Genomic DNA, 57671 nt, shown 5'->3' with positions numbered 1-57671 from the left:
CGCACGCACCCGCTCGAGCTCCGCGGCGAACGCCTCGTCCCGCCGCGCGGCGTCGGCCAGCCTGCGCGCCAGGCGGCCCCGCCAGCAGCGCATCGCCTCCGCCAGCCGCACCCTGGCCCGGTCGCGCCGGTCGAAGGTCTCCAGCAGCGTCCGCGACTCGCCCTCGAACTCCTTGAGCAGCTCGACGGCCCGCGCCGCCCGCACCCGCTTGGCGTGCTCGTCGCGTCTGGCCTCCCGCTCCTGGTCGAGCTCGGTGTCCAGACCGGTCAACGCCGCGATCGCCTCGAAGACCCGCTCAGGGGAGATCTCGTTGAGCGGCTGGGAGAGGAGGTTCGTGGCGACCTTGCTCCGCACCGAGGTCGAAAGGAACGAAACGCACCTGACCCGGTCGCCGTACAGGAACCTGGTCAGGTCACGCGCCACCACGTCCCTGCGTCCCGCGGAGCGGGGCAGCGTCGCCCACAGCTCGTCCGCCCGCGTCACCCGCTCGGCCTCGGAGGCCGCCGAGGCCACGCACACCCCCTGGGTCCAGCGGATCTCCAGGTGCGGCGCCTCCTGGTTGACCCGCAGCCACACGGTCACCGCGTCGCTCATCACCCCGCCTCGAACGCCGCCGACGCCCTCCTCCGCGACGTCGCCCGCCGTGCCGCCCCCGCTCGCGGACGCCGCGCCGCTCACGCCGTCCTTCTGGTTCGCGGACGTCGCGCCGCCCCCGGTGCTCTTCGCGCCGTCCAGCGGGTCGTCCGCCGCCGCGAAGACGCCGACGATGTAGCCGTGGTCGGCGCTGGCCCACGTCCTGCCGCCGCCGCCCGCGGCCAGCTCGGCGTTGAACAGCAGCTCCGAGACAGCCTTGGCGCCCGAGGCGAAGCGCCACTGCTCGTCGCCGAGCAACGCGGTGATCATCGCGATGAACGAGGACTTGCCCGCGCCGTTCGAGTCCTTGGGGCCCGCGCCCGCGACCACGATCAGCGTCCCGGGAACGGTGGGCACCGGATGGGTCGACAGACGGGAGATGTTGACCGCCTGCACGGCGATCAGCACGCGGTCACCGACCACGTTCTCGCTCGGCGCGGTGGCCCTGACCTCGACCGGCACCAGGCTCGCCTGGCTCCCGTACGCCTGTTTCCGCGTGTCGGCGCCTTCGGCCGGGCCTGTCCCGCTCGTGGTGTTCCCGCGGGCGCGTTTCCGCGTGTCGCTGTCTTCGGCCGGGCCCGTCCCGCTCGTGGTGTTCCCGCGGGCGCGTTTCCGCGTGTCGGCGTCTTCGGCCGGGCCTGTTCCGCCCGTGCCGCTCGCCAGGCTCGCCACGCTCTCCCGCGAGCTCCCGGCGGACCTGTCCGGCTGCTCTGCCACCCCTGTCGTTCCCTTCATCGGCGATTGGCTCTCACGGCGGCCGCCAGCGGGGTGTGCGGCCCCGCGGCGAGAATCAGCTCTTCCTGCAGGCGCCTTCTGGCCTGCGGGGTCAGGCGGTTGAACTGCGGCCCCGGGATGTAACCCCCGGCCTCCTCGCCCGCCTTGACCTGGCTGAGCAGGCCCGCGTGACGCAGTGTCCGCAGTGCCGCGTCCAGCTCGCCGACCGGCAGCCTGGTGTGCCTGCGCAGCTCGTCCACCTGGGCGGGAAAGGGCGACAGCCAGCTGTCGGCGGGCAGCAGGCCCTCGGCGCGGGGAATGGCCACCGAGTGGATGAGGACGAGGACCAGCACCGCCCGCTCGGCCTCCCCCAGGCTCGTGCCCGTCAGCGCGGCCGTCTCGTCGGCGTAACCCGAGGTCCACGCCTCGCGATCCTGGACCAGCGTCCGGCCGCGTCGGCGCAGCATCTCCGCGAGCGTGCGGCGCGGCGCGGGGTCGCGCAGCGCGGGGAAGCGCGCCTCGTGGACCGGCTCCGCCGCGTGCTCGACCGCCATGAAGGCCGCCACGATCTCGGCCCTGCGGCGCTCGTCGAACGGCCCCAGCAGATCCTCGTCCACAGCGTCGGGAACCGTGACGCTCGCGGCCCCCTCCACGAAGGCGTCCCCTCCCGTGCCGTCCCCGCGCCCGTCGCCGCCGGCCACAGAACGCCCGTCGGCTCCGGGACGCCCGTGGGCCTCTCCGCCGTCGGCTCCGGAAGGCCCGTGGGTCTCGTCGCCGTCCGCTTCGAGCCGCTCGCCGTCCCCCTCGGCCGCGGAACACCCGCCGCCCGAGTCGTGCCCGCCGTCCTGGCCGTCCGCGTCGTCTCCGGTCGGGCTGTCGTCCCAGGCCTCCCCGGCGACGGGCAGGACGTCCAGGCCGGGGGAGCGCTCCTCTCCCGAGGGCAGGCGCCGTACCAGCTCCCTGAGCTGGGCGTGGGAGTCGGAGGGCCAGCAGGCGCAGCGGGGGCCGAGCCGTACGGTCCCGGCGTCCATCTCGAGCCAGGCCGAGTCGTGCAGGCGGCGCAGCGCGCCGACGGCCCAGTTGCGCATGAGGTCGTCGCCGCGTCCGATCAGCGCCCGGTAGGCCGACAGCACGTCTTCGACCGGCGCGGGGCTCCCCGGCCACGGGTCGGCCGTCAGGTCCGTCCAGCAGCACTTCAGCGCCGCGGCCAGCACCCGCCGCGTCTCTCCGGAGCGCTCCACGTTCACCGGCGCGACCTGGTACTCCTCCAGGAGGGACGGGGTCGCCCCGTCGGGCCACGCGGGCAGCGCGACGCCGGTTCCGTCGCCGTGGCCGAGCCGTGTCATCCCCATGGGCGAGGGCTCGCCCACTCCGAGCGAGAGGGGGCCGGTCGCCCTGGCCCGCGCGTGCGCCAGCTCAGGCGTCATGGCCCGCCCTTTCCAGGTGGCCGTGCGACAGCCAGGTCGGCTCCCCGTCCGGGTCGGCGGTGAGGGCGTCCGACCAGCGCAGCCGGTAAGGGGACTCGGGGCGTAGGTCGGCGGAGACGAGGTCGGCCAGCAGACGGCGCGCGGAGACCCATTCGCCGTCCGCGGTGAGCAGCTCCTCGAGGCGGGCCGTGCCGCGCCCGGCGAGCGCGGCCTCGGCGACGGAGGCGAGATGGTCGAGACCGCCGCCGCCCGGCTCGTAGGAGTCGGCGGGGCCGGGGTCGGGCAGCGCCGAGCGCGGCGGCGTCGGCTGGGCGGGGGCTGGGCGGGGACTCTCGTCCACCGCCCTGACGATCGCCGCCGGGTCGTGCCACGGCGCGGGGGCGTCGAAGACGAACCCGTCGAGCACGGCGGCCAGCCGTTCCCTGGTCGCCGTCTGGGCGAAGGTCCGCCAGGTCTCCGCGGGGAGCAGGGTGAGGTTCCTGGTGGTGCCCGCAGAGTCGGCCAGCCGTCCCGCGGCCCGGCGGGAGGCGTCGCTGTAGGAGTAGATCGCCGCGCGCAGCTCGGTGCAGGTGCGGTCAAGGTCGGGCCAGCGGGTGAGGATCGTGGCGTGCAGGCTCTGCGCCCTGCGGGCGATCTCCTCGGTGCCCCAGAGCTTGGGGGCCTGCTCGCGCAGTTCCTCGATGGTGCCGCTGGTCAGCGTGATCAGCTCGAGCGCCCAGAGCCGGAAGGCCCGCGACAGGTTCTGCGCGCTGAGGCGCGCCTCCTCCATGGTCGTGCGGGGGTCGGCGACGTTGAGGTCCTCGAGCGCGAGAAGCCGGTGCATCTCCGACTGGCCGCCGTCGTCCATCATCCGCCTGACGAACATCAGCCCGACCACACTGGTGAAGGACGCCCGGTAACGGAGCTGGTTGGGCTTGGGGAACACCTCACGGATCGCGCCGAGTCCCTTGAGCACCCGCAGCCGGTTCTCGAACTGCTCCAGCGGGTAGGCCCGGCAGATGTGCCGCATCTGCTCGTGCGTCAGCCACTCCTCGCCCGCTTCGGCGAACGCCGCGAACAGCGTCTCGGCGATGTCGACCAACGCGGGCTCGTCGACCACGGCCCCGCTGTCGCGCGCGAGCGCGGCGAACATCCGCCGGTAGGTGGCGAGCACGGCCTCCTCGGAGAGGGCCGAGTCGAGCGTGATCTCGTGGTTCGTCTCTGGCACGCGCCCTACCGTAAGGCTTGCGCCCGACAATCACTGACCTGACGCCGCGTGCCGACGACGTCCCACGGCCGCCGTCGGCGTGTTCACGAGGCTTGTCCCATGGAGTTCTTCACGCACTCGGTGGTGCCGATGACGCTGATGCCGACAGGTGAGTCCGACACCCCCGCACTGATCCCTCCGACGCCGCCGCGCCCCACGCCGGCGACGTTGTCCATGGTGTGGTCGATCGTCCGGCCCCGCTTCCTGAGTACGGCGACGACCTGCTGAAACATCTCCCCGGAAGTCAGCGTCTTGTCTTTGGCACAGCCATGAACGGTGAGGTCGCTTTCGACACTGGAGCGGTCGGTTCCGGCAGGCCCGCCACAGGGGGTGTCCTTGCTCTGCACGACGACTTGGGGATTGGCGTCGGGCATGAGGGCCTGAATGATGGCTTTTGCCTCGTTGATGAGATTCTGGTGGGACTGTTCTGGGGTCATGGTGCCCGACTGCTCCGGGGTGGCCTGGTGGGTTTGCTCTGAAGACATGACATCCGATGTGCTCGCGCAGGCGGTGAGGAATGTGACCAGGAAGAATGCGATGAGAACGCGGTGGACCCGGGTTGCAGTGATCACTTCTGGTTGATTCCCCCTGTGGCTGCATATTTCCCGAGATCGGTTGCATTGAGAGCTTTTCCGATCATTTCTGTGACATCGCCGGGAGTGAAGACTCCCAGGGGGCAGGCCAAGTAAGCCGGAAAGGGCTGACAGGCCTGCTCACCCCCCGTCACCGGCCCGGAAGGACGTAAGCGATCGTCTGTGCCACCTGTCCGCCTCCATCACCGGTGGCGAGGCCTGGCCGGCCGGCCTGAACGTCACCGTCGCCGCGCTACTGGCCGCGCACAGCTGCAACGTCGGCTACGCCCCCGTCATCGGGGCTGCGGACGCCTTCGGCATCGCCGAGCGCGGTATGGCAACGCGAACCCGGCGAGCCAGAGCGGCGTCTATACCGTCGTGACGATCACCGCCGGTGATCGGTGAACTGAGGAGGCCGAGATGAACTATGCCGAGGACAGGGGAATGAACTATGTCGAGGAAAGGGGAGAGGACGGGCACCCGCTGTGCTCTCGGTGCGACGCGAGCAGGATGGTTCCGATCCTGTACGGGTACCCGACCTACAACGAAGAGCTGGAACAGGCTCTGCAGGCCGGGCTGTTCATTCTCGGCGGCTGCACGCCTTGCCCGGAAAGGTGGGTGTGCCTGGCGTGCCACACCAGATACCGCGAGCTGCCGGAGCCGTGCTGGCGGTGGGGGAAAATCATCCAGGGGGTTCCCATGGAGATCGGCATCCTGCGCGACGGCGAGCCCGCACGCGCGGTGGTGACCGTCCGCAGGCATGAGCCGTGGACGCTGGCCTTCCAGATTGACGAGATCGGTGTCATCGACTATTTCGACCAGCCACAGATCATCGCTCAGGGCGACGACTTGTTCGGGGCCCTTCAACAGCTGTGCCGGGCGGCGGCCCGGCTGAAGGTCCTCCTGCTGGTGAACGGGGCCCGCCGGGACGCCTATCGCTGCCAGGTCGACGGCCCGGACACCGAGCACCTCGTGTCCTTCCGCCAACCGGGCAGACCCGCCTCGCTCGCCGACACCGGCGCGATCTTCGATCCGGCCGACGCCTCGCTCATCGGCACCCCGGACGAGCAGGACCGTATCCACGCCGGCCGGTGACGAGGCAGGGCGGAGCCTCTCCTCGGCTCCGGGAGCTGGCTCGCCGCCGCGCGAGCCGGTGATCCTCCCAGCTCAGCCCCCGCTCACGGGTCCTTGCCGTGGGCATGGGGACAGGACACCCAGTCGCCGGGGCGCGCATGGCGAACACCGGTGTGCCCGCGGGAGGTTTCAGGTCCGCCGCGCTCAGGGACACCTGTGGACTCTTGGGGGCGGCGGCCTTGAGCCGGGCGAGTTCCCGCTGCTCGTGGGTGAGGGCCCGTTCGATCAGCAGCCGGTTGGCGGCGAAACGAACGGGGGTGGGAGCGCCGTCGAGACCGCCGACCGTTCCGGCCTGGTGCGCCGCCGGCCATGACCGTTCGTCGGCTTTCAATTTCTTGAAGAAGGCCCGCACGGCGGCTGCCCGCTTTTCGGGGCTGACGCCTTTCCCGTTGCCGACGACCGCTTTCAGGCCGGCGGTCAGGCGTTTTCCCTCCACCGGGGAGACCGTTCCGACGGCGGCGGTGAGACCGAAGGTCCTCAGTGCGCCGAACGGGTCTCCCCCTGTTCGGCGGCACGCGCGACACCGGCGCGGTTGAGCGGCTCGGAGGGGGTTTCCGTGGCCCAGCGCAGCACGGTCACCAGAGGGCCCGCCTCGCTTTGTCCGATGATCTGACCGGCGCGGGCGTAATACCGCTCCGCGAGTTGCCGTCGGTCGGTGAGAAGCTTGGCCAATCGCTCGAGCTCTTCCGGGGCGATCAGGCGCTCCGGTTCCATGATCAGAGAATCTGTCCTTGATCGGTTCCCTGTGAAAAGATTCACGGAACGCGGAGAGGCGGGGCGGGCGCCGGATTACGATGAGCTGATGTCCCGGGCGCGTGAGGCCGATGATCTCGCGGAGGCCGTTCAGGACGTTCTGAAGCCGGTCCATTCCATGATGAGGCCCATGCGGTGGAACGGTCCTCACCGTGACAAGGTGCAGGCGGAACTGGTCGCCATGACCCAGGCCGCAGAAAGGATCGCCGCGCGGTTGCGGGAGGAGGCCGAGACTCTTCGCAGGATGGCGGACGAGAGACGAGGGCTGGGACATCTACCGGAGCAGTTGGTGGGAGGCCTGGAGAACGACTTGCTCGGGCCTGCCAAAAAATGGCTTCCCGAGCCGTTCGCCTATTGACGTCGGAGACGGGTCCCCCTTCTGGGGGATGGCGAGATGACGTCGCCTGACGCCGGAAGCTGCCATGCTTTCTTCTGACTCTTTACGCTCGATGCTTAAATCATGCATGCGGGGTACTCATTCGGGTTATACCGGATGGCAAGCGATTTCTGTGGGTAGCGCAATGATTCCTGCGGGTAGCAGCCGGAGCCGTGGAGACATGAGTACGCCGCCGAAAAGGGGACACGACCCGTGATAAGCGTCCTGATCGCCGAGGACATGCACCTCGTTCGTGGAGCGATGGTCGCCCTGCTCTCCGCCGAGCACGACATCAAGGTGATCGAGGAGGTCGGCCACGGTGACGACGTGGTGCCCTCCTGCCTGCGCGCCAGACCCGACGTCGCGCTCATCGACATCGGGTTGCCCGGAACGGACGGCCTGGCCGCGGCCTCGGAGCTGAACCGTAAACTGCCCGCCTGCAAGGCTGTGATGCTGACCGGTCTCGCGACGCCGACGGCGCTGCGGCGCGCGCTGGACGCCGGAGCCCGTGGGTTCGTCGTCAAGGACGCCCCCGCGGGAGAGCTCGCCGAGTGCGTGCGCAGGGTGGCCGGCGGCGAGCGGGTCATCGACGTCGAGCTCGCCGTCGCCGCGCTCCACGCGAAGGAGAACCCCCTCACCGCGCGTGAGCTCGAGGTGCTCAAGGTCGCGGCCGAGGGGGAGCCGGTCAACGAGATCGCCAAACGGCTCTTCCTGTCGGGCGGCACGGTTCGCAACTACCTGTCGCGGATCCTCGCCAAGGTGGGCGCCAGGACCAGGGTCGAGGCGGTCACGATCGCCCAGGAGGCGGGCTGGCTCTGGCCGGAGGACGTCAGGAAGATCGGCCTGATCCGTTACCGCACGCGGGCCTGACCCCGGCACCGCTCGCTTTCGGGAACCGCACGCGGGATCGGGTTCCGGCTCCGCCCGTGCTCGGTCACCGCGCATGACTCCGGTCGCCGAGCCCGCCCGGTTCGGGGAGCACACGCGGGATCGGGTTCCGGCTCCGTCTGTGCTCGGTCACCGCGCGCGGCTCGGGTCGCCGAGCCCGCCCGGTTCGGGGACCGCGCGCGGCTCCGGCTTCCGATCCTGTCCGGGGTCGGGCAGGTGGTCGGCGAGCCCGGTGTGCCGGGCGAGGAAGGCCAGCATGTCGGCCGCCAGCCCCACCGAGCGGCTGACCGCCCTGGATCCGTGCCCGACGTCGCCCTCGTGGCGCAGCACGACGGGCCGGGAGCCCGAGGTCGCCCACTGCAGCGCCGCGCACATCTTGCGGGCGTGCAGCGGGTCGACGCGGGAGTCGCCGCCGAACGTGGCCAGCAGCGTCGCAGGGTAGTCGGCCCCGTCGACGACCCGGTGGTAGGGGGAGTAGCCCAGCAGCCAGCCCAACTGCTCGGGGTCGTCGGCCGAGCCGTACTCCGAGCGCCACGAGGGGCCCATTCCGAAACGCTCGTAACGGACCATGTCGAGCAGCGGGGCCGAGCAGACCGCGGCGGCGAACAGCTCGGGACGCTGGGTCAGCGCCGCGCCGACCAGCAGGCCGCCGTTCGACTCGCCGCAGGCGGCCAGCTGGTCGGCGGTGGTCCAGCCGTCCGCGATGAGGTGTTCCGCCGCGGCGGCGAAGTCGTCGAAGGCGTTCTGCTTGCGGTCGAGCATGCCCGCCCTGTGCCACTCGGCGCCCTCCTCACCGCCGCCCCGCAACTGGGCCAGCGCGAAGACCCCGCCCGCCTCGACCCAGGGCAGCACGTAACTGGAGTAGGACGGGACCAGTGGCCGCCCGAACCCGCCGTAGCCGTACAGGATCGTGGGCCGGGGTCCCTCGCCGGGACGGGCGAGTACGACCATCCGCACCGGAGTGCCGTCCGCCGAGGCGTAGACGAGCCGGTGGGTCTCCAGTTCGGGCACCTCCACGGCGCCCGGCGCGGCGGCCCAGAGCGAGGTGCGTCCCGTGCGCGTGTCGTAGCGGTGCACGCTGCCGGGGGTGACGCTGTCGGTGTAGGTGAACCACACCTCGGGGCCTCCCTCGGGGCGGGTGGACATCCGCCCCGTCGAGCCGAGGCCGGGCAGCGGGACCTCGCCGAGCCGCTCGCCGGTGGCCAGGTCGTGGAGGCTGATCTCGCTGGTCGCGTGCCTGGTCCAGCCGACCAGCAGCACCGGCCCGTCGGCGATCGCGAAGTCGCCGATCACCGCCTCGGGGTCGGGGCCGACCAGCTCCGTCCAGCCGTCCGGTTCGGGACGCTCGGGATCGGCGACGCACAGCCTGCCCCTGGGGGCGTCCACGGTGGTCAGCAGGTACAGACGGCCGTCAGGGCCGACGGCGGGCACCGTCACCGCGCCTGTCCCCCGCTGGATCACCCGCAGTGCGGGACGCTCGGGAGGCGAGGCGGACAGGTCGGCCAGCCAGAGGTCGTTGCCGCCCCCGGCCGCCGCCGAGATCGTCAGCCAGCGGCCGTCGGGGCTGACTCCCAGGCCGTAGGACCGCTCGTCCGGGAGGATCACGGCGTCGTCCTCGGCGGCTGTGCCGAGCCGGTGCAGGCAGACCCTGCGGTCCCGGACGTAGAAGAACGCCTTGCCGTCGGGCAGCCACGCCACCGGCGAGTAGCGGCAGCGGTCGATCGGCCCTTCGACGACCTCCCCCGAGCCGACGTCCATGACGTAGAGATGCGAGCGTTCGTCGCCGCTCCTGGACAGCTGGTAGGCCAGCAGGCGGCCCTCCGCGTCCGGCTGCCAGTGGTCGAGCGTGGTCAGGCCGCCGGGGTCGAGCGTTCCCGGGTCGACCAGGGCCCTGTCGGTCTCCCCGGGGGCGGTGGTGTAGAGGACGGGGTGTTCCTGCTCGGCCGTACGGCGCGTGAAGAACCGGCGGTCCCCGCGCCACAGCGGCGGGCCGGCCATCCCCACGCCGGTGAGCTCCGCCACCCTGGCATGCCATCCGTCGCGCCCGGCCAGCGTGGCGGCGTGGCCGCGCCACAGCTCGTCCTGGGCGGCGAGCCAGCTTCGCGTCCGCGGGCTCGCCGCGTCCTCGAGCCACCGGTAGGGGTCGGGCACGGCGCGGCCGTGGAGGTGGTCGACGACCGGCTCCCGCTCAGCGGGCGGATAGATCACGGCACCAGCTCCTGTGAGTCCGAGGGGTTCCAGAGGCCCGCCAGATCCGCGTACGGCGGGCACGAGGCGAGCAGCTCCTCATGCCTTCCCAGCTGGACGCTGGCGCCGTCCATGACGAGGATCCGCCGCGCCCGCGTCGCCGAGGTCAGCCGGTGGGCGACGACCAGCAGCGTGCCGTCCCTGCGGGCGAAGGCCTCCTCCGCGAGGGCCTCGGCGGCAGGGTCCAGGTGGCACGTCGCCTCGTCGAGGATCACCAGCCGGGCGGGGGTCAGGTAGGCGCGGGCCAGGGCGACCAGCTGCCGCTCGCCGGGTGACAGCAGTCCCGCGTGGATCTCGGCGGAGTAGCCGCCGAGCCGCGCGACCAGGGAGGTCAGGCCGAGCGCCGTCACCGCGTCCTCCACGGCGGGTTTCGGAGCCGCGGCCAGGTATGTCAGGTTCTCCATGAGCGTGCCCCTGAAGACGTACGCCTCCTGGGGGATCAGCACCCGGCTCGCCTGGTCGACCCGCTCCGCGGGGACGCCGCCGACCGTGACCCGCCCGGAGTCCGGGCGCAGGAGACCGGTGACGAGTGCGGCCAGTGTGGACTTGCCGATGCCGCTGGGCCCGACCACCGCGACGTGGTCGCCGTCGGGCACCGACAGGTCGAGGTCTGAGATCACCGCTTCCGCGTGCGGCCCGTAGGCGAACGTCACGCCGCGCAGTTCGACCGCGGCGTCGCGGGGCACGCTCCGCGCGGTCACGGGACGGGGTGGCTCGCCGGACCGCAGGACGCGTTCGAGCGTCACCCGCAGCCGTACCCCGCTCATCCCCAGCCCCTGCACGAGGTTGCCCAGCGCGGGGGCCAGCGACTGCGTGACGTAGACCAGGGCGCCGAGGATGACCCCGGCCCCCGCCCCGTGCCGTACCAGCCAGGGGGCGCCCGCCAGGATCAGCAGCACGGGCAGCCAGCCGCCGACCGCGAGTGACGCCGTGCGCATCGCGGTCACCCGGGCGAGCGAACGGCCCGCCCGCGCCTGCCGCGCCACCTGGCGGCCGACGTCGGCGGCCACCCGGTCGCCCGCCCGGCACGCGGCGATGTCGCGCAGGCCGCCCGCCATGGCGGCCAGCGCCCCGGCGGTGCGTTCGTCGGCGACGATGAAGTCCCGCTGCCGCCTGGCCAGCGCGGGCAGTGACAGCAGGAACAGGCACAGGCCGACGACGAACGGCGGCAGGACGAGCACGAGCACCTGGGGCATGAGGGTGGTCAGGCCGAGCACGACGCTCACCACGGTGAAGGCGAAGGACCTCACCACCGTGATGACCGAGGCGAGGGCGTCGCGGGCGAGCTCGACCTGGAGGTTCGACCGCGCGACCGCCGCGGCGCCGGGTCCGTGCCCGGCGGCGGCCGAACGGCGCAGCGTGCCGTCGACGACGTGGTCGAGGAGCTCCTCGCGGAACGGCTCCACGATCGAGCCGACGGCGACCACCACCTGGCGCGCGCCGACCGCGGCCGTCAGCCAGGCGCCGCCGAGGAGGGCAAGCCAGGCGAAGCCGAGCCCGGGCCTGCCCGCTGCGAAGCCCTCGTCGATCGCCCGCGCGACGGCCAGGCCGACCACGAGCGCGGGCGCGGTCTCCGCGACGGACCAGGCGCCGAGCCTGAGCAGCAGGCGAGGATCCCGCAGGAGCGCGGCGCGGACGGCACGGTACGGCCCAGCCTGGCCCGGCGCGGCGGCGTGACGGCGATCCCTCATGAGGCGCCCGCTCCGAGCGGAGACGAGAGGCTCTCGTCCAGAGGCGGGAGACCCGCCCGGTCATGGCCGGAGACCTGGAAGACGGCACGGTAGCCGGGATCCCGCCACAGTGTCGTGTGCGTGTCGTAGGCGCGCACCCGCCCGCCGTCCAGCCAGATCACCCGGTCGGCCGCCGCCGCGGTCGCGACCCTGTGCGCCACGATCAGGCGGGTGCGGCCGCCGAGCTCACCCGCCAGCGCCCTGCTGACCCGGTGTTCGGTGACGGTGTCCAGGCTGGAGGTGGCGTCGTCGAGGACGAGCAGGCGCCGCCCGTGCGCGAAGGCCCTCGCCAGGCCGATCCGCTGCCTCTCCCCGCCGGACATGGGCGCCTCTTCGAGCGGCGTGCCGTACCCCAGGGGGAGCCTGCGGACGAAGTCGTCGGCGCAGGCGGCGCGGGCGGCCGCGCGCACCGTGATCTCCATGGCCTCCGTGGGATCGCCGAGTCCCAGGCCGACGGCGTCGGCGACCGTTTCGCCGATCAGGACGGGGCGTTCGAAGGCGTAGCCGACGGCTTCGCCCAGCGCCTCCGAGGACAGCTCAGGCAACGGAACGCCGTCGAGGGACACCTGCCCGGCGTCGGGGTCGACCAGGCGGCCCGCGAGGGCGGCGAGCAGGGACTTGCCCGCGCCGGAACGGCCGACGACCGCCACCGAGGACCCGCCGGGGACGACCAGGTCGATCCCGGTCAGGACGCCCGCGGTGACGCCGCGCAGCTCCAGGGCGCCGGGGCCGGCGGGCAGCGGCAGGGCGCCGTACGCCGTCTGCGGCTCCTCCGCCAGCTCGACGAGGCGGCCCGCGGCGGCCCGCGCCCTGCCCAGACGGCTGACGTGGCCGAGGGCGGCGCCCAGGCCCGCGCCGAGCACGACGTAGCGGGCGGCGGCGTACAGCTCTCCGGCGGACAGGTCGCCCGCGGCCAGCCGCAGGCCGCCCACCCCCAGCACGGCCACCTCGAGCAGCGGCACCACGGCGCCCGCCCGCACGCCCGCCCGCGCGTTGGCCCGCCACATCTCCATGGCGTGCAGGCGCAGCCGGGGGAGGGCGGTCAGCACCCGCGCCCGCTCCCGGTCCTCCGTGCCCGCCGCCGCGATCGTGCGGGCGCCCGCGAGCGCGTCGACCAGGCGGGTGGCGATGTCGCCCTGGGCGCTCTGGTAGTCACCGGCGATCGAGGTGGTCGTGCGAAGGAAGGCGCGCAGCACGAGCCCGATGAGCGTGAGACCCGCCAGCAGCGTCAACGCCAGCCAGGGGTCGATGAGGACGAGCGCCACGACGCCGCCCGCGGTGGGGATGACCAGCGTCGCCCCGGTGACGATCGACTCGGGGCCGCGCCCGACCTCCTCGGCGTTGACGCCCAGCCGGGTGACGAGCTCCCCTTCGGGGAAGCGGCGGGTCATCGCGGGGCCGACCCCGAGGACGTGCCGCAGGAGCCGCAGACGCAGCCACTGGGTGGCCCGCGCGCCGCCGCTTCCCGAGGCCCAGACGCCGAAGACCTCGCAGGCCGCGATGAGGAGCACGACGGCCGCGCAGGTTCCGAGCCAGACCGGGCTCGCCGAGTCGGCCGCGACGAGGCTGTCGACCGTCCTGCCCAGGACGAACGGGAGCGCCAGTTCCATCAGTGCGCCCGCGACGGAGGTGAACGCCAGCACGTACAGCCATGGACCGCTGTGTCGTATGGTCCGCTTCACCAGCCGATCCGCTGCCCGCACCGTTCCTCCTTCGCAGCCGGGTCCTCGTCGAGAGGTCTTTCGCAGAACGGGCGATGCCCGGGACGGCTGCCGTCGCCGGCCGTCCCGGGCATCCGCTTCACTAGTGGCAGAGCACCAGGCTGAGGTTGCTCGGCGTGTGGGACTCGCAGCCGAGGACGGTCAGGGTGCTGCCACCGCCGCCGCCGTGGCCGCCGCCGCCGGGGGTCTCCAGGGTCTGCAGGTCGAGAAGAACCATGGTGTTACTCCACTTCTAGGAAAAAGGGGCACTGCCGGTGACGTGCTTGGTGGAAACGCGAGCCGCTCAGTGGCAGAGCACCAGGCTGAGGTTGCTCGGGGTGTGGGACTCGCAGCCGAGGACGGTCAGGGTGCTGCCACCGCCGCCGCCGTGGCCGCCGCCGCCGGGGGTCTCCAGGGTCTGCAGGTCGAGAAGAACCATGGTGTTGCTCCACTTCTGGTGAGCTGGAAGGACTAGTGGCAAAGAACGAGGCTGAGCGCGCTCGGGGTGTGGGATTCGCAGCCGAGAACGGTGAGCGTGCTGCCACCGCCGCCGCCGTGGCCGCCGCCGGTCGGGGCTTCCAGGCTCTGCAGGTCGAGAAGTACCATGTGTCTACACCTCCTTCGATGGCTCGTGGGAGTGAAGCCGCTCGGCGGGTTCAAGCACAGGCGGTGCCTTGGTCAGGGAGCCTGTGCCGCCGGGCGGCCCGGTGAAGGGGAGGAACACCGGCTGGTCGTGCAGCACGGTGCTCATCGCGAACAGGACTCCGGCCGTGCCGGTCGCGAAGTCCATGGAGAGCCGCAGCAACTGGTCGCCGGGGAAGGCCAGGCCGCCGCCGTACGGCAGCGCGTGCCAGCCGAGCCCGTGCAGTTGCGCGGCCAGGTCGATGTCGACGCCGGGGGCGTCGTGTGCCGAGGCCCGTTCCGCGCCGAGGGCCAGGATCATGCCGCCCCGGCCGGTGAACAGGCCGGGCTGGACGTAGAACCCTCCCCGGGTGACGAGCCCGCAGCCCTTCAGCGCGTCGCGGAAGCCCTCGTCGTCGCGGTGGGCCAGGTAGCGGGAGAGCGCCAGGGCGATGCCGACGGAACCCTCGTCGAGGTAGGGCAGGATGCGCCAGCCCTGGGTGACCTGGAGCGAGCCGTCCTCGTTCCGGGTGCAGCGCCGCAGGTCCTGTCTGAGGGCGACGGCCGCGCTGTCGAGCAGTGAGGTGTCACCGGTCCGCTCGTAGGCGTGGGTGAACAGCAGGGCGGGTCCCGCCGAGCCGTACATCAGCCCCGCCCTGGGGTTGGTCCCGCCGCTGATCTCCGGCACGTCGTCCGGGCCGCCGAGCCTGTCGGCGCAGATGCCGACGACCCGGTGCGCCAGCTCGGTGAGGCCGGGCTCACCCGCCCTCTCGCCCAGGTGGAACAGGTTCAGCCCGACGCCGGCGAGGCCGCCGAACAGGCCCAGTTCCAGCGACTCCCACCGCTCCCGCAGGCACCGTGCCACGACGTCGAGCGCGTCTTGGCGGTGCCCGAGCTCCTCCAGCACGTGGGCCACGCCGTGCAGCCCGTCGTAGAAGCCGATGCCCGTCCCCGGCGCGGGGTCCAGCGCCCTGCGGCGCAGCCACTCCTCGTGCTCGGGGAAGCGGCCCGCCCCCGCGCGTTCGAGCGCGTAGAGCACGCCCGCCGCGCCGTGGGCGAAGTTGACGCCCCCGCCGGGGCGGAACTGGGCCACGTCGCCGGGGAAGAGGCGGTCCTCGCGTTCCGGGGTCGCGCTCGCCAGGATCGCCCTGGCCGTCGCCTCCCTGACCTCCGGCCAGCCGTCGCGTCCTGGCCGGGGAATCCGGGGGGCCGCCACCGGCTGCGTCCCCACGATGGTCCGGACCGCCTCCTCCACCACCTCGGGCGGCACGGGGAAGGTCTCGGTGACGAGCTCGGCCAGCTGGAGGATCTTGGCGCGGTCGAGCGGGAGCATGATGGTGAGCTGAGGGGCGAACAGCCCGAAGCACAGGCACGCCAGGGCGTAGACGTCGATGTCGACGCCGTGCCGGTCGCGTGGTGCTCCGAAGGCGGGGTGCCCCAGGGCGGCGCGGGCCCGGTCCTCCGCGAGGGTCGCGACCTCGTAGTCGATGAGGACGAGGCGTCCGTCGCCGGTGACGAGGATGTTGTTCGGGTGCAGGTCGCCGAAGACCACGCCGCGTTCGTGCAGGGACTCCACCGCCCGCCGGACCTTCGGGAGCGTGTCGAGCACCCACGAGGTGTACGCGGCGCGGGTCTCCTCGTCGTGGTCCGCCCTGGTCAGGGGGTACTTCTGGACGAGGAGCCGCTGCAGGGGGTTGCCGTCGACGAACTCCTGCACCAGGAAGTGGTGGTCGCCGAGTGTGAAGTAGTCGATCAGCGCGGGCACCGCGTCGAGCCCGGCCAGCCGCTCCAGCATGTCGCGCTCGTGCGCCAGCCGCGCCACGGCGTCGCGCCCCGCGGCGTCGAGTCCGGCGTGCGGGCGGGCCTCCTTCAGCACCACGCGGTCGCCGGTGCGCAGATCGCGCCCGAGATAGACGCCCCCGCCGTTGGAGAACTGCATCACGCTCTCGACCTGGTACGGCAGCCCGTTCGTCGTGACCGCGTTGCGGGCCGCGAGGTGAGGTTCGAGGAAGGCGGGCAGCGTCACCCACGAGGGCACGGTGAAGGCGGGCTCCCGCACGTCGGGGACGAGCCGCCCGTCGCCGTCCTCGACGGCCAGCACCAGCTCGCCGCTCGTGCTCAGGCAGTGCCGCGGCACGAAGCCGCCGTACCGCACGAACAGCGGGCCCTCGCCGTAGCGGAGGTCGCTGAGGACGTAGGGTCCCCTGACGCCTCGCAGCAGCCCGTCGAGCTCCTTGAGGGTGAGTTCGAGCTGACTGTCGTCCACAGGGTAGATCGTCACGAGCTTGCCGCTCGAGCCGCGGGGGGCGGCCTTGGAGTTCAGCATGGACATGACCGGCAGGCTGCGCAGGAACTTGAACGCGATGCCCCGCGGCACGCAGTAGTCCCACACGACGTCGAGGGCGCGCTCGGCGTCCTCGACGCACGCGGACACGTGGATCTTCCATCCCTGCGCGGGCGTCCTGCCGCCGGCCGGCGCGTAGTGCATCCAGGTGTCGCTCGCCTGGTGCCTCCAGCCCTCCGGGACCTCCCGGGTCGCCTGGGGGAAATCGGGGTGCTCGCCCCGGCGGCCGTCAAGGGTGTCGTAGAAGAGCCGATCCGCGAGGCAATAAAGCTCATACTGGTCATTCACGGCAATCTCCCTGCTGTCTTCCAGAAGAGAGAATTACGGATAACCCGAGAAATGACTAGTTACAAACTCCACTAGTCACGCATGCGAAACTCACAGGTTTAATCGTGAACTCGTGTGTCACCTGGGGATTCGCGGCGTAAGTGAAAGTTATTCAGAAAACTTTCGCGGCACCTCGGCGATCAGTCTGAACCAGCCGTCGTCGCCTGTCGAGGCCCGTACCGTGCCGCTGAGCCCGGCCACGCGGTGCCGCAGGTTGTCCAGGCCGTCGCCGGGGGAGTGGGGCGGTTCCCGGCGGGAGGCGCCGTCGTTGGCGACGGCCAGCCGCAGCAGACCCTCCTGCTCGGTCAGCTCGATCACGCACCTGCTGACGGCGCTGTGCCGCAGCATGTTCGTGACGCCCTCGCGGATCACGGTTCCCAGCGCCGCGCTGACGTTCCTGGGCAGCCTTGAACACTCGACCCGGACCGTGCAGTCGATCCCGAAGCTCGCCAGGAGGGCCTCGGCCCGCGTGCTCTCCCCCTGGAAGGACAGCTGCCTGTTGCCCTTCGAGACGTGGCGCACGGCGTGCGCGGCGTGCCGGACGGCCTGCAGGGCCTCGCCCAGCTCGCCGCGCAGCCTGGCGTCGCCGGCCGCGCGCCGGTAGGCCAGTTCACTCTTGATCGACGCCAGCCAGAGCCAGTGCCCCACGATGTCGTGGACGTCGCGCGCCAGCTCCTCCTGGGCCAGGGTGACGGCTCTGTCCCGTTCGGCGCGCAGCCGTCTGATCCGAAGCGCCAGGGCGGCGGTGACGCCCAGCGAGACCAGCAGGATCCCGGCCGCGATCGCCACGACGACGTACAGTTGGTGCGGCATCGGCCAGCTCTCAATGGATGAGCGCATACATGGCAATAAAGTCAAAAAAACGTTTAATTGTCAATGAATAAGAACAATGCTCGGCAGTAGTCGGCCGTCGAAGAATGACGCCGAGTCGTTATGTGTTATGGGGCCCATAACACGGGCCTGTGGGGCGTTTAATCAGTATGGAACAGTCAAGTTTTCCGCTGCCGATTCCCCGCGGCGTGAACGCGCCCGGCGCGCTCAGCGCAGGCGCAGCAGCGGCAGCGGGCTCAACAGGTAGGCGCCGCAGACCAGGGCGACGCCCGCGACCAGCAGGAAGAAGAAGATCCAGAACCCGGCGGGCAGGAAGGTCAGCCGGGCGAGCTGGTCGGCGTCCGAGTCGGGGGTGTGGCCGTGGCGGCGCTTGCGCCGCAGCTCCAGGATCGGCCTGACCCCGCCGAACAGCAGGAACCACACGGCGAGGTAGGCCAGGACCGCGTCCATGTCGGGTGCGGAGTACCAGGTGAAGGCGAAGATCGCCCCACCGGTCGCCAGCAGGCTCACCACGCCGAACAGGTTGCGGATCAGCAGCAGCATGCAGAGGAGCAGCCCGATCATGATCGTGATCAGCACGGTCACGTAACCGGCCGAGGTCAGCCACGCTCCGCCGAGCCCCAGCAGGGACGGGGCGACGTATCCGGCCGCGGCGGTCAGGATCATCCCCGGCCCCGTCGGCCTGCCCCTGGTCAGGGTGACGCCCGAGGTGTCCGAGTGCAGCCGGATGCCCTGCAGCTTGCGCCGGGTGAGCAACGCCATCAGGGCGTGCCCGCCCTCGTGCGCGATCGTGATCAGACCTCGTGACAACTGCCACGAGGTCGACCACACCACCACGGCCAGAGCGGCCAGCGCGGACAGCAGCACGACCCACATGGGCGGCCCCTCCTGGGCTCTGGTCAGAGCCACCCAGACCTCGGACAACAGTCATTTCTCCTTTACGACGTCGGAGCAAAGCGTCCCATGACATCCGGTGTGCTGGCGATAAAGTCGCGAAACGCGGAACATGGTTCCGGAAAAGACCGGTGAGCCCGCCCCCCGCCAGGGGGAGGCCCGGGCCGGGATCCGGGGGAGGTCGGGACGGGCGGGGAGTCGGCGGCGGCCCGCCTCGGCGAACGCGGGGCCGACTTCGCACGCCGTACCCCGGGATGTCTTCCGTCGGCCACCTTTTACCCCGACCCTGGAGTCATCGGCCATGTGCGGGGCGCGCTCGACAGGGGGCGCGCCCTCCAGGCCTGCCACGGTCGGGTGACTTCGACCCCGAGCTGAAGGAGATCGGCGACATGCGCGGACCGTCGGCGAACCCTGGCGTTCCCGTCGTGCTCCACGCCGATCCGACCCCCGCGCCGCGCCGGCGCGCCGAGCCCGCGCCGGACACCGGGCAGGGAGGGCGTCACCCCAGGTCAGCCCTGGCGCACCGGGACGGCGTCAGCCGCCTGCCCGATCTCGCCGCCGATTACACTCAGTCGTCGGAACATCCGTGATCGGGGGAAAGTGCGTGAACGACCGGAATGCCGGGCTCATCAGGGACTTCTACGACGCCTTCGCGCGCCGCGACACCGAGGCCATGCAGCGGTGTTACCACCCCGACGTCACGTTCGGAGATCCCGTCTTCCAGGAACTGGAGGGCCGGAGCAGGGTCATGGGCATGTGGCGGATGCTGCTGGGCCGAAACGGCGACGTCGGCGTGGCCGTCAAGGACGTCGCCGCGCGGGACCACGACGGAACGGCGCACTGGACCGCCCGCTACACCTTCGGCGGCACCGGCAGGCCGGTGGTCAACGAGATCGACGCCCTGTTCAGGTTCGAGGACGGCCTGATCGTCCGGCACCACGACGAGTTCGACTTCAGGCGCTGGTCCAAGATGGCCCTGGGCAGGCCGGTCGGCCTGCTGTTCGGCTGGACGCCCATGTTCCGGGCGACGATCCGGGGTAGGGCCATGCAGTCGCTGGAGGACTTCATGAAGGCCGGATGAGGAGACGGGTGTGGCTGATCGGCGAATGCGAAACGTGCTGAGCCTGGTGCGCGGGCGTCCCGGCGACGTCCCCGACTCCCCCGAGAGGTCGATGGACCCCCGCGCCGACGACCAGCCGCCACCGCCCCGCTCGCGCGTCATCGACAACGCGATCTACGTCAACGGGTGCAGGGACGCGACCCCGGCGTCGCTGCCCGAGGCCTTCGAGTTCCTGAAGAAGACGCCGGACAGCATGGCCTGGATCGGTTTCTACCGCCCGGAGGACTCGGTCATCTTCAACGTGGCCGAGGAGTTCGACCTTCACGAGCTCGCCGTCGAGGACGCGATCGTCGCCCACCAGCGGCCGAAGGCCGACCGCTACGGCGAGACGCTGTTCGTGGTGCTCCGTCCCGCCAGGTATCTCGACGAGACCGAGGAGGTCGACTTCGGCGAGCTGCACGTCTTCGTCGGCCAGAACTTCGTGATCACCGTACGGCACAGCGAGGCCCCCGACCTGTCGCAGGTCCGCAGGCGGATGGAGGGCGACCCCGAACTGCTCGCCCAGGGCCCGCAGGCGGTCTTCTACGCCATCCTGGACGCGGTCGTCGACGGCTACGCCCCCGTGGTCGCGGGACTGCAGAACGACATCGACGAGATCGAGGTCCAGGTCTTCGGCAACCAGCCCGGCGTCTCCCGCCGCATCTACGAGCTCTCACGCGAGGTGATCGAGTTCCAGCGGGCCACCCAGCCCCTGCTCACCATGATCGAGGGGCTCATCGCGGGGGCGGCCAAGTACGGCGTGGACCAGGAGGTGCAGCGACACCTGCGCGACGTCGCCGACCACGCGATCACCGTGGTCGAGCGGGTCGGCGGCTTCCGGCAGATGCTCCACGACATCCTCGTGGTCAACTCGACCATGGTCGCCCAGGCCCAGAACGAGCACATGACCAACCTCACCGAAGCCAGCAACGCCCAGAACGAGGAGGTCAAGAAGATCTCCGCCTGGGCCGCGATCCTCTTCGCCCCCACCCTCGTCGGCACCATCTACGGCATGAACTTCGACGTCATGCCGGAGATCCACTGGACGTTCGGCTATCCGTTCGCCGTGCTCCTGATGGCGGCCGTCTGCACGACCCTCTACGTGGTCTTCAAACGCCGCGACTGGCTGTAGCGGTCCCCCGGACGCGCCCCTCGCGTCCGGGGGACCGCCTCCTAGCGCGCCTGGAAGTAGAACCGGTAGGCGGCGCCGTCGTGCAGCGCCGCCACCCGTCCCGCGTCGCTGCCCGACGGGTAGCCCTCGAGCCTCAGCTGGGGGATCGAGTCGTAGGCGTACTGGTACTCGTGCGTCGCGGGGTTCCACGTTCCCTGGGAGAGCGCGTCGTTGCTCCCGTGGTGGAAGGCGTAGATGCGGTACGCGGAGCCGTCGTGCAGCATCGTCCAGCGTGACCAGTCGGTGTCCTCCGGGAAGCCGGTGACCCGCAGGACGGGGATGTGGTCGCCGTACGCCCACTGGTAGGTCGAGGTTCCCGGCACGTGGACGAACTGGTAGAGAACCGTGGGGTCGCCGATCCTGCGCAGGTAGAGGTGATAGGCGTCACCGCTGTGCAGCACCGAGAAGCTGCCGCTGTCCGCGTCGGCGGGCGCGTTCGTCAGGGTGAGCACCGGGATCGACTCGTGGTCGTAGGCGTATGACGTGCCGTCCCAGGCGAACTGGTAGAGGGTGTCGCGGGTGCTGCCCTTGAAGGCGTAGAGACGGTAGCCGGCGCCGTCGTGCAGCATCGACCAGCGACGGAAGTTGGTGTCCGAGGGCGCGCCGACGATCGGGATGTTGGGGATGCAGCCGTAGCCGTACCGGTAGACATCGCTGCCCGGAACCCAGACACCCTGGTTGACGGAGACCATCGGCCGACCCTCCACGCGTGGAACGAAACGCTTGACACAGCACATGCTTCGCCATGAGACGGTAAAGCAGTTCCCTGGTTTCTGTCGGCCGAATCCGCCGCTTTGTGGAACGTTTTTTGTCGCCTCCTCGCCATTGGCGGTTTCGCCGATGAAAGCGACCTGTTCGGGTGTCTCGTAAAGGCTTTGTCGTGTTTACGGGCAGAGTGTTATTTATTTGGTCGAATAATGGGATATATCGACTATGTGGTGAATTGTTGCTGCGATGGGTTCGGTGTCCGTCCGCGTGGGGCGGCGGGGTCCGCCGCGCCGGAACGCGGGAAGGCCCCGGCGTCGACGCCGAGGCCTCCGTGTCGGAGATCAGCCGAGCTTGGCCAGGATCAGGTCGATCTTGCCTTCCATGGAGCCCATCCGGTTCTCCATGGAGCCCATCCGCCCCTCCATGGAGGTCATCCGCGCCGCCAGGTCGTCCACCTTGGTCTCCAGGCGGTCGACCTTGACCTCGAGGCTCCCCACCCTGGTCTCCAGCCCGTCCACCCTGGCGGTGAGCGCGGAGAGGTCCTCCTTGGTGGCCATCCTGTTCATGATCTCTTCGAACATCGGAGAGGTGTACACCATGACCTCCTCCCGGACGGTCGCGGGGAGCTCGCCCAGAGTCTCCTTGATGTCGGCGAGATCCGAGCCCGTTCTGAAGGCCCAGGACTCCAGGTCCGTCACGCGCTGGCCGGTGCTCTTCGTCGCCACGTCGGGCATGGTATCTCCTGCAGGGGGTGATGGGAGCTCGTCCGCCGGTGAACCACGTAAGCGATTCGTAGCGGTGCGTCACCAATTGAACACGATCGGGAAGGGGTTCGGAGGGATTCCGCGGACTGGTCAGGCCAGCAGTTTGCGGGCGGCGTCCTCGATCTCGGTCTCGGACAGCAGCACGTGCCGGGACGCCTCACCCAGCGGGACGAAACTGTCGGCCGAGTTCACCCGCGCGATCCGGCCGGTGAAACCGGCGTCGAGCAACTCGGCGACGACGCTCTCCGAGACGCCGCCCGCCCTGCGCGTCTCGTCGGCTATCAGCACCCTGCCGGTCAGCTCCGCCGAGCGCACCAGGTCCTCCACCGGCAGGGGGGACAGCCAGCGCAGGTCCAGGACCCGGCAGCCGTAACCCTCCGCGGTGAGCCTGACCGCGGCCCGCAGACTCATCCGCACCCCGTTGCCGAAGGTCACGATGGTCAGGTCGCGGCCGTCGCCGTAGCCGCGGGCCCTGCCGACCGGCACGTGCGTCTCCGCCCAGCGGGTCGGCGGCACGTACGGCGAGAGCCAGCCGTTGTCGCCGTCCTCGAACAGGTCGCGGGTGTTGTACAGGGCGATCGGCTCGAGGAAGACGCACACGCTGCCGTCGACCCGGGCGGCCGCCAGGCAGGTGCGCAGCATCGAGGCCGCGTCGTCGGGACGCGCGGGCGAGGCCACGATCAGGCCGGGGATGTCGCGCAGCGCGGCGACGGAGTTGTCGTTGTGGAAGTGGCCGCCGAAGCCCTTCTGATAGGCGTACGACGCGACGCGGACGACCATCGGGTTGCGGAAGGCCCCTCTGGAGAAGAACGACAGCGTCGCGGCCTCGCCCCTGATCTGGTCGAGCGCGTTGTGCAGGTAGGCCAGGTACTGGATCTCGGGCACCGGCAGCAGGCCGGAGACGCCCGAGCCGAGCGCCAGGCCGAGCACGGCCTGCTCGTCGAGGAGCGTGTCGAACACCCGGCCGACGCCGAAGCGCTTCTGCAGCCCCCGGGTGACGCCGTATACGCCGCCCTTCCTGGCCACGTCCTCGCCGAAGACCAGCATGTCGGGATGGGCGGCCAGTTGGTCGGCCAGGGTCCGGTTGATCGCCTGGGAGAGGGTCAGCGGGCCCTCTCCCTCGGGAAGCCTTCCGGCGAACGCCTTCTCCCTGGAGCCCGAGGCGGCCGCGGAGGCCAGGGCGACCGTTCGCGGGGTGCGGGGGGCCAGCGGCTCCGTGATCTCGCCGGCCGAGCTGAGACGGGGACGCCGCGAGCTCTCCAGGGCCATCTTGAACAGGTGCTCGCGCGTCGTCTCGTAGTGCAGCAGCAGCTTGTCGGGCGTGGTCAGGCCGGCCTCGACGAGCAGCCTGGCGGTGACGACGAGGGGGTCGCGCTCCAGGTCGGCGTTGATCTCCCGCTTGGTCCGGTAGGACAGCTCGACGTCCGAGCCGGCGTGACCCATCAGCCGGACGGTGTCGAGGTGCAGCAGGGCGGGGGAGCGGCGTCCCCTGACGTGCTCGACGGCCGCCCGGGTCACGTCGTGGACGTCGGCGAGGTCGCAGCCGTCGGCCGAGAAGTAGGTCAGCAGCGGGTGGTGCGCGGCCTCGACCCAGCCCTTGGGCGTCCGCACGCTGACGCCCAGGCCGTTGTCCTCGCAGACGAACAGGATGGGCAGCGCCAGCCCCTGGTAGGAGCCGTAGCCCGCGGTGTTGAGCGCCGACAGCGCGCTGGCGTGGTTGAGCGAGGCGTCGCCGAAGCTGCACACCGCGATCGCGTCGCCGGGCCACGCGCCGCGCAGGCCGAGCTGGCGGGCCCGCTCGATGGCGAAGGCGACGCCGACCGCGCGCGGCAGGTGACTGGCGATCGTCGAGGTCTGCGGGATCACCGCCAGGCGGGGATGGCCGAAGACCTTGTGACGGCCGCCCGCGATCGGCTCCTCCGCCGAGGCGGTCAGACCCAGCAGCACGTCGCGCAGGCCCTCCTCGGGCAGCCGCCCCGCCATCGCCGACCTGGCGAGGTAGAAGGCCCCCGAGCGGTAGTGCAGGAGGGCGGGGTCGGTCGCGCGCAGCGCGGCGGCGACCGCCGCGTTGCCCTCGTGTCCCGCCGAGCCGATGGTGTAGAAGCCCTCGTCCTGCTCGCGGAGCCAGCGCGCGGCGACGTCGAGGAGCCTGCTGCCCAGCTGGAACTCGAACAGCTCGCGGCAGCGGTCCCCGGTCAGGCCGGTGCCCTCCCGCACGGGCGTCCGGGGATCGCGCGGGGGCCCGGGAGACAGGGCGGCCACCGCTTCGGCGAAGTGAGTCTCAACTGCGTCGCGCGCCACAGCCCGATTATGTCCCCATCGACAACTTCCGCACCGGACCTTGACGTCTTTGGGGCCTCGTGTACGGCGATCGCCTTCCGCGGGCGGCCGGTCAGGCCTTGTCTGACAGCTCCTCATAACAATTTGTCAGACTTATCAACCCATTGCCTGACTCATACGTCTACTTGAAGTAATGACGTGGCACCCTCAAGCCGCGTGCACCCAAACGGGAAGGACGGAAGACCCGAATGGTGAAACGCATTCGTGTCGCTGTCGTGGCAGCGCTGGGCGTCGCAACCCTGGTTGCTGGCCCGGTCACGACGGCATCCGCGGGAACGACCAAGGCCGATCCCGCGGTCACCGACGTATCAGTCACCCCCAACCCCGTCGAGGTCAAGGGCGCAGAGACGGTGAAGGTCACCTTCACCGCGGAGACCAGCGGGGACGCCTCCGCGGTCACCGGCTGGATCAAGCCCTCGCTCGGCGTCGAGACCGAGTTCAGGCTGGCCAGGTCCGACGACCTCGGCTCGGGCAAGGCTCGGTGGAAGTACACCAAGGACGTCAACCGCCAGTTCGCCGCGGGCAAGTGGACCTTCAGGGCCGTCACGGCGAACACCGCGCCCAAGTCCGCCGACTTCACCGTCAAGCAGGTCTTCGAGACCGACTTCGACGACATCGCGGCCACCCCCTCGACCGTGGACGAGGGCGGCCGGATCACTCTCAGCGGCGTGCTCAGGCAGAACGGCGCGAACGGCTGGGCCCCGCTGGCCAACGCCAGGGTCCACCTGGCCTTCAGGCCGCTCGGCGGTTCCTACGACCGGCTCCCCGGCAGCGTCGAGACCAACGGCCAGGGCAGGTTCTGGCTCAGGGCGAAGGCGTTCAGGACCGGTCACTGGCGGGCCGAGTACGACGGTTCCTCGACCACGCTCGGCGCCAGGAGCGAGACCGACCGCGTCGACGTCAGGGGAGCGGTCCGGCACAGCCGGATCGTCGACTTCGGCGCCGGGCCCGATCCGGTCGACCAGGGCGACCGGATCGGTGTCGGCGGCCGTCTGCAGGTGGACACCGGGCACGGCTGGCAGGGACACAGGGGCCGCAAGGTCTTCATCCTGTTCCGTGCCGACGGCGAGTCCAGGTGGAACGACGTGGCCACCGACCGGACCGACGCCCAGGGCCGCTTCGGCGTCGACGTGACCGCCACCCGTTCCGGTGACTGGCGCGCCGAGTTCGACGGGGCCGACGGCGTCGAGGGCGCCAGCAGTGTCGCCGACCACGTGACCGTCCGCAAGCCCGCTCCCGAGCCGGAGCGCGGCGACAGCCGGATCACCAGGTTCAACGCCTCGCCCGAGCCGGGCCGCTACGGCCGGTATCTGAGGTTCGGCGGCACCCTCCAGGTCCGTGACGACGACGGCTGGGAGGGATACGGAGCCAAGGTCGGGCTGTACTTCAAGCCCAAGGGGTCGCACAAGTGGCAGTACGTGAAGACCGTCAGGGCCGCGGAGAGCGGCCGCGTCCTCACCAGGGCCAGGACCTACGGCTCGGGGTACTGGAAGTTCGTCTTCAAGGGCGACGACGACTTCTACGGCGACTCCAGCGCCAGTGACTACGTCAGGGTCGTCAGGCGCTGACGCGTCGGAGGTGACGTCGGCCTGACGCGCCGGCGATGAGAGAAAGGGGTCCGTTCCCCGCGAACGGACCGGAAAGACGGCGGCCCGGACGCCTGGCGTCCGGGCCGCTCGCATGGCTCTCCCCCTGCTGGGATGAGCGATCGGTTCACCGGAATCAGTCGGGGGCGAAAAGCGAGAACAGGTTGATTGCGTTATGGGTGTGGCCGAACCTGTGAAGGTGGTGACATCCCCGGGTGACACGGATCCCCCGCAGGCCCCCTCCTCCGATGCCTCCCACCGGTCCGCGGACGTCGGCGCTCCCGCGGGGGAGACCGGAGACCCCGCCGACGCCGGGGATTCCGCGGAGGGCGCCGGGACTCCTGCCGGCGGTTCCGGGGATCCCGCCAAAGGGGAATGGTTCAGCCTCGGCAAGGTCCTGGGGGCGCTCTTCGGGTGGGCGTTCATCGCGGCGGGACTTCTCGGAATCGTCGCGGCGATCATGGGCAAGCCCACGCGGGGGCCGGAGTTCGACACGTTCATGGACCGGTACTTCTGGTGGCTCTACCTCGGTGCCCCGGCGCTGGCCGCGGTCGTCACCGCCCTCACGTGGGGGACGTCCGCGCTGCTCAGGCGCCGCAGAGAACGGGTGGAGCGGCGTGAGCTGGTGTTGACGCAGCGGGTCAGGGCGTTGCGGAGCATGGTCCGCGAGACGCAGGAGGTGTCACACGAGCTCGAGCGCTACCTCCAGGAACGGCTCGCCTTCCTCGAGGAGCTCAACAGGCGGGTGGAGGAGAAGCAGGGGCTGGCCGCCATGTCCCCCGAGACGTTCACGGCGTTCGAGAGGGTCCTGGACCGGCGCTTCAGGGGGCAGAGCCGTTCGGGGTTCGTCCAGCAGGTGGTGTTCCTGTTCCTGGCCTTCCTGCTCGGCTTCGTCGGCAACTGGCTGTCCGCCCCGGCGCTCGACGCGCTCCAGCACTGGTGGACTTCCATCTTCAACGTTAACAATCACTAACTTTTTGCCTGATTCTGGGCGGTGTCCTGGACGGCGGTGAGCGCCGTGCGGGCCATGTCGCGCAGCAGTTCCGCCATCGTCTCCCTCGGCAGTTCGCCCGCGCTGTGCGGCGTCGAGTTGAGCAGGCCGAAGACGGCGTGCGTCGCGGCGCGCAGGCGGGGCGGGGGGCACGAGGGGTACAGCTCGCTCAGCACCGTGACCCACTCCTCCACGTAGAGGCGCTGGAGTCTGCGGATCTGGCGGCGGGCGGGCTCAGGGACGTTTCCCAGCTCGCGGTCGTGCACCGTGATCAGCGACGGATGGCTGAGGGCGAACTCGATCTGGCCGGTCAGCAGCGCCTCCAGGGCTCCCTCCGCGTCCGGGGCCTCGGTCACCCGGCTCGCCCCCGCGGCGTGCAAGCGCTCGCTGACGTCGAGCAGCATCTCGGCCAGCAGGGCCTCCTTGCCGCTGAAGTGCCGGTAGAGGGCGGGGCCCGAGGTGCCGACCGCGCCGCCGATGTCCTCGATGGAGACGCCGTGGAAGCCGCGCGCCGCGAACAGCTCGGCCGCGGCCTCCAGGATCTCCATGCGCCGTGCCCGGCGATTGCGGGTAGGGGTCTGGGCAGTCGTCACACCTCGCATGGTAGACGCTGACGTTAATGATGACTAACATCGCTAGTGACGTTAGCGACCGTTAACCCACGACGACGGAGTCGTGGTAAGCCCGGACAAGGGGGCTCGCATGAGTGGCTGGCCGGTGCTGCGAAGCGCCTGCGATCCTGGCGGTGAGGGTTTCAAGGGCAATGCGGAGACCAACGAGCGGCTCGTCGCCGATCTCGCGGAACGGGTCGCCGCCGCCGGGCTCGGCGGACCCGAGAGGTCGCGCGCCAGGCATGTCGCCAGGGGCAAACTGCTGCCCCGCGACCGCGTCGACGCCCTGCTCGACCCCGGCTCGCGCTTCCTGGAGCTGTCCCAGCTGGCCGCGACCGGGATGTACGGCGACGAGGCCCCCGCGGCCGGGATCATCACCGGCGTCGGCCGGGTCTCGGGCCGCGAGTGCGTGGTCGTCGCCAACGACGCCACCGTCAAGGGCGGCACCTACTATCCGATGACCGTCAAGAAGCACCTGCGGGCCCAGGAGGTCGCCCTCCACAACAACCTGCCGTGCCTGTACCTCGTCGACTCGGGCGGCGCGTTCCTCCCCAAGCAGGACGAGGTCTTCCCCGACCGCGAGCACTTCGGCCGCATCTTCTACAACCAGGCGACCATGTCGGCGCGCGGCATCCCGCAGATCGCGGCGGTCCTCGGCTCCTGCACGGCGGGCGGAGCGTACGTCCCCGCGATGAGCGACGAGGCGGTGATCGTCCGCAACCAGGGCACGATCTTCCTGGGCGGCCCGCCGCTGGTGAAGGCGGCGACGGGGGAGGAGGTCACCGCGGAGGAACTGGGCGGCGGCGACCTGCACGCCCGGGTCAGCGGCGTCACCGACCACCTCGCCGAGGACGACTCCCACGCGCTGCGGATCGTCCGCGACATCGTGGCCACCCTCGGGCCGAGGACCCCGTCCCCCTGGGACCGCGTCCCGGCCGAGGAGCCCGTGCACGACCCCCGCGACCTGTACGGCGTCGTCCCCGCCGACACCCGCACGCCGTACGACGTGCGGGAGATCGTCGCCCGCGTCGTCGACGGCAGCCGCTTCCTGGAGTTCAAGGCCGAGTACGGCGCCACACTCGTCACCGGCTTCGCCCACATCCACGGCCACCCCGTCGGGATCGTCGCCAACAACGGCATCCTGTTCGCCGAGTCCGCGCTCAAGGGCGCGCACTTCATCGAGCTGTGCGACCGCAGGGGCATCCCCCTGGTCTTCCTGCAGAACATCAGCGGGTTCATGGTCGGAAAGGCCTACGAGGCGGGAGGCATCGCCAAGCACGGCGCGAAGATGGTCACCGCCGTGGCCTGCGCCAGAGTGCCCAAGTTCACCGTCGTCGTCGGCGGCTCGTTCGGCGCGGGCAACTACGCGATGGCGGGCCGGGCCTACTCGCCCAGGTTCCTGTGGATGTGGCCGAACGCCCGCATCTCGGTGATGGGCGGCGAGCAGGCCGCCAACGTGCTCTCCACCGTCGGCGACGCCGACCCCGACGCCATCCGCAGGCAGTACGAGGACCAGGGCAACCCCTACTACTCGACCGCCCGCCTCTGGGACGACGGCGTCATCGACCCCCTCGACACCCGCACCGTCCTGGGCCTGGCCCTGTCCGCCGCGGCCAACGCCCCCCTCGACCCCGTCGGCTACGGCGTCTTCCGGATGTGACCCCATGACCCCCATGACCTCCATGACACCGGCTCCCGGCCCCGCATCCGGCCCGTCCGGGATGTTCGGCACCGTCCTCATCGCCAACCGGGGCGAGATCGCCCTGCGGATCATCCGCACGCTCCGCAGGCTCGGCGTCCGCTCCGTCGCGGTGTACAGCGACGCGGACGCGGACGCGCGCCACGTCCGAGAGGCCGACGTCGCGGTGCGGCTCGGCGGCGGCTACCTCGACATCGACCGGATCCTGGCCGCCGCGGCGGCGACCGGGGCCCAGGCGGTGCACCCCGGCTACGGCTTCCTGGCCGAGAACCCCGTCTTCGCCCGGCGGTGCGCCGAGGCGGGACTGGTGTTCGTCGGCCCGCCGCCCGAGGCCATCGAGGCCATGGGCGACAAGATCCGCGCGAAGGCCACCGTCTCGGCGGCCGGGGTGCCCGTCGTCCCCGGCGGCGCCGAGCCCGGCGACGACCTCGCCGAGGCCGCCGAGCGCGTCGGCTTCCCCGCGCTGATCAAGCCTTCGGCGGGCGGCGGCGGCAAGGGCATGGTGCTGGTGCGCTCCGCGGAGGAGCTGCCCGAGGCGCTCGAGTCGGCCCGCCGTACGGCCGCCGCCGCTTTCGGCGACGCCACCCTGCTGATCGAGCGGTTCGTCGAGGGTCCCCGGCACATCGAGATCCAGGTGATGGCCGACGTCCACGGCAACGTCGTCCACCTGGGCGAGCGCGAGTGCAGCCTCCAGCGCCGCCACCAGAAGATCGTGGAGGAGGCCCCCTCCCCGCTGCTCGACGCCGAGGCCAGGGCGCGCATGGGCGCCGCCGCCGTCGAGGCGGCCAGGTCGGTCGGCTACACCGGCGCGGGAACGGTCGAGTTCATCGTGCAGGGCACGACCGGCGACTACTACTTCATGGAGATGAACACCAGGCTCCAGGTCGAGCACCCGGTCACCGAGCTGGTCACCGGCCTTGACCTGGTCGAGCTCCAGCTCAGGGTCGCCGCGGGCGAACCCCTGCCGCTCACGCAGGACGAGGTGCGGCTGCACGGCCACGCCGTCGAGGCCCGCGTCTACGCCGAGGACCCCTCCCGCGGCTTCCTGCCGACCGGGGGCAGGGTGCTCGCGCTGCGCGAGCCCGCCGACGTCCGCGTCGACTCCAGCCTGGCGGAGGGCGGGACGGTCGGCAGCGACTACGACCCGATGCTGTCGAAGGTCGTCGCCTGGGGCCCCGACAGGGCGAGCGCGCTGCGGAGGCTCGACGGGGCGCTCGCCGCCACGACGGTGCTGGGCGTGCCGACCAACATCGCCTTCCTGCGCGCGCTGGTCACCCACCCCGAGGTGGTGGCCGGAGACCTCGACACCGGACTGGTCGAACGCCACCTGAGCGCGCTGGTCCCCCACGGAGGCGTTCCCGACGACGTCCTGGCCGCGACGGCGCTGCTGCTGCACCACGACCGCGTGCCCGCCGAGCCCGCGGACCCGTGGGACGTGCCGGACGGCTGGCGCCTGGGCGAGGCGGCCTGGACCACCTGGCGTCTCGAGAGCCGTGACGGGGTCCGCGAGGTCGGGGTGCGCGGACTGCCCGCTGCCGGAGCGGAGGTCCGTCTGCCCGAAGGCCCCGAGGGGCGGACCACGCGGGCGAGGCTGGCCGTGGACGGCGACGACCTGCTGGTCACCCTGGACGGAGTCCGCAGACGCTACGCCTTCGCCAGGGACGGCCGCGGCGACACGGTCTGGCTCGGCCGCGACGGAGACGCCTGGGCGCTCACCCGGCACCACCTGGGCGACCCCGGCGACCGGGCGGGCGCGGGCGGCACGGGGGACGGCGTGGTCCGCAGCCCCATGCCCGGCACCGTCCTGGTGGTCAAGGTCACCCAGGGGGAGCAGGTCGTCGAGGGACAGCCGCTGCTCGTCGTCGAGGCCATGAAGATGGAGCACACCGTGACCGCCCCGCTCGCGGGGACGGTCGCCGAACTTCCGGTCAGAGCGGGCCAGGCGGTCGACATGGACGCCGTGCTGGCCGTCGTGCGGCGGGACGGAGAGTCATGACGCGGGAGCCGTACAGGGTCGCGGCGGCGGGGCTGCCGGAACGGGTCACGGTCTACGAGGTCGGCCCGCGTGACGGGCTGCAGAACGAGTCGGTCGTGGTTCCGGTCGAGGTCAAGGCGGAGTTCGTCGCCAGGCTCGCCGCCGCGGGACACCGCGTGATCGAGACGACCAGCTTCGTGCACCCCAAATGGGTGCCCCAGCTCGCCGACGCCTCGGAGCTGCTGGCCGCGGTCGAGCGGCTCCCCGGCGTGCGCTATCCGGTGCTCGTGCCGAACGAGCGAGGACTGGACCGGGCGCTCGAGCACGGAGTCCAGGAGATCGCGATCTTCGCGAGCGCCACGGAGACCTTCGCGAACAGGAACCTGAACCGGACGCTCGAGTCACAGTTCACGATGTTCGAACCGGTGGTCGCGCGGGCGCTCGAGCACGGCCTGCGCGTCAGGGCGTACGTGTCGATGTGCTTCGGCGACCCGTGGGAGGGGCCGACGCCCGTCGCGCAGGTGGTCTCCGTCGGCCGCAGGCTCCTGGACCTGGGCTGCTACGAGCTGTCGCTCGGCGACACCGTCGGCGTCGGGACCGCCGGACACGTGGCCGCCCTCATCGGGGCGTTCGGCGGCCCCGAGCGGCTCGCCGTGCACTTCCACGACACCTACGGCCAGGCCCTGGCCAACACCCTCGCCGCCCTCCGCGAGGGCGTGACCGTGGTCGACGCCTCGACCGGCGGCATCGGGGGCTGCCCCTACGCCGAGAGCGCCACCGGCAACCTCGCGACCGAGGACCTGGTGTGGATGCTGCACGGTCTCGGCGTCGAGACAGGCCTTGACCTGCGGTCGCTGGTGGAGACGAGCACCTGGCTGGCGACCGAGCTCGGCCGCCCCAGCCCATCCCGGGTCGTGCAGGCGCTGGCAGCGGGCCTGACGACCGAACGAGACGTCAAGGAGTGACGATGCCCAAACTCGAAGAGGAATACGAAGACCTCCGCAAGACCGTCGAGGCGTTCGCCCGTGACGTCGTGGCCCCGGTGATCGGGGACCTCTACGAGCGCGAGGAGTTCCCCTACGACATCGTGCGGCAGATGGGCGCGATGGGCCTGTTCGGGCTGCCTCTCCCCGAGGAGCACGGCGGCATGGGCGGAGACTACTTCGCGCTCTGCCTGGCGCTCGAGGAACTGGCCAGGGTCGACTCCAGCGTCTCCATCACCCTGGAGGCCGCCGTCTCGCTGGGCGCGATGCCGATCTACCGGTTCGGCACGGACGAGCAGCGCGCGCGGTGGCTTCCCCGCCTCGCCTCCGGTGAGATGCTCGGCGCGTTCGGCCTGACCGAGCCGGGAGGCGGCTCCGACGTGCCGGGCGGCATGCAGACCACGGCCGTGCTCGACGGGGACGAATGGGTGATCAACGGCTCCAAGGCGTTCATCACCAACTCGGGCACCGACATCACCGGGGTCGTCGGGGTCGCCGCGATCACCGGCAGGCGTGAGGGGGGCAAGCCGGAGATCTCGACGATCCTGGTGCCCGCGGGGACCCCCGGCTTCACCGTCTCGAAGAAGTACTCCAAGGTCGGCTGGAACTGCTCCGACACCCGTGAGCTCTCCTTCACCGACTGCCGGGTCCCGGCGGGCAACCTCCTCGGCGAGCGCGGCAGGGGCTACGCGCAGTTCCTGCAGACCCTCGACGAGGGCCGCATCGCGATCGCCGCGCTCTCCACGGGCCTGGCCCAGGGCTGCGTGGACGAGTCCCTGCGCTACGTCCGGGAGCGCAGGGCGTTCGGCCACCCGATCGGCCACTACCAGGCCATCCAGTTCAAGATCGCCGACATGGAGATCCGCACTCACACCGCCCGCCTGGCTTACCACCACGCCGCGGAGAAGATGCTGGCCGGCGAGCCGTTCAAGAAGGAGGCGGCCATCGCCAAACTCGTCGCCAGCGACGCCGCCATGGACAACGCCCGCGACGCCACCCAGATCTTCGGCGGATACGGCTTCATGAACGAGTACCCCGTCGGCCGCTTCTACCGCGACGCCAAGATCCTGGAGATCGGCGAGGGCACCAGCGAGGTCCAGCGCATGCTGATCGCCCGCGAGCTGGGCCTTTCCAGCCTCTGACCCGCGAGGCGCGCACGTTGGCGCTCCAGCGGTGGGTGGCGGCTTCCTGATAAAGCGATATGGAGAATGAGATATCGCTTTATCGGGATAATGGGGCAATGAAGAGTTACGGGTCGTTTATCCTCTCGATGGCGCTGGTTCTCCCCCTGGCCGTGGGATGCGGTCTCGCCGGGCGAATAGGCGATCGGGTCGCGGGGAAGGAGCGATATCGCATTCCCAGCGAGGCCATGGAGCCGACCATCAGGGCGGGGAGCAGTGTCACGGCCGTCGCACCCGAGGAGGGCTATGTCCCCAAGTCGGGTGATGTCATCGTTTTCCGGGTTCCCGCTTCATGGGGCGGGCCGGGTCTCCGTGTCTCGCGGATCATCGGTGTTCCCGGCGCCACCGTCGCGTGCTGCGACGACCAGGGGAGGACGCTCCTGAACGGGCGTTCCCTTCAGGAGCCCTACATCAAGGAGCCCCCCGCCTCGCGCCTGGACTTCGGGCCGGTGACCGTTCCCCCGGGACACGTCTGGGTGCAGGGCGACAACCGCCACGTCTCCCTTGATTCGCGCAGCCGCGCAGGAGCCGGCGATTCGACCGTCCCGGTCTCCGGCATCGTGGGGATCGTCGACTCCCGCTCCGCGGAGTGATGATTCACCCGGTTTCTTCGTTTGCCGCGGGCGGTGCTCTCATTGAGCCTTCCAGCCGTCCGATATGGCTTTTCGGTTAAAAGGGACATTCGTGCTGACTTGCCTTTAGGTCCATTACGGCGACGAAACCTGCGTCGCGGCGATCGCGGCCGGTGACCACGTCCTCCTGTCGCACCACGGGGAGGATTCGCCCGTCGGGACGTCGCCCGCCGGACCAGGGCGGCCTGCACCTCGACGCGGGAGACCTCGCACTCGGTGCGCGCGGACCTCGCCGGCCTCGTGCGGTTGCACCTCCGCCTCCGGGACGTCGCCGACCTCGGGGCCGCGAGGAAGGTGTTCGCCGAGTTCTTCGAGCCCGGAGGCTTTCCCGCGCGGATGACGCTCACCACGACCTCGTCGACCCTCGGCGCCTGGTCCGGCTCGACGGTGTCGCCTGTCCGGTGCGAGCACTGAGCTGGAGACGGCCGATCGAGGGTCCGCGATGGTCCCGTCTCAGGACGCACGAGAGTCTCAGGACGCACGAGACGGGTGAGGGGGTGCCGCCGGGCTGACCGGGGCTCAGGCGTCCGTCCTGATCGACGAGCCGCGGGAGCGGGGCGAGTGGCCGCGTCCGTCGGGGGAGGGGCCGAAGGGGGAACCCCCCGGGCGGGTGTCAGGCGGGGGGACGGTTCTCGGGAGCCGCCCGCCCCGACCTTTCTCCTCGGCCGCGTTCCCGGCGTCCTCGGCCATCGCCGCGGCGGCCTTCGACATGATGCGTGTCATCGTCTCCAGCTCATCCGGGGTCAGCTGGTCGATCAGGAAGGCGCGCACGACGGCCACGTGGCCGGGGGCGGTCTTCTCCAGGCAGCGCATGCCCTCGCCGGTGAGCACCGCGAGCACGCCCCGCTCGTCCGAGGGGCAGGCCGTCCGTTCGACCAGTCCTCGCTTCTCCAACTGGCCGATCTGGTAGGTGAGTCCGCTCTTCGAGACAACCAGTTTGCGCGCCAGGTCGGTCATGCGAAGCTGCCGGTCGGGGGAGGCCGAGAGCTTGGCGAGGATCTCGTAGTGGGCGTGGGTGAGTCCGGAATCCGCTTTCAGCTGCTCCTCGACGCGTCGTTCCAGCAGGTGCGTCGCCTTGAGATACGCCATCCAGGCGCCCAGTTCACTCTCAGTCAACCATCTCGTATCAGCCACTTTTCCAGTGTATGGGTTGTTTGAATTTGAACCACCAACTATGGTGTGGTTCAAATTCGAACAAAAATGAGGAGCACTCATGCTTGCCCTTGAGCGCATACGGCCTATCGCCCTGCTGCTGGCCCGGATCGGCATCGGCGCGATCTTCCTCGTCCACGGCCTGCAGAAGTTCACGACGATGGGGATCGGCGGGACGACCGCGTTCTTCCAGCAGATCGGTGTTCCGCTGTCGGGTGTGGCGGCGCCCGTGGTCGCCGTGATCGAGGTCCTGGGCGGCCTCGCGCTCATCCTGGGCGCCGCCCTGCCGATCGCCGGTGTCCTGCTCGTCCTGGACATGCTCGGCGCGATCGTCTTCTTCCACGCGGCCAACGGATTCGACGTGAGCAAGGGTGGCTACGAGTTCGTCCTCGCCCTCATCGCGGGCACCCTGGCCGTCGCGTTCAGCGGCGGCGGGCTGCTCGCCCTCGACGGCCTGTGGCAGCGGCGGAACGCCACGACCGCGGTGTAGGAGGCGGAGCGGGGGCCGCGGTCCCCGCCCTCCTGCCGGGTCGCCCCCGAGGAAGGGGGCGGGAGCGGCCCGGCCGCCGGTTTCGCCGGACAGCCCGTTCGCCGGCCCTGTCCGGCGTCCGCACCCCCCGCACTCCGGTGAACCCGGATGCCTCCCGCCGGACGCGTCCCGCCAGAAGGATCGCGAGGCCCGGCGGGATAGACGGCGTTCCCAGGCCGGCCGTCGACGACGAGCCGGGCGGCCTCGGAACAGACCCCTCGCCTGAGGAACAGGCCCCTTGCCGGAGCCGACCGGCGGATCGCGTGCTCGACAGGCCCGCGGAGCCGTCAGGACACGGCTTCCGGCGGCCGTCCCGGGATCCGCCGATGAGCCGACGCCGATCCGATGAGCGGCCGTGTCCTCAGCCTGTCGCCCTGTGCCGCCCTGTGTCGCCGCGTGACGCGGGCACGGCGAGCGAAGACGCCCGACCGCCGAATGTTCCCGATCACGGCGTCAGACGCGCGTCCGGCCGACGCCCTTCTCCCTGAGCCGTGTGTTCGCCCGGCCTCCTCCGCCGTCCCCTCCTCGGTCACCGGGCCGAGGAGGGAACGTCGAGGACCGGACAGGTCAGCTGGGCAGCTGGGCGTCCAGGCGATAGCCGTCGACCGTGACGTACACCTGGTCGCCGGGGCGGGCGTTCAGACGCATCAGCACCGGCTGCAGGGAGTCGAAGACCGGGTGGTCGCGCCAGACCAGCACCACCGCGTTGTCGCCGGGACCCGTCACCGAGAGCAGCGTTCCCGGGCGCATGCCGAGCTGGGTGGCGTATCCCTCCGGCACGGCCACGGGACCGCCCCGCAGGTGCTCGCTGGTCACCTCGATCCGCTGCCAGCGACTGGGGTCGGTGGCGGGGCTGGTCGGCGGGTGGAGCGGGGCGCGCTGGCTGGTGATCAGGTGGGGCCGGGTGTTGCCGCCCGACAGGGCGGACAGCGTGGCCAGGGCGGCGCGGGGGTCGATGGAGCTGGCGCTCACCTGCGGGATGGGGTGGCCGCTCCGGTGGTGGCCGTTCGCCCCCGGAGTACGGCGGGGCAGCTGCTTGGCGCCGGCGTCCGAGGCCGCGTCCTGGGCCGGGGCGCCCTGTGCGTCGGCGCTGGCGGCGAGGGCGTCCAGCCAGGCCTGCGCCGAGTGGGTGCGGATGCCGAGTCGCTGTTCCATCAGCGACACCGTGTCGGCGTCCGCCGGTTTGCCCGCCATGAGCTGCCTGGTGCGCTCCCGCAGGCCGCCCAGATCGCCGACGACGAGCCAGCCGTCCTGCAGCCGCCGGTCGGGCATGAGCGTGACCAGCACCCGCCAGAGCGGGGTGCGCAGCGTGGGGACCTCGATGGGGTGGGCGGGGTCGGCGCCGACGAGCTGGTCCTGGGTGGCGGCGGCGCCCAGCCACTCGGTGAGTCCGAACATGTGGCCGGTGAGCGGAGCCGACTCCGAGGAACGCAGCCAGAGCAGGATGCGCTCCTCGGCCGCCCGCTGGGCGACGGACAGGGCGCCGAGGTCGGCGTTGAGCTTGTGCGCGAGGGCGCGCAGGCTGATCGGGTCGACGGCGAACAGACGCTCGACGGCGACCGCGCGCTCGAGCGGGCCCCAATCGCGGAACATGTTGTCCACCAGGCCGACCAGCGGGTAGTCGCTGAGGCGGACCGGGGGCTCGGGAACCGGAGCCGCCTGCGGCGCGGGAGCCTGCTGCGGCACGGACGGCGACTGCTGTTCGGGCTGCGGCTGCTGCTCCGGCTGGGCGGGGGCCTCGGCGGCGGGGCGCGTGGCCTGGGCGGGCTGCTCGGCGACCCCGGGGATCTGGCTGAGCACCTCGCGGAACACGGCGGTCATCACGGCTTCCGGCGTGATGGGCAGTGACGGCCCGCTCAGGTCTCCCGCGGTCAGGCGGCGAAGCCTCGACCAGCCGCCGAGACCGGTGATGGCCGCGCGGGCGGGCTCGGGCCAGCCGGGCAGAGTGGGGTCGACCGTGTGCACGTGGAGCGCGGGCAGCACGTCGCTCAGCGGCAGGTGGTCCCAGCGGGACACCGAGAGCCGGGCCAGCCGGTCGCAGACCCAGTCGAGCCCGGCCGTGGTGAGAGCCTTCGGCAGGGTGACCGACGACCACCACCCGCCGGGCAGGCGGGGATCGGTCAGGGCTTCGGCGATCTGCTGCGGCCTGCTCCAGCGCAGGGCCGGGACCAGATCACTCAGGCAGATCGATGACTCGGCATCCATCGGCGGACCGCAACCTCCCCAAAGTGACGCATGTGGCTAATGGTGCAGCCTACGCCGCAAGCTATCAATTGGTGTTAAGAGGGTAAAGCTGGTTGGTACCCAAATCGGACGCGAGAATGCGAGGACGACCGCCGACCGCTGTCACGGCCTCGGCTCCGGCCCGGCGTCCCGTGTCCAGCGCGGCCTCGTCGTCAGCCCCCCTCAGCAGGGCGGTCAAGAGGCCGGCGGCGAACGCGTCACCCGCTCCCGTTGAGTCAACCACTTCGGTGGCGAGTCCGGGAACCCGTGCGGTCAACTTTCCTTTCCTGGCCATCAGAGCGCCCCGGGAACCGAGTTTCACGGCCGCGGCGCCGTAGCGGTGACTCAGCTCCTCGGCCGCGCCCTCGGCGGAGGGCTCGCCGGTCAGCAGCAGGGCCTCGTCCAGGTTCGGGATGATCAGCTGGGCGGCCGTGGTCTCCCTGACGAACCGCTCAGGGCCGAAGGAGCGCAGGAAACCGGTCGAGGCGGGATCGACGCTGATCGTGACGCCGCGCCTGGTGGCCTCGGCCAGGGCCAGCCGGGACAGCTGCAGCCCCGGCTCCGCGAACAGCGTGTAGCCCGACAGGTGCAGGTGGCCCACCCCGTCGAGCAGGCTCTCGTCCCAGTCGTCGGTGCCGATGTTGCCGCCCGCGCCCCGGTTGGTGAGCATGGAACGCTCTCCCGTCGGGTCGACCATGGCGATGACCACGGCGGTCGGCCGTTCGGGATCCACCCGCAGGTGCGCCCTGACGCCGCCGCGACGCAGCTCGGCGGCGTGCCACTCTCCCGTGTCGAAACCGACCTTGGTCAGGATCCGCGCGTCGGCGCCCAGGTGGGCCGCCCAGGAGGCGGTGTTGGCCCCCGAGCCGCCGGGACGCAGCACGATGTCGGCGGCGGTGTCCGTTCCGACGGCCAGACCCGAGAGGGCCGCGCCCTCGTGAAGCGCGACGACGTCGGTGACGACGTCACCGATGACCAGCAGGCCGGTTCCGCTCACGGCCGCCTCAGTTTCCCCGGCTCCACGACGCCGCGATCTGCCCGGCGACGCGGACGTTGCCGCGCACGGCGGCCAGGTTCGCCTCGAGCGAGGCGCCGTCGGTGCCCCTGACCAGGTAGTCCAGCAGGAACGGCGTGATGGCCTGGCCGCTGACCTTCTCGCGCTCCGCAGCCGCGAGGGCCTCGGCGAGGACCCGGTCGTGCAGGGCGGGGTCGAGCTGCTCGCCGACCGGCACCGGGTTGGCCACGATCAGTGCGGCCTCTGGGCCGCCGAGCGCGTCCTGGGCTCGCATGATCTCCGCGGCCTCCGCGGCGGTCTCGATCCGCCAGTCGATCGGCTCGCCGGAGGTGTGCAGGTAGAAGCCGGGGAACTCGTCGGTGCGGAAACCGGCGACGCTGACGCCGCGGGTCTCGAGGCGCTGCAGGGTCGCGGGGACGTCCAGGATCGACTTCACGCCCGCGCAGACGACGGTGATGCGGGTACGGCTCAGCATGTCGAGGTCGGCGGACTCGTCCTGGGTGGTGGTCCACTCGCGGTGCACGCCGCCCAGGCCGCCGGTCGCGAAGATCCGGATGCCAGCCCTGGCGGCCAGGAACGAGGTGGCCGAGACGGTGGTCGCCCCGCTGACCCCGAGCGCGGCGGCGGCGGGAAGGTCGCGGAAGCCGAGCTTGCGCAGGTCGGGCTCGGTGGCGATCCGCTTCAGGCCGTCCCTGTCCAGGCCGACGCGCGCCACGCCGTCCAGCACCGCGATCGTCGCGGGCACGGCCCCCGCCTCGCGGACGATCTCCTCCAGTTCTGCCGCGACCTCGAGGTTGCGGGGCTGGGGGAGGCCGTGCGAGATGATCGTGGACTCCAGCGCCACGACCGGGGCGCCCTGCGCCAGTGCGTCGGCCACCTCGTCGGACGGACGAAGCACGTTGTCGATGGGCTGGTGGGTGGTACGCATGAGCGGGTTCTGTCTCCTCGTCCGGGCTGGATGGATGCCCGGTCAACCATGCAAAGGAGCTGCTTGTTCCGGAAAAAGCACGTTACGTGGGTTGCCGGGTGACGTCTACTCGGAGATCAGCCGATGGTGACGACGCCGATCAGTGAGATCGCGCCGATGACAGCGGTGGACACCCCGCCGAGCACCAGCGAACGCCCGCCGCGGACCAGCTCCCTGAGATTGACGCCCGTCCCCAGCCCGAAGAGTGCGGCGGCCAGCGACAATCCCGTCACCTGAGGTAGCACGCCGGTAACCCCGGCGGGCACCATGCCCAGGCTCCTGACCGTGACCGTCGCGAGGAACCCCAGCACGAACAGCGGGACGAGCGGCGGCCGCCGTCCGGTCCCCGCGCCGCCGCGGGAGTCCGCGGTACGGCGCAGCGCGACGGAGGTGAGGGCGACGATCGGGGCGAGCAGCACGACCCTGGCCAGTTTGACCACCACCGCGCTCGCGAGCACCCCGGCCCCGGCCGCCGCGCCGACGGCCGCCACCTGGGCGACCTCGTGGACCGACGCGCCCGCCCACATGCCGAGCTGGTGCGGCGTCAGGCCGAGCAGCCGCGCGAGCGACGGCAGCAGCACGAGCGCGGCGCTGCCGTACAGGACCACCACGCCGACCGCGCTCGCCACGTCCTCGTCGTCGCTGTCGGCCACCTCGTGCATGGCGGCGACCGCGGCGGCCCCGCAGATCGAGACCCCGGTCGCGATGAGCAGCGACCTGCGGGGGCTCACCCCGATCCGGGGCCCGAGCCACCGCGTGGCGAGGAACGCGCAGGAGGTCGAGGCGGCGATCAGCGCCAGGGCCCGCCAGCCCAGCGCCAGCACCTCGGGCAGGGCGATCTGCAGTCCGAGCATCACGATCGCCAGGCGGAGCAGTCTGCGGCTCACGAAGCGCAGCCCGGCGCGGAACGCGGGGCGCAGGCCGCCGAGGTTGGTCAGCGCGATCCCGAGGACCACCGCGACCACGGCCGCGCTCACTCCGGGGAGCGCGCGGCTCGCCCACAGGGAGACGGCCACCGCGGCGGCGGTCAGGGCGAGCCCGGGGACGAGGGCGGCGGCGCTCGCGGTGTGCGCCCGTCCGGCCTTCCCGAGCGTCTCCCACCGTGCCTTCCGCTGTGCCTTCCGGTGTGCCCGCACTCCGGGAACGTTCCAGTCGCGGACGGCGTCGGCGGAGGCGGGATCCGAGGAGGCCGTCGACGAACCGGCGGCGTGAAGCCGCCGGTTCTCTGGGCGGTCCGCACCTGTGAGACGGCGGCCGGAAGGCGGGGAGATGGTCATGTTCCGAGTCTCGAAGGGGGCCGTAGCGGTCGGTAGGCGTCATCTCCCTGGAAGGTCATAGCCTAGGGCTATGAGTGATCTGCCCGATCTGGAGTCCCTGCGGTTGCTCGTCGACGTGGACCGTCTCGGCAGTCTCGGCCAGGCGGCGAAGGCGGCGGGCATCGCCCAGCCGTCGGCGAGCAAGCGGATAGCGCTGCTGGAGCGTCGTCTCGGGCTGCCCCTGCTCGAACGGACCCCGCGCGGCTCCACGCTCACCCCGCAGGGGGTGATGGTCTCGGCCTGGGCGTCGCAGGTGCTCGCGGCCGCAGAGGAGCTCATGCGGGGCGCGGAGGCGGTACGGCACGGCAGGGAGGCGCACCTGCACATCGCGGCCAGCATGACCGTGGCCGAGTACCTGCTGCCGCGCTGGCTGGGGGAGCTGCAGAGCCGTGAGCCGCAGGTGCAGGTCGGGCTGGACGTGCAGAACTCGGCCGAGGTGGCCAGGCTGGTCGGCGGGGGCATCGAGCTCGGTTTCGTCGAGGGCCCCTCGGTCCCCCAGGGGCTGGCCTCCCGGGTGGTCGCCACCGACCGCCTCGTCGTGGTGGTCGCGCCGAGGCATCCGTGGGCGCGCCGCCGTACGGCGTTGCTGGCCGCCGAGCTGGCCGCGACCCCGCTGGTCGTGCGCGAGCGGGGCTCGGGAACCCGCGAGACCCTGGACCGCGCGCTGGCGGGCCACGAGGTCGCCGCGCCCCGGCTCGAGCTCGGCTCGAACACCGCGGTCAAGGGGGCGGCCAGGGAGGGGGCGGCTCCGGCGGTGCTCAGCGGGTACGCCGTCGAGGGGGAGCTGGCCACGGGCCGCCTGATCGAGGTGGCGACCCGGGGCATCGACCTCGAGCGGCGTCTGCGCGCCGTCTGGCGGCGGGGCCGCACTCCCACGGGACCGGCCGCCACGCTGCTGAGGATCACCCTCGCCGCGACGCGGGAGTGACGGGGGAGACAGAAAGGGGCGGCTGAACGGAGAAGTGGGGAATTATAGACCGATTGTCTTATTAGCTATATGGTGCGGGATATGGTGGCGATTGAGAGGTTGAGCCTGCTCCGTCCTGAGCCGCACTGGCAGACCGGTCTCTGACCGGCGGGGAAGCCCCGCCCCGTCAGCCCTCACAGACCCCGGGATGTCCCGTGTTCCGTTCCCGCTATGACGCAGTGATCGCAGGAGGCGGCCACAACGGCCTGGTCGCCGCCGCCTACCTCGCCCGCGCGGGGCGTCGTGTCCTCGTGCTGGAACGCCTGGACCACGTGGGCGGCCTGGCGGTGTCGGCGCGGGCGTTCCCCGGCGTCGACGCCAGGCTCTCGCGCTACTCCTACCTGGTCAGCCTGCTGCCCGCCAGGATCGTCACGGATCTCGGGCTCGGAATCGAGCTGCGCCGCCGCCGCTACGCCTCCTACACCCCCGTCGGGGACACCGGCCTGCTGGTGGACAACGACGACGCGGGCCGTACGGAGGAGTCCTTCGCGAGGGTCACCGGAGGCTCGGCGGACCTGGAGGCCTGGCGGCGCTTCTACGCGATGACCGCGGAGGTCGCGCGGCGGGTCGCCCCGACCCTGCTCGAGCCTCTCGTGGACCGCGCCGCGATGCGCGCTCTCGTCGGCGCCGAAGCGTGGCGGGAGCTGTTCGAGCGGCCGATCGGCGAGGTCGTCGACGAGCGGTTCGCCGACGACACCGTCCGCGGGGTGGTGCTCACCGACGCCCTGATCGGCACCTTCGCCGACCCCTGCGACCGGGACCTGCTGGCCAACCGCTGTCTGCTCTACCACGTGATCGGCGACGGGACCGGCGACTGGAACGTCCCGGTCGGCGGCATGGGCGCGGTCTCCGGAGCCCTCGCGGACGCCGCGCGCGCCGCCGGGGCCGAGATCCTGACCGGGGCCGAGGTGGTCGCCGTCGACCCCTCGGGGGAGGTCGCCTTCCGCGACGCGGCGGGGGAGCACACGGTCAGGGGCGAGCGGATCCTGGCCAACGTGCCGCCCGCCGTGCTCGCCCGCCTGCTGGGAGCGGGCGGGCTCGAGCCGGAGGGGGCCCAGCTCAAGGTCAACATGGTGCTGTCGCGGCTGCCCCGGCTCAGGGACGCGAGGGTCGCTCCCGAGGCGGCCTTCAGCGGCACCTTCCACATCAACGAGGGCCGCGACCAGCTCGCCCGCGCCCACGCGGAGGCGTCGGCGGGACGCGTCCCCGAGCTGCCTCCCGCCGAGGTCTACTGCCACTCGCTGACCGACCCGTCCGTCCTCGGCCCCGAGCTGCGCGCCTCGGGCGCCCAGACGATGACCCTGTTCGGCCTGCACATGCCCGCCCGGCTATTCCGCGACGACCCGGAGGGGGCCCGTGAGGCGGCGCTGCGGGCCACGTTCGCCTCGATGAACCGGGTGCTGGCCGAGCCGATCGAGGACTGCCTGCTGCGCACCCCGGACGGCGCTCCGTGCCTGGAGGTCAAAACCCCGGTCGACCTGGAGGCGGAGGCGGGCCTGCCCGGCGGCCACATCTTCCACCGCGACCTGTCCTGGCCGTACGGCGAGCCGGGCCGCTGGGGCGTGGAGACCGCCTTCGAGCGCGTCCTGCTCTGCGGCGCGGGAGCCAGGCGCGGCGGCGGGGTCAGCGGAATCCCCGGGCACAACGCCGCGATGGCGCTGCTGACCTGAGCGCTACCGGCCTGACGCGAGCTTCACGGCGACGGCCAGCGCCGTCGCGGCCTGTTCCTCGTCGGACACGTCCGGGCCCAGCAGGAACGAGGCGCTGCCCATGATGAGCGCGATCACCGCGAGCTTGGCCTCGAACTGCCGGATGAGCTCGTCCTCCGGCCTGGCCAGCACTGAGACGATCTTCATCATCCGGTGCCGCATCTCCTCGCCGGCCGGAAGCTCGGACATGACGGCCTGGTTGACCTGGGCGAACCTGACGAGCGGTCGCCACTGGCCCTGCAGGAGCGCCGAGATCCTGTCCAGGATCGCCCTTCGGGCCGCGTCCGTGCGCGGCTGGGCGGCGGCCCACCCGGCGAGCTCGTCGATCGAGCGGTTCAGGTCCTCGATGACGCCGTTGAGGATGTCCTCCTTGGCCTTGAAGTGGTAGTAGAGCGCGGGCCTGGTGATCTGCAGCCGCTCCGCGACCTCCCGCAACGAGGTCTTCTCGTATCCCCGCTCGGCGAACAACTCCAGTGCCACCTGCTGGATCCGTTCCCTGGTATCGCTGCGCCGGGCATTCATCGCCGTTCCGCCGTTCCCTGATTTTCCTGCTTTGTGCCGTGCTTGAGGGGCCGACGTCTCCTAACTTACTTTCATGTAAGTAAGTGAAATGACTCGGCCTGTGAGGAGCAACCCTATGGCTCAGAGCTTTCCCGTCCCGCGTACCTGCCCCTTCGCTCCCCCCGACGACTACGGACGCCTGCGCGAGGAGGCGCCACTGGTCAGGACGCGGCTGCCCGGCGGCGACGTCTGGCTGGTGACCCGGCACGCCGAGGCGCAGCAGGTGCTCACCGACCCCCGCGTCAGCACCGACCCCATGACCCCGGGGCACCCGATGGCCGCCTTCTCCGAGCGGCCGCCCACGGAGGAGGAACTGCGGGTCAGGACGAGGTTCCAGGCCGGTCAGTTCATCGACATGGACCCGCCCGAGCACGGCGTCTACCGCCGGATGCTGATCCCCGAGTTCACCGTCAGGCGGATCAGGGAGATGCGCCCCGGCATCCAGGAGACCGTCGACCTGCTCATAGACGAAATGCTCAAGCAGGGCTCCTCGGCCGACCTCGTCGAGGCGTTCGGGCTGGCCGTGCCGTCGCTGGTCATCTGCAGGCTCCTCGGCGTCCCCTACGCCGACCACGACTTCTTCCAGAGCCGGACCAGGCAGCTCATCGGCGCGGGCCCCGGCGGGAGCGAGGACTCCTTCGGCGCGGTCACCGAGATCTGGGACTACCTCGACGGCCTGATCGCCGAGGCGGAGCGGAAGCCGGGGGACGACCTCGTGGGACGGCTCGTGACCGCGCGCAGGGAGACCGGCGAGCTCTCCCACGACGCGCTGGTCGGCATGACGTTCCTGCTGCTCGTCGCGGGCCACGAGACCACGGCCAACATGATCCCGCTGGGCGTACACACACTGCTGCGCGACCCCGCCCAGCTCGCCGCGCTCCGCGCCGACCCCGACGGCTGGCCCGCCGCGGTCGAGGAACTGCTGAGATACCACTCGATCGTGGACTGGGTCGCCTTCGACCGGGTGGCGACCGAGGACATGGAGATCGGCGGCCAGGCCGTCCGGGCGGGGGAGGGCATGTTCGTGCTCGGCGCCTCGGCCAACCGGGACCCCCGTGTCTTCGACCGTCCCGACGAGTTCGACATCCGGCGCGGGGCCCGCAACCACGTGGCGTTCGGGTACGGCGTGCACCAGTGCCTCGGGCAGAACCTCGCCCGAGCCGAACTGGAGATCGCCTACCGCACGCTCTTCGAGCGGATCCCGGGCCTGCGCGTCGTCGGGGAGGACGACGAGCTGCCCTTCAAGTACGACAGCGTGATCTTCGGCCTGCGCGCGCTTCCCGTGGCGTGGTGACGCGCGAGCGCGGCGGGGCGGGAGGCGGGCTCTGTCCCGTCAGGGCCCTCAGTCGGGACACGGGCCCGGACACGGACATGGACATGGACACGGACACGGGGAGAACGGGGAGAGGAGCGGACGGGGACGCGGGGCGGGGCAGGGGACGGGGCGGGCGCGCCTGAGGGCGTTCATGGGGTTCTCATGATGAGCCTCTACCGTGGGGGCATGGGCGACGGTGAGGCGGCGCGTGTGCTGGTCGTGGACGACGAGCCCGCGCTCAGGGAGGCGCTGCAGAGCAGCCTGGAGTACGAGGGATACCGGGTCGGCCTGGCCGAGGACGGCCAGGCCGCGCTGGAGCTCCTGCGGCGGGAGCCGTACGAGCTGGTCCTGCTCGACGTGATGATGCCCAAGGTCGACGGGCTGACCGCCTGCCGCAGGCTCAGGGCGGCGGGCAACCACGTGCCGGTGCTCATGCTCACCGCCCGCGACGCCGTGGGCGACCGGGTGTCCGGGCTGGACGCGGGGGCCGACGACTACCTCGTCAAGCCCTTCGAGCTCGACGAACTGCTGGCCAGGGTCAGGGCGCTGCTGCGTCGCGGCGCCCTGACCGTGCCGGCCGCGGACGGCGGCGCCGACGACGGCGTGCTCGTCTACGCCGACCTGCGGATGGACACCGCCAGCCGCGAGGTGACCAGGGCGGGCGAACCGCTCGAGCTGACCCGGACCGAGTACCTCCTGCTGGAGCTGTTCATGGTCCACCCCCGCCAGGTGCTCACCCGCGAGCAGATCCTCAGCCAGGTCTGGGGCTTCGACTTCGAACCGTCCTCGAACTCCCTCGACGTCTACGTCATGTACCTGCGCCGCAAGACCGAGGGCGCGGGACGTCCCCGGGTGATCCACACCGTCCGCGGGGTCGGCTACGTGCTGAGGAACTCCCCTTGAGCGGTCCCCGCTCCCTGCGCTCCCGGCTCACCGTCCTGATCGCGGTGACCGTGGCCCTGGCCATCGCGGCATGCGCCGGGACCTGCTGGCTCATCGTCCGCAACCAGCTCTACGCCCAGGTGGAGCGGACGCTCCAGGGGCATCCGAGAGGAGGCCCGCCCGGGGACGGGCCGCCGATGAACCGGGACGCCGACAGGCTCGTCGCGCTGTGCGCGTCCGGACGGACGTCCCCGGCGGGCGGCGACGGGCTGCGTCCCTTCCTGCCCCTGGTGCAGCTGGTCTACCCGGACGGCAGGCGGTGCGTGCTCGGCCAGACGGCGGTCATGGTGACCAGGGCGGACAGGGCCGTCGCGGCGGGCACGCGGGGTGACTCCGAGCTGCGCGACGGCGTCACCGACGGCGGCGAATCGGTGATGGTGCGGACCGAGAACGTCGCGCCCGGCGTCGCGATGATGGAGTCGCGCTCGCTGACCCAGATCGAGTCGACGCTGACCTGGCTGGCCGGAATTCTGGCGGGAGTCGCCGCGCTCGGGGTCCTGGGGGCGGCGCTGGCGGGCCTGCTCATCTCCCGAACGGCGCTGCGCCCCGTCGGCCGTCTGGCGGAGGCCGTGGAGCACGTCGCCAGGACCGAGGACCTCGACACCCGCATCCCGATCGAGGGCACCGACGAGATCGCCAGACTCGGCACCTCCTTCAACGCGATGACCACCGCGCTGGCCGCCTCCCGCGAACGCCAGCGCAGGCTGATCGCCGACGCGGGACACGAACTGCGCACCCCGCTCACCAGCCTGCGCACCAACATCGACCTGCTGCTGCGCAGCGAGAACACCGGCCGCCCGCTCGCCCCCGCCCCGAAGCGCAGACTGCTGGCCAGCCTCAAGGCCCAGTTCGAGGAGATGTCCACGCTGGTCGGGGACCTGCTCCAGCTCTCGCGTTCGGAGAGCGAGCACGAGCCGCACGTCGAGGTCGCCTTCCACGAGGTGGTCGAGTCGGCCGTGCGCAGGGCCGCGCTCCGCGCCCAGGAGACCCCGATCGAGGTCGACCTGGAGCCGTGGTACGTCCGCGGGGACCAGGCAGCCCTGGAGCGGGCCGTGGTGAACCTGCTCGACAACGCGGTGAAGTTCTCGACGGGCTCGGTCGTCGTGCGGCTCGGCGGCGGGGAACTGGCCGTCAGGGACCACGGTCCGGGCATCCCGCGGGAGGAACTGGCCTACGTCTTCGACCGCTTCTGGCGGTCCTCCTCGGCGCGGAGCATGCCGGGCTCCGGGCTCGGCCTGGCCATCGTGGCGCAGGCCGTACGGGAGGCGGGGGGAGAGGTCATGCTGGAGAACGCCGAGGGCGGCGGCGCTCTGGCGCGGATGCGGTTGCCGGGCTCTCCTTTTCTCACCAGTCGTTAATGATCGGCTCAGGATCACTCAAGATCACTTGACGAGCCTGGGGGACATGAGAGATCCGAGTCGTCCCCCACGGGAGTCAGCGTGAAGCAGATGACCGCACCCGCGCGTACCCGGCTGGTCGAGATCGTCGTCCCTGTGTACAACGAGCAGCGCGTGCTCGCCGAGAGCGTGCGCCGCCTGCACGCCTACCTCACGGCCACCTTCCCCTACGGCTTCCGCATCACGATCGCCGACAACGCCAGCACCGACGCCACCTGGCGGGTCGCCACCGGCCTCGGCCGTGAGCTGTCCCACGTGCACGCCGTTCACCTGGACGTCAAGGGACGGGGACGGGCGCTGCGCCGGGTGTGGTCGGCGAGCGACGCCGACGTGGTCGCCTACATGGACGTCGACCTCTCCACCGACCTGGACGCCTTCCTGCCGCTGGTGGCCCCGCTGCTGTCCGGCCACAGCGACCTGGCCATCGGCACCCGCCTGTCCAGGGGGTCCAACGTCGTCCGCGGGCCGAAGCGGGAGTTCATCTCACGCACCTACAACCTGCTGCTGCGCTCGGCGATGGGAGCCCGCTTCTCCGACGCCCAGTGCGGGTTCAAGGCGGCACGCACCGAGATCGTCCAGGCGCTGCTGCCCGCCGTCGAGGACGAGGAGTGGTTCTTCGACACCGAGCTGCTGCTCCTGGCGGAACGGCACGGCCTGCGCATCCACGAGGTGCCCGTCGACTGGGTCGACGACCCGGACAGCCGGGTCGACATCGTCAGGACCGCGAAGGACGACCTGAGAGGAATGGCCAGGGTGGCGCGCAAGACCCTGTCCGGCGCGGCCAGGATCCCGGTGCCCCCGCGTGTCCAGCGGGCTCAGCTGCCCAGCGGCATGGCCCGTCAGCTGCCCAGCTTCGCGGTGATCGGCGTGCTCTGCACCCTGGCCCACCTGGGGCTTTTCGTGCTCCTGAGGTCGGTGATGCCCGCCGTGGCGGCCAACGCGGTGGCCCTGCTCGTCACCGCCGTGGCCAACACCGCGGCCAACCGCCGCTTCACCTTCGGCGTCACCGGCCGCACCGGCGCTCTGCGCCACCAGCTCGAAGGCGGCATGGCCTTCCTCGTCGGGCTGCTGCTGAGCACCGGCGGCCTGACCCTGCTCGGCTACCTCATGCCGGGAGCGTCCGCGACCGTCCAGGCCGCCGCGGTCATCGCCGCCAACGCCCTGGCGACCCTGGTCCGTTTCCTGTTGATGCGCACCTGGGTCTTCAACCCGCGCCGCGCGAAGGGAGCGGGCCGATGACCGCTCTGGAACACGGCTCCTCCCACGCCGAGGGCGCGACCCCGGCCGAGGCGACCGGCACGGCCGACGGCGCGACGGCCGCGACCGAGGGCCGGGAGAACGCGAGGCCGCGCGGACGGAAGGGCGACGGTCCGCGCGCCGCGGCGCGCAGAGCGGTGCTCGGCGCCCCCGGCGATCCTCGATGGGCGCGTCCCGCCCTGTGGGCGGTCCTCGCGCTGGCCGCGGTCCTCCACCTGTGGGCGCTCGGGCGCAACGGCCACGCCAACTCCTACTACTCCGCGGCGATCCTGTCCGGCACCCAGAGCTGGAAGGCCTTCTTCTTCGGAGCCCTGGACGCGGGGTCGTTCATCACCGTGGACAAGCCGCCGTTCGCGCTGTGGGTGATGGGCCTGTCCGCGCGGATCCTCGGGTTCGGGACGTGGAGCATGCTCCTGCCCCAGGCCGTCGCGGGAGTCGCGGCCGTCGGCGTGGTCCACTCGGCCGTACGGCGCGCGCTGCCCGGCTCCGCCGGGCACGCGGCGGGACTGGTCGCGGCGCTGGTGATGACGCTCACCCCGATCACGGTGGCGATCAACCGGGACAACAACCCCGACACCGTGCTGGTGCTGCTGCTGGTCCTGGCCGCCTGGTGCTGTCAGGAGGCGATCCGCACGGGGCGGACGCGCACCCTCGCCCTGTCGGCCGTCCTCGTCGGCCTCGCCTTCAACACCAAGATGCTCCAGGCCTACCTGGTGCTCCCGGCCTTCGCCGTCGTCTATCTCGCCATGGCCCCCGGCACGGTGCCGCGCCGTCTCGGCCGCCTGCTCACGGCAGGGGTCGCGCTGGTGGTCTCCAGCGCGTGGTGGATGGTCGTCGTCGACCTGTGGCCCGCCGCGAGCCGCCCCTACGTCGGCGGCAGCACGGACAACTCCGTCTGGGACCTGGTCATCGGCTACAACGGCCTCGGCCGTGTCCTCGGCCAGAACTTCGGCGGCGGAGGCGGCGGTGACGGACGCGGCGGGTTCGGCGGGGGAGCGGGGTTCGGCGGCGAGTCCGGGGCGGGACGGCTGTTCAACGACATCATGGCGGGGCAGATCTCGTGGCTGCTGCCCTTCGCGGTGATCGCCCTGGTCGCGGGCCTGATCCTGGTCGCCCGCCGTCCCCTTCGGCAGACCCGCGTGGCGCTGCTGCTGTGGGGCGGCTGGCTCGCCGTCCACTACGCGGTGTTCAGCTTCTCCAGCGGCACCTTCCACCCGTACTACTCCACCGCCATGGCTCCGGCCGTCGCGGCCCTGACCGGTCTCGGCGGGGTGCTGATGTGGCGGGCCCGCGGAGTGTCCCCCGCCTGGGCGTGGGTGCTGCCCGCCGGGGTCGCCGTCACGGGGGCGTGGTCGTTCACGGTGCTGCGCCGTACGCCGGACTTCGTGCCCTGGCTCGCCTGGGCGGTGGCGGCGGCGGCCGCGGCCGCGGTGATCGGCCTGCTCCTGACCCGGCTCCTGCGGCGTCCCGCGCGCTGGATCGCGGTGGCCGCGCTGGTCACCGGGCTGGTCGCGGGTCTGGCCGGTCCGGCGGCCTACGCCCTGACCCCGCTCGGCTCCGCGGTCAACGGCACCAACCCCACCGCGGGCCCCGAGGGGAGCGGCGGCTTCGGCGGCATGCGGGGGCCCGGCGGCATGCCAGGAGGGATGCCGGGCGGCCTCCCCGGGGAGGGCTTCCCCCAGGGCGGCTTCCCCGAAGGCGGATTCGGCGGGCGAGACGGGCAGGAGGGCGTGCCCGGCGACGAAACCAGGTCCCGTCAGGGGTTCCCCGGCGGCGGCATGCGCGGCGGGCCGGGCGGAGGTCTGAGCGAGCAGGCGATCGCCTACCTGAAGAAGAACATGGGCGGCGCGACCTGGCTGGTCGCGGTGAGCAGCGCGCAGAGCGCCTCGTCGGCCATCCTGTCCACCGGCCTGCCCGTCATCGCCATGGGCGGTTTCACCGGCGGCGACCCGGCCATGACGGTCGACCGGCTCAAGGCCCTCGTCTCCTCCGGCGAGCTTCGCCACGTGATTCCCGGCGGCGGCCGGGGCGGCCCGGACGCGGGCGGCTCGGAGGTCAGCGCGTGGGTGCAGGCCAACTGCACCGCCGTCACCGCGGCCGAGTACGGCGGCGCCCAGGACGGCCAGTCCCTCTACCGCTGTGGCCGAACCACGGACGCCACGGCCGAAGGCTATTGACTGAACGGCTAGTCAGTAGTATTGAGGTCCGGGAGCCGCCCTGTTGTAGTCTTGCGCAGTGCAAAGCGGAGGAGGGGCGCGCGGCAGCCGCGCGGACCAGGCCGACCAGCGCCGGGCGGAGTTGCTCGAAGCCGCCCGGCGGGTCGTGCTGGAGCGCGGGCTGGCCAGCACCCGCGTCGCGGACATCGCCAGGGCGACCAACGTGAGCGGTGGCCTGATCCACTATCACTTCGCCACCAAGGACGACCTCATCACCGAGATGCTCCGCAGCACCAGCGAGTCGGAGATCCAGCGGCTCAGGGAGATCGTCGCGGAGCCGGGAACCGCCGTCGAGCGGCTCGACCGCGTCCTGCGCTTCTACATCCCGGCGTCCAGGTCGGACCAGAGCTGGATCCTCTGGCTCGACGCCTGGGCCGTCGGGGTGCGCGAGGCGCACGTCAGGAGCATCCTGCTGGAGCTCGAGGGCGCCTGGATCGAGATCCTGACAGAGGTGATCACGCAGGGCGTGGCGGCGGGAGAGCTCGTCTGCGACGACCCCCAGGGCGCGGCGGAGCGGATCGACGGGATGCTCGACGGCCTGGTGGTCCGCTACACCCTGCACGCGGGCAACATGTCACGAGGCAGGCTGCTGCACCACGCCAGGGTCGCCACGGCCCGTGAGGTCGGCCTGGACCCCGCCACCTTCGAGGGCTGACGTCTAGCCGAGGACCGGGTAGTTGCCGCGGAAGACGTTGTGAGGGTCGCGGGCGCGCTTGACGCCCCGCAGCCGCGCCAGGACGTCCCCGGGGAAGGCCGCCGCGGCCCGCTCCCCGACCCCCAGGAAGGTGTACGGCTTGCGGCCGCTGGTGTACGGCACCAGCGCGCCGGCGAGTTCCTTCCGCCTGGCCTCGACGGCGGCGGCCTCCTCGGGGCCGGGTACGACGCCGATCGCGTAGAGCGAGTACGGCTCCGTCAGGTGGCCGCAGGCCCCGCCACCGGCCGCGGGACGGGCCAGCGCCCCGCCCAGATGGCGGATCTGCACGCTGAGCAGCGGGGCGAGGGGGTCCGAGAGCAGCACCTCGGCCACCGCGTCGTCCAGCACCGTCAGCAGCTCCGCGTGGCCGACGCCCGGACTCGGCTCCGTCGGCTCGGCGCAGATGTCCCCCAGTTCGGCCACCGTCAGCACCCTGCGGCTGTCGCTCACCAGTCCGCCGATCCCGTCGAAGGGGCGCAGCAGGGCCCGTGCCTCGTCCGCGTCCCCGAGGAAGGCGGTGTCCACCGCGACCAGCGCCTTGCCGCGCAGGACGTCGGGAAGGAAGGGAAGCGGCGGGAAGTCGAACAGGTCGAACCAGACGGCGAGCTCCTCAGGAGCCTCGGCGGTGACCTCCCTGAAGGCGGCCAGCACCTCGTGGGCCCGCTCGGCCGGCCACATCAGGCGTCCGCCGTACAGCAGGGGGGCGGGGTGCAGGGCGAACTCCATGGCCGTCACCAGTGCGAAGTCGCCGCCACCGCCGCGCAGGGCCCAGAACAGCTCGGGGTCGGACCCGGCGTCCACCGTCGCCCTGTCGCCCGCGGCGTCGACGACGTCGAAGGAGCGGACGCTGTCCGCGGCCAGTCCGTGAAGGCGGCTGAACCAGCTCAGCCCGCCGCCGAGGGTGTAGCCGACCACGTTGGGCGCGGGCGAGCTGCCCGCGAGCCCGGTCAGGCCGTGCGGGCTCGCCGCGGTCAGCACCTCGCCCCATTTCACGCCCGCGCCGACCCTGGCGGTGCGCGGCCCCGGCGAGACCCTCACTCCGCCGAGCCGTCCGGTGCGCAGCAGGATCACGTCCTCCACGTCACCGGTCGCGCCGTGGCCGCTGGGCTGCGCCGAGACGGTCAGCCCCGCGAGGCGGGCGTAACGGACGAGCGCGACCACGTCGTCGGCGTCCTCCGCCTCGACCACGGCCCGCACCGGCTGGTCCACCGCGAGGTTCCACGCCCTCCTGGCCTGCTCGAAGTCCTCGTCGCCCGCGACCAGAACCCGTCCCCTGACCGCGCGTCGCAGGTCGTTCCCGATTGTCATGATCTCTCCTCGTGGTGGATGTCCTCACTCTGGCGTGCGCGGTTTGAGCGCGAGTTGAGATCCGTTTGAGGTCGGCCGCAAGTCGGGACAGGACGTCTCACGCGGGGTAGGCGTGGGTCTCCGTGGCCTTGACCGCGGCCCAGATCCGCTGTCCCGGGGGCAGGCCGAGGTCGGCGACGGCGGCGGGGGTGACGTCGGCGAAGGCGGTGATCGGTCCGTCGAGGTGGACGCGGACGCTGTCGCCGTGCCGTTCGACGCCCTCGACGCGCGCCTGCCAGAGGTTGCGCGGGCTGCCGTCGGGGCGGGTGCGGTACAGGGCGACCGCGCTGGGCGCGAAGGCGACGAACGCGGGCCCCTCCAGGGATTCGGTCACGCTGAGCAGCGTCTCGCCGACCTTGACCTTCCGGCCGGCCGCGACGCCCCGGTAGAGGTTGAGACCGACCAGGCGCGCGACGTAGTCGGTGCGCGGGCGGCGTGCCACCTCGGCCGGGGTTCCCCGCTGGACGACGGCGCCGTCCTCGACGACCACCAGCATGTCGGCGAGCACCATGGCGTCCAGCGGGTCATGGGTGACCAGGACGGTCGCGCCGTCGAAGTCGGCCAGGTGGCGGCGGAGCCGTGAGCGGATCTCCAGCCGGGTGTGGGCGTCCAGGGCGGCCAGCGGCTCGTCCAGCAGCAGCAGGCGCGGCCCCACGGCCAGCGCGCGGGCCAGGGCGACGCGCTGGGCCTGGCCGCCGGACAGCTGCCGGGGGCGGGTCCCGACGTGCTCGGCCAGGCCCACGCGCCGCAGCCAGTCGGCTGCCGTGCCGCGTGCCTCGGCCGTCGAGGCGCCGTGGCAGCGGGGGCCGAAGGCGACGTTGTCCAGGGCCGACATGTGCGGGAAGAGCAGGTAGTCCTGGAAGACCATGCCGATCGGGCGGCGCTCGGGCGGCAGGGTGTGCAGGGGGCGGCCGTCCAGGGTGATGTGGCCCTCGGACAGGGCGGTGAGCCCGGCCAGGGCGCGCAGCGCGGTGGACTTGCCCGCGCCGTTGGGGCCGAGGAGGGCGACGACCTGGCCGGCGGCGACCTCCAGGGTGACGTCGAGGCGGAAACGGGGCCTGGTGACGACGAGGCGGGCCTGCAGCGTCACGGGCCGCTCACCCACCTGTCCCGCAGGCCGGCCAGAATGATCACGGAGACGGCGAGCAGGACGAGGCTGAGCACGATCGCGGCCTCGGGCTCGGTCTCCAGGGCGAGGTAGACCGCCAGGGGCATGGTCTGGGTCCGGCCGGGGAAGTTGCCCGCGAAGGTGATGGTGGCGCCGAACTCGCCCAGCGCCCTCGCCCAGCACAGGACGGTCCCGGCCGCGACACCCGGGGCGACCAGGGGCAGGGTGACGCGGCGGAAGATCGTCCAGCGTGAGGCGCCCAGTGTCGCGGCGGCCTCCTCGAAACGCAGGTCGGCCGCGCGCAGCGCCCCCTCGACGCTGATCACCAGGAACGGCATCGCGACGAACGCCTCGGCGGCCACGACTCCGGCGGTGGTGAAGGGCAGCGAGACCCCGAAGGCGGCCTCGAGCCACTGGCCCGCCAGGCCGCGCCGCCCGAACACCAGCAGCAGGGCGACGCCGCCGACCACGGGCGGCAGGACGAGGGGAACGGTGACCAGCGCCCGCACCACCCGCAGGCCGGGAAAGGCGGCACGGGCGAGCAGCCAGGCCAGCGGCACGCCGAACAGCAGGCACGCCAGCGTGGCGACGGTCGCGGTGACCAGGGAGAGGCGCAGCGCCTCGAGCACCCTCGGCTCGGCCAACCGCCCGGCCAGGGTGGACCAGGGGGCCCGCAGCAGCAGGCCGGCCAGCGGCAGCACGAGGAAGGCCATGCCGATCACGGCGGGCAGCACCAGCACCCATGGCAGGCGGCCCGCGGGGCCGCGCTCCTGCGGCCGGGAGGGCCGCGCCGCCGTCGTCGTCATCGGTTCACCTCGTCTCCACGACGGTCAGGGAGCCTCGAAGCCGGCCCTGGTGAGCACGTCCCTGCCCTGCCGCGACAGCACCAGGTCGACGAACCGCTGGGCCTGCGCGCCCGCGGGAGCCTTGGTCAGGGCCGCGATCGGGTAGTCGTTGACCGCCTTGTCGGCCTCGGGGAAGTCGATGCCCTTCACCTTGCCGCCGCTCGCCAGCACGTCGGTCCTGTAGACCAGGGCCGCGTCCACCTCGCCGAGCTCGACCTTGGTCAGCGTGGCCTTGACGTCCTGTTCCAGGGTGACCGGGGTGACCTTCAGCCCGGCGGCGTCCAGCGCCTTGACCGCCGCCGCGCCGCACGGCACCTGTTCGGCGCACAGGGCGGTCTTCACCTTGGGGTCGGCGAGGTCGGCCAGGCCGTCGACCTTGGCCGGGTTGTCGGCGGGCACGGCGATCTGCAGTTCGTTGCGCGCGAACGTGGTCGGGTTCCCGGCCAGGGAGGCGTCGGCGACGGTCTTCATCGTGGCCGGGCTGGCTGCGGCGAACACGTCGGCGGGCGCGCCCTGGACGATCTGCTGGGCGAGCGTGGCGCTGGAACCGAAGTTGAACGTCACCTTCGTGCCGGGGTTGGCGGACTCGAAGGCCTTGCCCAGCTCGGTGAACGTGCCGGTCAGCGAGGCCGCGGCGAAAACCGTCACGGACCCCGAGCCGCCGGGGGAGCGCGAGGCCCGTGCGTCGGAGGCGCCGGTTCCGCAGGCCGCGAGGCCGCAGACCAGCGCGAGGGCGGCGGGGACCGCGAGAACACGCGGACGGAGACGTCTGAACACCGAGGGGCTCCTCACTGGCTCGCCACGCGCGCGTGGTCGGGGATCTCCACGACGACGTTGGTCGACTTGACCACGGCGACCGCCACGACCCCCGCCTCCAGGCCCAGCTCGTCGGCGGCCTGGCGGCTCATCAGCGAAACCACTCTGAACGGTCCCGCGGCGATCTCCACCTGGGCCATCACCGCGTCCCGGACCACCTCGGTCACGATCCCGCGGAAGCGGTTGCGCGCGGAGGACCTCTCCGAGCCGCTCTCGGCGGCGATCTGCGAGCGGGCGAAGGCGGCGAGGTCGGCGCCCTCCACCATCCGACGGCCGTGCTCGTCGCGCCGCGCGGGCAGTCTGCCCGTGTCAACCCAGCGTCGGACCGTGTCCGCGCTGACTCCCAGCAGCGCGGCGGCCTCGCTGATCCGAAATGTCGTCACAGGCACCACCATACATTCGCGAATACCAGCTTCAAGGCCTCACTTTCCTGGCAGGAGCGGAGCTGTCCGGCGCTTTGCGGCCGTATTTGCGAGACGACGTCCACGAGCGGCGGAAGCCGTCGTCTTCCGCCGCGCCCGCCCCGGCTCCGCGTCCATCGTGACGCCGCCGGCAAGACCGTCAAGTCGCTGCCGAAGGATCTGCGCGCGGAGCCGTCCGATCTGCGGGCCGTCCTGAAGGAGCTCAAGCCGGCGCAGGCGGCCGAGAGGTCCCGCCTGGAACAGGCGATCGTCCATGAACGGACGTGGCACTGGCGTGAGGTGACCGAGTACTTCCTCGACCATCCCGTCACCGGCCCCTACGCCCGCAGCCTGGTCTGGCGGATCGCCGGCGGCCCGGCGGCCCTGCCGGTCAAGACCGCCGACGGCTGGGAACTGGCCGGCCACCGCCCCGTGGGAACTGGCCGGCCACCGCCCCGTGGGAACTGGCCGGCCACCGCCCCGCCCCCGACACCGTGGCAGGCCTGTGGCACCCGATCCACGCGACCGCCGACGAGGTGGCGGCGTGGCGCGACCATCTTCTCGAGGGGGGTGTACGCCAGCCGTTCAAGCCGAGGACGACGGGGGGACGCTGTCGGTGATCCTAATGAGTTCTAGGAGTCGGCTATCGGGCAGGCTCCTGGGATGGTTGGCGGCCGCCGGCAGGTGAGCACTGTGTGCTCCTGGACGTTGAGTCCT

General features: G+C 71.7%; 52 protein-coding genes and 1 pseudogene (1 of these 53 running past the window's edge). 24 read left to right on the top strand and 29 right to left on the bottom strand.

What is annotated here, in order from left to right; all coding sequences use genetic code 11:
• The 4 genes from PKF00_RS37605 to PKF00_RS37590 form a co-directional block, all read right to left on the bottom strand.
• On the bottom strand, positions 1-1368 hold the beginning of the coding sequence (locus PKF00_RS37605; protein WP_425582195.1) for a coiled-coil domain-containing protein. 2022 nt of this gene lie to the left of the window's left edge; only the first 1368 of its 3390 coding nucleotides appear in the window; the start codon lies at positions 1366-1368; its stop codon lies beyond the left edge, outside the window.
• On the bottom strand, positions 1365-2774 hold the full coding sequence (locus PKF00_RS37600; protein WP_271222507.1) for a hypothetical protein: 1410 nt from the start codon (positions 2772-2774) through the stop codon (positions 1365-1367). Before PKF00_RS37600 ends, PKF00_RS37605 begins: the two co-directional genes overlap by 4 nt.
• Entirely contained in the window at positions 2764-3981 is a 1218-nt protein-coding gene (locus tag PKF00_RS37595; protein WP_271222506.1) for a hypothetical protein, read from the bottom strand. Before PKF00_RS37595 ends, PKF00_RS37600 begins: the two co-directional genes overlap by 11 nt.
• A gap of 83 nt (positions 3982-4064) precedes the next feature.
• Positions 4065-4592 carry a hypothetical protein gene (locus PKF00_RS37590; protein WP_271222505.1) on the bottom strand — a complete coding sequence of 176 codons (528 nt, stop codon included), beginning with the start codon at positions 4590-4592 and terminating at the stop codon, positions 4065-4067.
• Between the two features lie 510 nt (positions 4593-5102).
• Between PKF00_RS37590 and PKF00_RS37585 the strand changes: the two genes are divergently transcribed.
• Positions 5103-5687: a hypothetical protein gene (locus PKF00_RS37585; RefSeq protein ID WP_271222504.1), complete on the top strand. Its 585-nt coding sequence runs from the start codon at positions 5103-5105 to the stop codon at positions 5685-5687.
• Positions 5688-6203: 516 nt separating this feature from the next.
• On the opposite strand, the gene PKF00_RS37580 is transcribed toward PKF00_RS37585, so the two are convergent.
• Positions 6204-6440, bottom strand: coding sequence for a hypothetical protein (locus PKF00_RS37580; protein WP_271222503.1), 237 nt, complete (start codon positions 6438-6440; stop codon positions 6204-6206).
• Between the two features lie 169 nt (positions 6441-6609).
• Between PKF00_RS37580 and PKF00_RS37575 the strand changes: the two genes are divergently transcribed.
• Both PKF00_RS37575 and PKF00_RS37570 read left to right on the top strand, forming a co-directional pair.
• Positions 6610-6837 (top strand): hypothetical protein, encoded by a 228-nt coding sequence (locus PKF00_RS37575; protein WP_271222502.1) that lies wholly within the window; start codon positions 6610-6612, stop codon positions 6835-6837.
• Between the two features lie 231 nt (positions 6838-7068).
• Entirely contained in the window at positions 7069-7725 is a 657-nt protein-coding gene (locus PKF00_RS37570) for a response regulator transcription factor (RefSeq protein WP_271222501.1), read from the top strand.
• Positions 7726-7872: 147 nt separating this feature from the next.
• Here the strand turns inward: PKF00_RS37570 and PKF00_RS37565 are convergent, their stop codons facing one another.
• The 9 genes from PKF00_RS37565 to PKF00_RS37525 all read right to left on the bottom strand — a co-directional run bounded on the left by PKF00_RS37565 (position 7873) and on the right by PKF00_RS37525 (position 18467).
• The gene (locus PKF00_RS37565; protein ID WP_271222500.1) at positions 7873-9951 is read right to left on the bottom strand and encodes a prolyl oligopeptidase family serine peptidase; all 2079 of its coding nucleotides are present in this window, start codon (positions 9949-9951) and stop codon (positions 7873-7875) included.
• Entirely contained in the window at positions 9948-11681 is a 1734-nt protein-coding gene (locus PKF00_RS37560; RefSeq protein ID WP_271222499.1) for an ATP-binding cassette domain-containing protein, read from the bottom strand. Before PKF00_RS37560 ends, PKF00_RS37565 begins: the two co-directional genes overlap by 4 nt.
• The gene (locus PKF00_RS37555) at positions 11678-13423 is read right to left on the bottom strand and encodes an ABC transporter ATP-binding protein (RefSeq protein ID WP_271222498.1); all 1746 of its coding nucleotides are present in this window, start codon (positions 13421-13423) and stop codon (positions 11678-11680) included. The genes PKF00_RS37560 and PKF00_RS37555 overlap by 4 nt, the downstream gene beginning before the upstream one ends.
• A 100-nt stretch (positions 13424-13523) precedes the next feature.
• A complete protein-coding gene (locus PKF00_RS37550) occupies positions 13524-13658 on the bottom strand; it encodes a SapB/AmfS family lanthipeptide (RefSeq protein ID WP_271222497.1) in 135 nt (44 codons plus the stop codon).
• 66 nt (positions 13659-13724) lie between these two features.
• Entirely contained in the window at positions 13725-13859 is a 135-nt protein-coding gene (locus PKF00_RS37545; RefSeq protein ID WP_271222497.1) for a SapB/AmfS family lanthipeptide, read from the bottom strand.
• A gap of 32 nt (positions 13860-13891) precedes the next feature.
• Complete coding sequence (locus PKF00_RS37540; protein ID WP_271222496.1) at positions 13892-14026, bottom strand: SapB/AmfS family lanthipeptide; 135 nt, start codon at positions 14024-14026, stop codon at positions 13892-13894.
• A gap of 4 nt (positions 14027-14030) precedes the next feature.
• Positions 14031-16673, bottom strand: a complete 2643-nt coding sequence (gene lanKC, locus PKF00_RS37535) for a class III lanthionine synthetase LanKC (protein ID WP_271222495.1) — start codon at positions 16671-16673, stop codon at positions 14031-14033.
• Positions 16674-16820: 147 nt separating this feature from the next.
• Positions 16821-17552: a sensor histidine kinase gene (locus tag PKF00_RS37530; RefSeq protein WP_271222494.1), complete on the bottom strand. Its 732-nt coding sequence runs from the start codon at positions 17550-17552 to the stop codon at positions 16821-16823.
• A 198-nt stretch (positions 17553-17750) separates the two neighbouring features.
• A complete protein-coding gene (locus tag PKF00_RS37525) occupies positions 17751-18467 on the bottom strand; it encodes a M50 family metallopeptidase (RefSeq protein WP_271222493.1) in 717 nt (238 codons plus the stop codon).
• A 574-nt stretch (positions 18468-19041) separates the two neighbouring features.
• Between PKF00_RS37525 and PKF00_RS37520 the strand changes: the two genes are divergently transcribed.
• Positions 19042-19518 carry a nuclear transport factor 2 family protein gene (locus PKF00_RS37520; protein WP_271222492.1) on the top strand — a complete coding sequence of 159 codons (477 nt, stop codon included), beginning with the start codon at positions 19042-19044 and terminating at the stop codon, positions 19516-19518.
• A 10-nt stretch (positions 19519-19528) separates the two neighbouring features.
• Entirely contained in the window at positions 19529-20668 is a 1140-nt protein-coding gene (locus tag PKF00_RS37515; RefSeq protein WP_271222491.1) for a magnesium and cobalt transport protein CorA, read from the top strand.
• A gap of 41 nt (positions 20669-20709) precedes the next feature.
• Here the strand turns inward: PKF00_RS37515 and PKF00_RS37510 are convergent, their stop codons facing one another.
• The 3 genes from PKF00_RS37510 to PKF00_RS37500 form a co-directional block, all read right to left on the bottom strand.
• Positions 20710-21414: a hypothetical protein gene (locus PKF00_RS37510; protein ID WP_271222490.1), complete on the bottom strand. Its 705-nt coding sequence runs from the start codon at positions 21412-21414 to the stop codon at positions 20710-20712.
• Between the two features lie 342 nt (positions 21415-21756).
• Positions 21757-22140, bottom strand: a complete 384-nt coding sequence (locus PKF00_RS37505; protein WP_271222489.1) for a DUF2730 family protein — start codon at positions 22138-22140, stop codon at positions 21757-21759.
• Between the two features lie 129 nt (positions 22141-22269).
• Entirely contained in the window at positions 22270-24480 is a 2211-nt protein-coding gene (locus PKF00_RS37500) for a thiamine pyrophosphate-dependent enzyme (protein WP_271222488.1), read from the bottom strand.
• Between the two features lie 227 nt (positions 24481-24707).
• On the opposite strand from PKF00_RS37500, the gene PKF00_RS37495 reads away from it, so the two are divergent.
• A complete protein-coding gene (locus tag PKF00_RS37495) occupies positions 24708-26087 on the top strand; it encodes a hypothetical protein (protein ID WP_271222487.1) in 1380 nt (459 codons plus the stop codon).
• A gap of 199 nt (positions 26088-26286) precedes the next feature.
• Positions 26287-27078: a hypothetical protein gene (locus PKF00_RS37490; RefSeq protein ID WP_271222486.1), complete on the top strand. Its 792-nt coding sequence runs from the start codon at positions 26287-26289 to the stop codon at positions 27076-27078.
• On the opposite strand, the gene PKF00_RS37485 is transcribed toward PKF00_RS37490, so the two are convergent.
• Entirely contained in the window at positions 27075-27698 is a 624-nt protein-coding gene (locus PKF00_RS37485; RefSeq protein WP_271222485.1) for an SACE_7040 family transcriptional regulator, read from the bottom strand. The two genes, PKF00_RS37490 and PKF00_RS37485, sit on opposite strands and share 4 nt — an antisense overlap.
• A 100-nt stretch (positions 27699-27798) precedes the next feature.
• Here PKF00_RS37485 and PKF00_RS37480 point away from each other — a divergent pair, with 100 nt between their 5' ends.
• From PKF00_RS37480 to PKF00_RS37455, 6 genes are all read left to right on the top strand, one after another.
• The gene (locus tag PKF00_RS37480) at positions 27799-29367 is read left to right on the top strand and encodes a carboxyl transferase domain-containing protein (RefSeq protein WP_271222484.1); all 1569 of its coding nucleotides are present in this window, start codon (positions 27799-27801) and stop codon (positions 29365-29367) included.
• 13 nt (positions 29368-29380) lie between these two features.
• The gene (locus PKF00_RS37475) at positions 29381-31402 is read left to right on the top strand and encodes an ATP-binding protein (RefSeq protein ID WP_271222541.1); all 2022 of its coding nucleotides are present in this window, start codon (positions 29381-29383) and stop codon (positions 31400-31402) included.
• Positions 31399-32346, top strand: a complete 948-nt coding sequence (locus tag PKF00_RS37470) for a hydroxymethylglutaryl-CoA lyase (protein WP_271222483.1) — start codon at positions 31399-31401, stop codon at positions 32344-32346. The genes PKF00_RS37475 and PKF00_RS37470 overlap by 4 nt, the downstream gene beginning before the upstream one ends.
• A 2-nt stretch (positions 32347-32348) precedes the next feature.
• Positions 32349-33506, top strand: coding sequence for an acyl-CoA dehydrogenase family protein (locus tag PKF00_RS37465; protein WP_425582196.1), 1158 nt, complete (start codon positions 32349-32351; stop codon positions 33504-33506).
• A 128-nt stretch (positions 33507-33634) separates the two neighbouring features.
• A complete protein-coding gene (gene lepB / locus PKF00_RS37460) occupies positions 33635-34138 on the top strand; it encodes a signal peptidase I (RefSeq protein WP_271222481.1) in 504 nt (167 codons plus the stop codon).
• Between the two features lie 255 nt (positions 34139-34393).
• The gene (locus tag PKF00_RS37455) at positions 34394-34591 is read left to right on the top strand and encodes a RidA family protein (protein ID WP_271222480.1); all 198 of its coding nucleotides are present in this window, start codon (positions 34394-34396) and stop codon (positions 34589-34591) included.
• Positions 34592-34696: 105 nt separating this feature from the next.
• Here the strand turns inward: PKF00_RS37455 and PKF00_RS37450 are convergent, their stop codons facing one another.
• Positions 34697-35293, bottom strand: a complete 597-nt coding sequence (locus PKF00_RS37450) for a MarR family winged helix-turn-helix transcriptional regulator (RefSeq protein ID WP_271222479.1) — start codon at positions 35291-35293, stop codon at positions 34697-34699.
• Positions 35294-35390: 97 nt separating this feature from the next.
• Here PKF00_RS37450 and PKF00_RS37445 point away from each other — a divergent pair, with 97 nt between their 5' ends.
• Positions 35391-35819: a DoxX family protein gene (locus PKF00_RS37445; protein WP_271222478.1), complete on the top strand. Its 429-nt coding sequence runs from the start codon at positions 35391-35393 to the stop codon at positions 35817-35819.
• Between the two features lie 606 nt (positions 35820-36425).
• Here PKF00_RS37445 and PKF00_RS37440 read toward each other — a convergent pair.
• The 4 genes from PKF00_RS37440 to PKF00_RS37425 form a co-directional block, all read right to left on the bottom strand.
• Complete coding sequence (locus PKF00_RS37440; protein WP_271222477.1) at positions 36426-38063, bottom strand: hypothetical protein; 1638 nt, start codon at positions 38061-38063, stop codon at positions 36426-36428.
• 64 nt (positions 38064-38127) lie between these two features.
• On the bottom strand, positions 38128-39078 hold the full coding sequence (locus PKF00_RS37435; RefSeq protein ID WP_271222476.1) for a carbohydrate kinase family protein: 951 nt from the start codon (positions 39076-39078) through the stop codon (positions 38128-38130).
• A gap of 7 nt (positions 39079-39085) precedes the next feature.
• Positions 39086-40024: a pseudouridine-5'-phosphate glycosidase gene (locus PKF00_RS37430; protein WP_271222475.1), complete on the bottom strand. Its 939-nt coding sequence runs from the start codon at positions 40022-40024 to the stop codon at positions 39086-39088.
• 116 nt (positions 40025-40140) lie between these two features.
• A complete protein-coding gene (locus tag PKF00_RS37425; protein ID WP_271222474.1) occupies positions 40141-41340 on the bottom strand; it encodes a YeiH family protein in 1200 nt (399 codons plus the stop codon).
• A 70-nt stretch (positions 41341-41410) separates the two neighbouring features.
• Between PKF00_RS37425 and PKF00_RS37420 the strand changes: the two genes are divergently transcribed.
• Complete coding sequence (locus tag PKF00_RS37420) at positions 41411-42307, top strand: LysR family transcriptional regulator (RefSeq protein WP_271222473.1); 897 nt, start codon at positions 41411-41413, stop codon at positions 42305-42307.
• Between the two features lie 194 nt (positions 42308-42501).
• Positions 42502-44016, top strand: a complete 1515-nt coding sequence (locus PKF00_RS37415) for a phytoene desaturase family protein (RefSeq protein ID WP_271222472.1) — start codon at positions 42502-42504, stop codon at positions 44014-44016.
• A gap of 3 nt (positions 44017-44019) precedes the next feature.
• On the opposite strand, the gene PKF00_RS37410 is transcribed toward PKF00_RS37415, so the two are convergent.
• Positions 44020-44577: a TetR/AcrR family transcriptional regulator gene (locus tag PKF00_RS37410; RefSeq protein ID WP_271222471.1), complete on the bottom strand. Its 558-nt coding sequence runs from the start codon at positions 44575-44577 to the stop codon at positions 44020-44022.
• Positions 44578-44692: 115 nt separating this feature from the next.
• Here PKF00_RS37410 and PKF00_RS37405 point away from each other — a divergent pair, with 115 nt between their 5' ends.
• The 6 genes from PKF00_RS37405 to PKF00_RS37380 all read left to right on the top strand — a co-directional run bounded on the left by PKF00_RS37405 (position 44693) and on the right by PKF00_RS37380 (position 52398).
• A complete protein-coding gene (locus tag PKF00_RS37405; RefSeq protein WP_271222470.1) occupies positions 44693-45910 on the top strand; it encodes a cytochrome P450 in 1218 nt (405 codons plus the stop codon).
• Between the two features lie 207 nt (positions 45911-46117).
• Positions 46118-46834, top strand: a complete 717-nt coding sequence (locus PKF00_RS37400; RefSeq protein WP_271222469.1) for a response regulator transcription factor — start codon at positions 46118-46120, stop codon at positions 46832-46834.
• Entirely contained in the window at positions 46831-48231 is a 1401-nt protein-coding gene (locus PKF00_RS37395) for a sensor histidine kinase (RefSeq protein WP_271222468.1), read from the top strand. Before PKF00_RS37400 ends, PKF00_RS37395 begins: the two co-directional genes overlap by 4 nt.
• Positions 48232-48321: 90 nt before the next feature.
• A complete protein-coding gene (locus tag PKF00_RS37390; RefSeq protein WP_271222467.1) occupies positions 48322-49509 on the top strand; it encodes a glycosyltransferase in 1188 nt (395 codons plus the stop codon).
• Positions 49506-51704: a glycosyltransferase family 39 protein gene (locus PKF00_RS37385; RefSeq protein WP_271222466.1), complete on the top strand. Its 2199-nt coding sequence runs from the start codon at positions 49506-49508 to the stop codon at positions 51702-51704. Before PKF00_RS37390 ends, PKF00_RS37385 begins: the two co-directional genes overlap by 4 nt.
• 58 nt (positions 51705-51762) lie before the next feature.
• A complete protein-coding gene (locus tag PKF00_RS37380; protein WP_271222465.1) occupies positions 51763-52398 on the top strand; it encodes a TetR/AcrR family transcriptional regulator in 636 nt (211 codons plus the stop codon).
• 3 nt (positions 52399-52401) lie between these two features.
• Here PKF00_RS37380 and PKF00_RS37375 read toward each other — a convergent pair whose 3' ends face one another.
• The 5 genes from PKF00_RS37375 to PKF00_RS37355 form a co-directional block, all read right to left on the bottom strand.
• On the bottom strand, positions 52402-53745 hold the full coding sequence (locus tag PKF00_RS37375; protein ID WP_271222464.1) for an FAD-binding oxidoreductase: 1344 nt from the start codon (positions 53743-53745) through the stop codon (positions 52402-52404).
• A gap of 97 nt (positions 53746-53842) precedes the next feature.
• Positions 53843-54874: an ABC transporter ATP-binding protein gene (locus PKF00_RS37370; RefSeq protein WP_271222463.1), complete on the bottom strand. Its 1032-nt coding sequence runs from the start codon at positions 54872-54874 to the stop codon at positions 53843-53845.
• Entirely contained in the window at positions 54871-55698 is an 828-nt protein-coding gene (locus PKF00_RS37365) for an ABC transporter permease (protein WP_271222462.1), read from the bottom strand. Before PKF00_RS37365 ends, PKF00_RS37370 begins: the two co-directional genes overlap by 4 nt.
• A 24-nt stretch (positions 55699-55722) precedes the next feature.
• Positions 55723-56514, bottom strand: coding sequence for a molybdate ABC transporter substrate-binding protein (modA, locus tag PKF00_RS37360; RefSeq protein ID WP_271222461.1), 792 nt, complete (start codon positions 56512-56514; stop codon positions 55723-55725).
• A gap of 11 nt (positions 56515-56525) precedes the next feature.
• Positions 56526-56936 (bottom strand): TOBE domain-containing protein, encoded by a 411-nt coding sequence (locus PKF00_RS37355; RefSeq protein WP_271222460.1) that lies wholly within the window; start codon positions 56934-56936, stop codon positions 56526-56528.
• On the opposite strand from PKF00_RS37355, the pseudogene PKF00_RS44780 reads away from it, so the two are divergent.
• Both PKF00_RS44780 and PKF00_RS44775 read left to right on the top strand, forming a co-directional pair.
• Positions 56829-57320, top strand: a pseudogene (locus PKF00_RS44780) (DUF4132 domain-containing protein); the annotation flags it as partial. The gene PKF00_RS37355 and the pseudogene PKF00_RS44780 overlap by 108 nt on opposite strands.
• Positions 57311-57574 carry a DUF4132 domain-containing protein gene (locus PKF00_RS44775; RefSeq protein WP_369011195.1) on the top strand — a complete coding sequence of 88 codons (264 nt, stop codon included), beginning with the start codon at positions 57311-57313 and terminating at the stop codon, positions 57572-57574. The pseudogene PKF00_RS44780 and the gene PKF00_RS44775, both read left to right, overlap by 10 nt.
• Positions 57575-57671: the final 97 nt, after the last annotated feature.

Source organism: Streptosporangium carneum, from assembly GCF_027922005.1.
Classification (GTDB): Bacteria; Actinomycetota; Actinomycetes; order Streptosporangiales; family Streptosporangiaceae; genus Streptosporangium; species Streptosporangium carneum.
Note: the sequence above shows the minus strand (reverse complement) of the source record. Positions and strands in the feature narration are given on the sequence as shown.

Excerpts from the sequence above, each read along its gene's own strand:
- PKF00_RS37405 (WP_271222470.1), top strand. The coding sequence starts at position 44,693 with ATGGCTCAGAGCTTTCCCGTCCCGCGTACCTGCCCCTTCGCTCCCCCC.
- lepB (WP_271222481.1), top strand. The coding sequence starts at position 33,635 with ATGGCGCTGGTTCTCCCCCTGGCCGTGGGATGCGGTCTCGCCGGGCGA.
- PKF00_RS37485 (WP_271222485.1), bottom strand. The coding sequence starts at position 27,698 with ATGCGAGGTGTGACGACTGCCCAGACCCCTACCCGCAATCGCCGGGCA.
- PKF00_RS37420 (WP_271222473.1), top strand. The coding sequence starts at position 41,411 with ATGAGTGATCTGCCCGATCTGGAGTCCCTGCGGTTGCTCGTCGACGTG.
- PKF00_RS37600 (WP_271222507.1), bottom strand. The coding sequence starts at position 2,774 with ATGACGCCTGAGCTGGCGCACGCGCGGGCCAGGGCGACCGGCCCCCTC.
- PKF00_RS37530 (WP_271222494.1), bottom strand. The coding sequence starts at position 17,552 with ATGCGCTCATCCATTGAGAGCTGGCCGATGCCGCACCAACTGTACGTC.
- PKF00_RS37585 (WP_271222504.1), top strand. The coding sequence starts at position 5,103 with ATGGTTCCGATCCTGTACGGGTACCCGACCTACAACGAAGAGCTGGAA.
- PKF00_RS37465 (WP_425582196.1), top strand. The coding sequence starts at position 32,349 with ATGCCCAAACTCGAAGAGGAATACGAAGACCTCCGCAAGACCGTCGAG.
- PKF00_RS37560 (WP_271222499.1), bottom strand. The coding sequence starts at position 11,681 with ATGAGGGATCGCCGTCACGCCGCCGCGCCGGGCCAGGCTGGGCCGTAC.
- PKF00_RS37550 (WP_271222497.1), bottom strand. The coding sequence starts at position 13,658 with ATGGTTCTTCTCGACCTGCAGACCCTGGAGACCCCCGGCGGCGGCGGC.
- PKF00_RS37495 (WP_271222487.1), top strand. The coding sequence starts at position 24,708 with ATGGTGAAACGCATTCGTGTCGCTGTCGTGGCAGCGCTGGGCGTCGCA.
- PKF00_RS37575 (WP_271222502.1), top strand. The coding sequence starts at position 6,610 with ATGCGGTGGAACGGTCCTCACCGTGACAAGGTGCAGGCGGAACTGGTC.
- PKF00_RS37390 (WP_271222467.1), top strand. The coding sequence starts at position 48,322 with ATGACCGCACCCGCGCGTACCCGGCTGGTCGAGATCGTCGTCCCTGTG.
- PKF00_RS37400 (WP_271222469.1), top strand. The coding sequence starts at position 46,118 with ATGGGCGACGGTGAGGCGGCGCGTGTGCTGGTCGTGGACGACGAGCCC.
- PKF00_RS37375 (WP_271222464.1), bottom strand. The coding sequence starts at position 53,745 with ATGACAATCGGGAACGACCTGCGACGCGCGGTCAGGGGACGGGTTCTG.
- PKF00_RS37425 (WP_271222474.1), bottom strand. The coding sequence starts at position 41,340 with ATGACCATCTCCCCGCCTTCCGGCCGCCGTCTCACAGGTGCGGACCGC.
- PKF00_RS37470 (WP_271222483.1), top strand. The coding sequence starts at position 31,399 with ATGACGCGGGAGCCGTACAGGGTCGCGGCGGCGGGGCTGCCGGAACGG.
- PKF00_RS37445 (WP_271222478.1), top strand. The coding sequence starts at position 35,391 with ATGCTTGCCCTTGAGCGCATACGGCCTATCGCCCTGCTGCTGGCCCGG.
- PKF00_RS37385 (WP_271222466.1), top strand. The coding sequence starts at position 49,506 with ATGACCGCTCTGGAACACGGCTCCTCCCACGCCGAGGGCGCGACCCCG.
- PKF00_RS37580 (WP_271222503.1), bottom strand. The coding sequence starts at position 6,440 with ATGGAACCGGAGCGCCTGATCGCCCCGGAAGAGCTCGAGCGATTGGCC.
- PKF00_RS37440 (WP_271222477.1), bottom strand. The coding sequence starts at position 38,063 with ATGGATGCCGAGTCATCGATCTGCCTGAGTGATCTGGTCCCGGCCCTG.
- PKF00_RS37540 (WP_271222496.1), bottom strand. The coding sequence starts at position 14,026 with ATGGTACTTCTCGACCTGCAGAGCCTGGAAGCCCCGACCGGCGGCGGC.
- PKF00_RS37475 (WP_271222541.1), top strand. The coding sequence starts at position 29,381 with ATGACCTCCATGACACCGGCTCCCGGCCCCGCATCCGGCCCGTCCGGG.
- PKF00_RS37410 (WP_271222471.1), bottom strand. The coding sequence starts at position 44,577 with ATGAATGCCCGGCGCAGCGATACCAGGGAACGGATCCAGCAGGTGGCA.
- PKF00_RS37480 (WP_271222484.1), top strand. The coding sequence starts at position 27,799 with ATGAGTGGCTGGCCGGTGCTGCGAAGCGCCTGCGATCCTGGCGGTGAG.
- PKF00_RS37545 (WP_271222497.1), bottom strand. The coding sequence starts at position 13,859 with ATGGTTCTTCTCGACCTGCAGACCCTGGAGACCCCCGGCGGCGGCGGC.
- PKF00_RS37430 (WP_271222475.1), bottom strand. The coding sequence starts at position 40,024 with ATGCGTACCACCCACCAGCCCATCGACAACGTGCTTCGTCCGTCCGAC.
- PKF00_RS37365 (WP_271222462.1), bottom strand. The coding sequence starts at position 55,698 with ATGACGACGACGGCGGCGCGGCCCTCCCGGCCGCAGGAGCGCGGCCCC.